This is a genomic window from Curtobacterium uvaldense (assembly GCF_028307415.1).
Lineage (GTDB): Bacteria > Actinomycetota > Actinomycetes > Actinomycetales > Microbacteriaceae > Curtobacterium.
In genome coordinates, this window is sequence record NZ_JAQMHU010000028.1 from 1 (window position 1) to 41,493 (window position 41,493).

General features: G+C 72.9%; 38 protein-coding genes. 17 read left to right on the plus strand and 21 right to left on the minus strand.

The features are described 5' to 3' along the window. Positions 1-134: 134 nt before the first annotated feature. On the minus strand, positions 135-1,640 hold the full coding sequence (locus PIJ49_RS13845; protein ID WP_271826864.1) for a cryptochrome/photolyase family protein: 1,506 nt from the start codon (positions 1,638-1,640) through the stop codon (positions 135-137). 287 nt (positions 1,641-1,927) lie between these two features. On the opposite strand from PIJ49_RS13845, the gene PIJ49_RS13850 reads away from it, so the two are divergent. Then, the gene (locus PIJ49_RS13850) at positions 1,928-2,812 is read left to right on the plus strand and encodes an aminoglycoside phosphotransferase family protein (RefSeq protein ID WP_271826865.1); all 885 of its coding nucleotides are present in this window, start codon (positions 1,928-1,930) and stop codon (positions 2,810-2,812) included. A 12-nt stretch (positions 2,813-2,824) separates the two neighbouring features. Here the strand turns inward: PIJ49_RS13850 and PIJ49_RS13855 are convergent, their stop codons facing one another. After that, a complete protein-coding gene (locus PIJ49_RS13855; RefSeq protein ID WP_271826866.1) occupies positions 2,825-3,379 on the minus strand; it encodes a TetR/AcrR family transcriptional regulator in 555 nt (184 codons plus the stop codon). A 69-nt stretch (positions 3,380-3,448) separates the two neighbouring features. Here PIJ49_RS13855 and PIJ49_RS13860 point away from each other — a divergent pair, with 69 nt between their 5' ends. Next, positions 3,449-4,189, plus strand: a complete 741-nt coding sequence (locus PIJ49_RS13860; RefSeq protein ID WP_271826867.1) for an SDR family oxidoreductase — start codon at positions 3,449-3,451, stop codon at positions 4,187-4,189. Positions 4,190-4,254: 65 nt separating this feature from the next. Here PIJ49_RS13860 and PIJ49_RS13865 read toward each other — a convergent pair whose 3' ends face one another. Then, a complete protein-coding gene (locus PIJ49_RS13865) occupies positions 4,255-5,118 on the minus strand; it encodes an NmrA family NAD(P)-binding protein (protein WP_271826868.1) in 864 nt (287 codons plus the stop codon). Between the two features lie 85 nt (positions 5,119-5,203). Here PIJ49_RS13865 and PIJ49_RS13870 point away from each other — a divergent pair, with 85 nt between their 5' ends. Then, positions 5,204-5,962, plus strand: coding sequence for a TetR/AcrR family transcriptional regulator (locus PIJ49_RS13870; protein ID WP_271826869.1), 759 nt, complete (start codon positions 5,204-5,206; stop codon positions 5,960-5,962). Positions 5,963-5,987: 25 nt separating this feature from the next. Here PIJ49_RS13870 and PIJ49_RS13875 read toward each other — a convergent pair whose 3' ends face one another. Beyond that, positions 5,988-6,530 (minus strand): hypothetical protein, encoded by a 543-nt coding sequence (locus PIJ49_RS13875; RefSeq protein ID WP_271826870.1) that lies wholly within the window; start codon positions 6,528-6,530, stop codon positions 5,988-5,990. A 99-nt stretch (positions 6,531-6,629) separates the two neighbouring features. Here PIJ49_RS13875 and pnuC point away from each other — a divergent pair, with 99 nt between their 5' ends. Both pnuC and PIJ49_RS13885 read left to right on the plus strand, forming a co-directional pair. Beyond that, on the plus strand, positions 6,630-7,295 hold the full coding sequence (gene pnuC / locus PIJ49_RS13880; RefSeq protein WP_066655568.1) for a nicotinamide riboside transporter PnuC: 666 nt from the start codon (positions 6,630-6,632) through the stop codon (positions 7,293-7,295). Positions 7,296-7,369: 74 nt separating this feature from the next. Further along, positions 7,370-8,002, plus strand: a complete 633-nt coding sequence (locus tag PIJ49_RS13885) for a TetR/AcrR family transcriptional regulator (RefSeq protein ID WP_271826871.1) — start codon at positions 7,370-7,372, stop codon at positions 8,000-8,002. A 64-nt stretch (positions 8,003-8,066) separates the two neighbouring features. Here PIJ49_RS13885 and PIJ49_RS13890 read toward each other — a convergent pair whose 3' ends face one another. The 6 genes from PIJ49_RS13890 to PIJ49_RS13915 form a co-directional block, all read right to left on the minus strand. Further along, the gene (locus tag PIJ49_RS13890; protein ID WP_066655562.1) at positions 8,067-9,293 is read right to left on the minus strand and encodes an ABC transporter permease; all 1,227 of its coding nucleotides are present in this window, start codon (positions 9,291-9,293) and stop codon (positions 8,067-8,069) included. Next, positions 9,290-10,258 (minus strand): ABC transporter ATP-binding protein, encoded by a 969-nt coding sequence (locus tag PIJ49_RS13895; protein ID WP_066655558.1) that lies wholly within the window; start codon positions 10,256-10,258, stop codon positions 9,290-9,292. Before PIJ49_RS13895 ends, PIJ49_RS13890 begins: the two co-directional genes overlap by 4 nt. Before the next feature lie 231 nt (positions 10,259-10,489). Further along, complete coding sequence (locus PIJ49_RS13900) at positions 10,490-12,151, minus strand: glycoside hydrolase family 13 protein (RefSeq protein ID WP_251154546.1); 1,662 nt, start codon at positions 12,149-12,151, stop codon at positions 10,490-10,492. Positions 12,152-12,237: 86 nt separating this feature from the next. Next, entirely contained in the window at positions 12,238-13,143 is a 906-nt protein-coding gene (locus PIJ49_RS13905; RefSeq protein WP_066655554.1) for a carbohydrate ABC transporter permease, read from the minus strand. After that, positions 13,143-14,096, minus strand: coding sequence for a carbohydrate ABC transporter permease (locus PIJ49_RS13910; protein ID WP_271826872.1), 954 nt, complete (start codon positions 14,094-14,096; stop codon positions 13,143-13,145). The genes PIJ49_RS13905 and PIJ49_RS13910 overlap by 1 nt, the downstream gene beginning before the upstream one ends. A 10-nt stretch (positions 14,097-14,106) precedes the next feature. After that, entirely contained in the window at positions 14,107-15,405 is a 1,299-nt protein-coding gene (locus tag PIJ49_RS13915; RefSeq protein WP_066655551.1) for an ABC transporter substrate-binding protein, read from the minus strand. 134 nt (positions 15,406-15,539) lie between these two features. Between PIJ49_RS13915 and PIJ49_RS13920 the strand changes: the two genes are divergently transcribed. After that, positions 15,540-16,739, plus strand: coding sequence for an ROK family protein (locus tag PIJ49_RS13920; protein WP_271826873.1), 1,200 nt, complete (start codon positions 15,540-15,542; stop codon positions 16,737-16,739). A 24-nt stretch (positions 16,740-16,763) separates the two neighbouring features. Here the strand turns inward: PIJ49_RS13920 and PIJ49_RS13925 are convergent, their stop codons facing one another. Next, positions 16,764-17,774: a threonine aldolase family protein gene (locus tag PIJ49_RS13925; RefSeq protein WP_271826874.1), complete on the minus strand. Its 1,011-nt coding sequence runs from the start codon at positions 17,772-17,774 to the stop codon at positions 16,764-16,766. A gap of 133 nt (positions 17,775-17,907) precedes the next feature. Between PIJ49_RS13925 and PIJ49_RS13930 the strand changes: the two genes are divergently transcribed. Both PIJ49_RS13930 and PIJ49_RS13935 read left to right on the plus strand, forming a co-directional pair. Further along, the gene (locus PIJ49_RS13930) at positions 17,908-18,828 is read left to right on the plus strand and encodes a metallophosphoesterase (protein ID WP_066655527.1); all 921 of its coding nucleotides are present in this window, start codon (positions 17,908-17,910) and stop codon (positions 18,826-18,828) included. 81 nt (positions 18,829-18,909) lie between these two features. After that, complete coding sequence (locus tag PIJ49_RS13935) at positions 18,910-19,971, plus strand: NADP-dependent oxidoreductase (protein ID WP_081984992.1); 1,062 nt, start codon at positions 18,910-18,912, stop codon at positions 19,969-19,971. A gap of 76 nt (positions 19,972-20,047) precedes the next feature. Here the strand turns inward: PIJ49_RS13935 and PIJ49_RS13940 are convergent, their stop codons facing one another. The 3 genes from PIJ49_RS13940 to PIJ49_RS13950 are packed head-to-tail and all read right to left on the minus strand — an operon-like array spanning position 20,048 to position 22,933. Beyond that, entirely contained in the window at positions 20,048-20,890 is an 843-nt protein-coding gene (locus tag PIJ49_RS13940) for an ABC transporter permease (RefSeq protein ID WP_066655521.1), read from the minus strand. Continuing rightward, positions 20,877-21,866: an ABC transporter ATP-binding protein gene (locus PIJ49_RS13945; protein WP_066655518.1), complete on the minus strand. Its 990-nt coding sequence runs from the start codon at positions 21,864-21,866 to the stop codon at positions 20,877-20,879. Before PIJ49_RS13945 ends, PIJ49_RS13940 begins: the two co-directional genes overlap by 14 nt. Beyond that, positions 21,863-22,933, minus strand: coding sequence for a LolA family protein (locus PIJ49_RS13950; protein ID WP_081985322.1), 1,071 nt, complete (start codon positions 22,931-22,933; stop codon positions 21,863-21,865). Before PIJ49_RS13950 ends, PIJ49_RS13945 begins: the two co-directional genes overlap by 4 nt. Positions 22,934-23,083: 150 nt before the next feature. Between PIJ49_RS13950 and PIJ49_RS13955 the strand changes: the two genes are divergently transcribed. Further along, positions 23,084-24,739, plus strand: coding sequence for an FGGY-family carbohydrate kinase (locus tag PIJ49_RS13955; protein ID WP_209684959.1), 1,656 nt, complete (start codon positions 23,084-23,086; stop codon positions 24,737-24,739). Here the strand turns inward: PIJ49_RS13955 and PIJ49_RS13960 are convergent. From PIJ49_RS13960 to PIJ49_RS13975, 4 genes are all read right to left on the minus strand, one after another. After that, the gene (locus PIJ49_RS13960; RefSeq protein WP_209684960.1) at positions 24,637-25,179 is read right to left on the minus strand and encodes a ribose-5-phosphate isomerase; all 543 of its coding nucleotides are present in this window, start codon (positions 25,177-25,179) and stop codon (positions 24,637-24,639) included. The genes PIJ49_RS13955 and PIJ49_RS13960 overlap by 103 nt on opposite strands. After that, positions 25,176-26,915, minus strand: a complete 1,740-nt coding sequence (locus PIJ49_RS13965) for a dihydroxyacetone kinase family protein (protein WP_271826875.1) — start codon at positions 26,913-26,915, stop codon at positions 25,176-25,178. Before PIJ49_RS13965 ends, PIJ49_RS13960 begins: the two co-directional genes overlap by 4 nt. 155 nt (positions 26,916-27,070) lie before the next feature. Beyond that, positions 27,071-28,396 carry an MFS transporter gene (locus tag PIJ49_RS13970; protein WP_271826876.1) on the minus strand — a complete coding sequence of 442 codons (1,326 nt, stop codon included), beginning with the start codon at positions 28,394-28,396 and terminating at the stop codon, positions 27,071-27,073. A gap of 19 nt (positions 28,397-28,415) precedes the next feature. Next, entirely contained in the window at positions 28,416-29,591 is a 1,176-nt protein-coding gene (locus PIJ49_RS13975; protein WP_271826877.1) for a zinc-binding dehydrogenase, read from the minus strand. A gap of 142 nt (positions 29,592-29,733) precedes the next feature. Here PIJ49_RS13975 and PIJ49_RS13980 point away from each other — a divergent pair, with 142 nt between their 5' ends. Together PIJ49_RS13980 and PIJ49_RS13985 are read left to right on the plus strand one after the other, a co-directional pair. Next, positions 29,734-30,552, plus strand: a complete 819-nt coding sequence (locus tag PIJ49_RS13980) for a GolD/DthD family dehydrogenase (RefSeq protein ID WP_271826878.1) — start codon at positions 29,734-29,736, stop codon at positions 30,550-30,552. A 52-nt stretch (positions 30,553-30,604) separates the two neighbouring features. Continuing rightward, positions 30,605-31,570, plus strand: coding sequence for a sugar-binding transcriptional regulator (locus tag PIJ49_RS13985; RefSeq protein WP_066655499.1), 966 nt, complete (start codon positions 30,605-30,607; stop codon positions 31,568-31,570). A 135-nt stretch (positions 31,571-31,705) separates the two neighbouring features. On the opposite strand, the gene PIJ49_RS13990 is transcribed toward PIJ49_RS13985, so the two are convergent. Then, a complete protein-coding gene (locus PIJ49_RS13990; protein WP_066655496.1) occupies positions 31,706-32,242 on the minus strand; it encodes a DinB family protein in 537 nt (178 codons plus the stop codon). Positions 32,243-32,431: 189 nt separating this feature from the next. On the opposite strand from PIJ49_RS13990, the gene PIJ49_RS13995 reads away from it, so the two are divergent. Continuing rightward, positions 32,432-33,934, plus strand: coding sequence for an MFS transporter (locus PIJ49_RS13995; protein WP_271826879.1), 1,503 nt, complete (start codon positions 32,432-32,434; stop codon positions 33,932-33,934). A 226-nt stretch (positions 33,935-34,160) separates the two neighbouring features. Here the strand turns inward: PIJ49_RS13995 and PIJ49_RS14000 are convergent, their stop codons facing one another. Beyond that, entirely contained in the window at positions 34,161-35,198 is a 1,038-nt protein-coding gene (locus tag PIJ49_RS14000; RefSeq protein ID WP_066655485.1) for a GTP-binding protein, read from the minus strand. A gap of 60 nt (positions 35,199-35,258) precedes the next feature. Between PIJ49_RS14000 and ykgO the strand changes: the two genes are divergently transcribed. Together ykgO and PIJ49_RS14010 are read left to right on the plus strand one after the other, a co-directional pair. After that, positions 35,259-35,381 (plus strand): type B 50S ribosomal protein L36, encoded by a 123-nt coding sequence (gene ykgO, locus PIJ49_RS14005; protein WP_058743312.1) that lies wholly within the window; start codon positions 35,259-35,261, stop codon positions 35,379-35,381. 27 nt (positions 35,382-35,408) lie between these two features. Next, on the plus strand, positions 35,409-36,065 hold the full coding sequence (locus tag PIJ49_RS14010; RefSeq protein ID WP_066655482.1) for a histidine phosphatase family protein: 657 nt from the start codon (positions 35,409-35,411) through the stop codon (positions 36,063-36,065). A gap of 197 nt (positions 36,066-36,262) precedes the next feature. Here PIJ49_RS14010 and PIJ49_RS14015 read toward each other — a convergent pair whose 3' ends face one another. After that, complete coding sequence (locus PIJ49_RS14015; RefSeq protein ID WP_251154551.1) at positions 36,263-38,005, minus strand: glycerol-3-phosphate dehydrogenase/oxidase; 1,743 nt, start codon at positions 38,003-38,005, stop codon at positions 36,263-36,265. A 229-nt stretch (positions 38,006-38,234) separates the two neighbouring features. On the opposite strand from PIJ49_RS14015, the gene PIJ49_RS14020 reads away from it, so the two are divergent. From PIJ49_RS14020 to ald, 3 genes are all read left to right on the plus strand, one after another. Then, on the plus strand, positions 38,235-39,176 hold the full coding sequence (locus PIJ49_RS14020; protein WP_066658541.1) for a sugar-binding transcriptional regulator: 942 nt from the start codon (positions 38,235-38,237) through the stop codon (positions 39,174-39,176). 61 nt (positions 39,177-39,237) lie between these two features. Continuing rightward, positions 39,238-40,242 carry an AraC family transcriptional regulator gene (locus tag PIJ49_RS14025; protein WP_081984986.1) on the plus strand — a complete coding sequence of 335 codons (1,005 nt, stop codon included), beginning with the start codon at positions 39,238-39,240 and terminating at the stop codon, positions 40,240-40,242. 141 nt (positions 40,243-40,383) lie between these two features. Beyond that, positions 40,384-41,484, plus strand: coding sequence for an alanine dehydrogenase (ald, locus tag PIJ49_RS14030; RefSeq protein ID WP_066655475.1), 1,101 nt, complete (start codon positions 40,384-40,386; stop codon positions 41,482-41,484). Positions 41,485-41,493: the final 9 nt, after the last annotated feature.

Sequence of the window (41,493 nt, forward strand, 5' to 3'; positions counted from 1 at the left end):
TGGGGGGGGGTGGGGGGGCGGGGGGGGGGGGGGGGGGGGGGGGGGGGGGCGCCCCGCGCCCCCCCCCCCGGCGCGCCCCCCCCCCCCCCCGCCCCCCCCCCCCCACGCCTGGTCACGACGAGACGCGGGGCCGGTCAGGGCGTGCCGCGCCGCGCCTCCTGGTCCACCACCTCGTCGAGGTCCGCCAGCTTCCGCATCTGCTGCAGCGGCCGCGCCATCCGGTTGTTCTCCCGCAGCGCGGGCTCGGTGCGCGACAGGAACGCCCAGTAGCCGGCGGTGAAGGGACACGCGTCCTCGCCGAGCCGCTCGGTCGGGTCGTAGCGGCACCCGCCGCAGTGGTCCGACATCCGGTCGATGTAGCGGCCACCGGAGGCGTACGGCTTCGTCGCGACCATCCCGCCGTCTGCGTGCTGCGACATCCCGATGATGTTCGCGGGCATCACCCAGTCGGTGCCGTCGACGAACACGTCGGTGAACCACTCCGTGAGGTGGACCGGGTCGTAGCCCCGCTGCAGGGCCCAGTTGCCGAGCACCATGAGCCGTTGGATGTGGTGCAGCCAGCCGTGGTCGTGCAGGCCCTCCAACGCGGTGGACAGGCAGACCGCGTCGATCTCGGCCGCGTCGAGCTCCTGCCACCAGCGGGGGAGCCGCTCGTGTGCGCCGAGGGCGTTCTCCTCGGCGCCGTAGTCGTCGCCGAACCACCAGTAGAGGTGCCAGACGTAGTCGCGCCAGCCCGCGACCTGGCGGACGAAGCCCTCGACGCTCGCGAGCGGGGCGTCGTGGTCGCGGTGCGCGGTGAGGGCTGCCTCGACGACCTCGAACGGGTCGAGCACGCCGAGGTTCATCGGCACGCTGAGCAGCGAGTGCGCCATGGTCCAGTCGTTCGTCAGCGTGGCGTCCTCGAACGGCCCGAAGTCCCCGAGCCGGACCTGCACGAAGTCGTCGAGGGCCTGCCGGGCCTCGTCGGCGGTCACGGCGAAGCGGCGGGTGTCGTCCCTGCCGACGAAGCGGACGAGGCCGTCGCGTTCCCAGCGGTCGAGGTCGTGGCGGACCTCGTCGTCGATCTCGTCCTCGGTCGGCCACCACGGATCGGGCAGCCCGAGCGTGGTCGCTCCCCTGGGCGGTGGTTCCCGGTTCTGGTCGTCCAGGCTGAACCTCCCGCCGATCGGCTCGTCCGAGTGCATGAGCCAGCCCTCGCGGCGGCGGACCCGCTCGTAGTGGGTCTCCATCCGGAAGCGTCCGGTGCGCTCGGCGGCCCACTCGGCGAACTCGGCCTCGTCGGTGATGAAGCCGCGGCTCGGCAGGATCTCGGTGCCCCTGCCCCAGTGCCGGACCTGCGCGCGCAGGGTGCGGGAGGGCGGGTCGACCACGTCGAGGTCGTCCCGGCCGACCAGGGCGTCCTTGAGGCCCTCGACCCGCACGTGCTCGGCCCGGTCGCCGAGCTCCCGCACCCGGTGGCGGAGGGCGCTCAACCAGAGGTGTGCCTTCGCACGGTGCATCGGTCGGGCGGTGAAGAACTCGCGCGCCTCGACCACCAGCGCGGGGCCGCCGTCGTCGAACAGCGGTCCGTACTGCCCCGGGAGGACGAGCCGGGTGCGGTCGGTGCTGCCGGCGTCGGTGCTGCCGTGGTCGGGTGCCATGCCCGGACGCTACCGGCGGCGTGTGACGCCCGGCTGACGGCGCGTGTGCCCCGGCGTCGGCGTCGGCGGCCAGGGCTGGCCCGGCGGCCGCGTTCCGGTCGCACGACGTGCCGCTCGTGTTCGGCGGGCGCGGCACGTCGTGCGACCGGAACGGCCGCCGACGGCACGTCGTGCGACCGAGGGCCGCCGACGACCGGCGTCGGCGACGCCCCCTGCACGGGTCGGACTGGAGGCCCGGATCGCCCCCGCCCCGCCACCCCCGTCCCGGCGCTCGGTACGCTCCGAGCATGTGGCCGACCGAGCAGGACTGGCGTGCGTCCGTCCCGCGTCTGCTCGCCCGCGCGGTCGAGCGCTGGGACCTGCGCCCCGGCGAGCCGTACGCGGGCGGCAGCGTCTCGCACGTCGTCCGAGTGCGGCTGCCCGACGGCGGCGATGCCGTCCTCAAGCTGTCCCTGCCGCACCGCGAGGCCGAGCACGAGGCAGCAGCGCTCGGGTGGTGGGACGGCGCCGGGGCGGTCCGCCTGCTCGCCGTGGACCCGGACGACCCCTTCGTGCTGCTGCTCGAGCGCTGCGACCCCGGCACCCGCCTCGTGCAGCGTGACGACGTGCCGGCCGAGGAGCGCCTGCGCACCGCGGGTGGTCTGCTCACGCGGCTCTGGGCGACCGGGATCCCGGACGACCACCCGTTCGAGTCCCTCGCCGACGTCGCCGCGGAGTGGGCGGCGCTCGCCGAAGCCCGGATGCTCGAGCTCGCGCCACCCTTCGACCCCGGACTCGTGCGCCGCGGCACCGACCTGCTCCGCACCCTGCCCCGCGACGCCCCACGGTCGGTGGTCGTGCACGGGGACGCGAACCCCGGCAACGTGCTCGCGGCGGTCCGGGAGCCGTGGCTCGTCACCGACCCGAAGCCGATGGTCGGCGATCCGGCCTACGACCTGAGCCCGGTGCTCGTGCAGGTCGGCGACCCCTTCCGCACGGGCGACCCCCTGCGCGCCGTCCGGCACCGGGTCGCCGTGCTGTCGGACACGACCGGCCAGTCCCCGGACCGCATCGCCGCCTGGTGCACGGCGCGGCTGGTCGAGTCCGCCCTCTGGTCGGTGAGCAGGGGAGCGCTCGGCGACGGTGTCGACGCGATGGCCCGTGCTGCGGTGGTCGACGGGCTCGGCGCCTGACCACCGCGGGGTTCACCTCCGCGGGAGCCCGGCGACGTAGGCCGTGAGCACCGCGTTCGGATCGACGGCGGCGACCGCGCCGACCCGGTAGAGCAGCAGGGCGTCGACGATCCCGACGAGGTCCCGTGCGGAGCCGTCCGGGTCCACGACGCCGATGCCGTCGAGCAGGGTCCGTGCCGCTCGGACGAGGTCGTCACGCACCGGGTCGGCGCCGGTCAGGGGAGCACGCAGTCCGGGGTCGTCGCGCAGTTCGACGAGGAGCGCGAGCCGGGCGGCCTGTGCATCGCCGCGAGCAGCGAGTGCGTCGAGGAACCCGGTGGCGACCGCGACGACCGAGGCGTCGTCCGGGTCCTCCGGCAGCTGGAGTCCGGCGACGTCGGACGCCAGCTGCTCGGTGATCCGCGCCGCCACCAGCGCGAGCAGTGCGTGCCGGGTCGACGCGTAGTACGTCGTCGACCCGGGCGGGACCCCTGCCTCGGTGTCGACGCCGCGGTGGGTGAGCGACCGCGCGCCGCCGCGCGCCACGAGGCGGACCGCCGCGTCGGCGAGGTCGTCGCGTCGTCCCAATGGCTTCCCCTCTCGGCCAGGACATCGTACTGTTCTCTACATCTGTAGAGGATCGATCGGGAGGGTGTCGTGCGCGCAGTCGTCGTCGGCGGGGGAACATCGGGTCGAGCGATCGGAGCGGCGATCGCCGCGCGGGGCTGGGCGGTGCAGGTGTCGTCGCGGCGGACGGGGTTCGACGTCCTGCGCGACGACGTCGCGGCTGTGCTCCGGGGTGCCGACGTGGTGGTCGAGGCCACCGGTCGCTTCACGACGAGCCGCCGACGAGCCACCGACTTCTTCGTCCGGTCGACCACCGCGGTCGGTTCGGCTGCCGCAGCGGTCGGGGCGCGGCACGTCCTGCTCTCGGTCCTCGGGTGCGAGCGTCCGGAGGTGCAGGGGTACGGCTACTTCGCCGGCAAGGCAGCGCAGGAACGGGCCGCCGCGACGACCGGTGCCGAACTGTCGGTGGTGCGCTCGACGCAGTGGCACGAGTTCGCGGAGCAGAACGCCGAGCGTTTCGGTGTCGGTCGCGTCGCGCTGGTCCCGGCGATGACGATCGCTCCCGTGGCGCTGACCGCGGTGGCCGCCGTCGTGGCGGAGGTCGTCTCGGGTGAGCGCAGGGAGCGATGCGTCGAGGTCGCCGGGCCGCGGCGGACGACACTGCTGGCGATGACGGAGTCGCTGCCCGCTCCCGGCGTCCGTGCGCTGCCGCTCCGCATCCCCGGTCGGCTGGGGCGCGCGTTCCGCGACGGTGCGCTCCTGCCGGACGTGGGTACGGAGGTGGTCGGACCGTCCTTCGACGAGTGGCTCACCGCGCGGTCGCGCCACTGATGCCGGTCGGCTGGTCGGCCGGGGCGTCGCGCTCGCGGCAGGCCGACCGGCACGACGGCGTCCGCTCAGCGCGTGCCGGCGACGACGGCGTCGAGTGCGTCGTGCGCAGACCGCGGCTCGCGGCCGAGCAGCGTCCGGAGCGTCGGGTCCGTCCCCGCGAACCACCCTCCGGCCGCTGCCTCGTACATGCCGAGCAGGAACCGGACCATGCGTTCGTCCTGCCCCGCCGCGACGGCGCCGTCGACCCACTGTTCCGCGTCGACGAGCCGGAAGCCGACGTCGCGACCGACGCGCTCGGCCAGCCGGTCCGTCAGCTCCTCGAAGGTCGGTGCCGCGGTCGCGGTGATGGTCACCGGCCCCTCGGTCGGCGTCTCCTGCAGCAGCAGGGCGGCAGCCGCCTCGGCTGCGTCCTCACGGGCGGTCCAGGACACCGGTCCGTCTGCCGGCAGGGTGACCGTCCCCGTCTCCGGCCACGGCCCCAGCAGCCACTGCAGGCTGTGGGCGTAGAAGCCGTTCCGGAGCGAGGTCCACCGGAGGCCCGACTCGGCGAGCAGGTCCTCGGTGGCGGCGTGGTGCTGTGCCGGCACGAACGGGGACGCCGCTCCCGCGCCCTGGTGGCTCGTGTAGAAGACGTGTCCGACGCCGGCGCTCGCCGCGGCCTGCACGGCGTTCCGGTGCTGCCGGACGGTGTCCCCTCCCGGGTCGTTCGACGAGACGAGCAGCAGGCGGTCCGAGCCGGCGAAGGCCTCGACCAGGCCCGCCGGGTCGTCGTAGTCGCCGTGACGCACCGTCACGCCGCGCTCGGCGAACCGCGCGGCGCGTGCGGGGTCCCGTGTCACCACCGTGAGCCGGGATGCCGGGAGGTGGTCGAGGAGGTGGTCGGCGGTGGCGCCGTTGAGTGCGCCGGTCGCTCCGGTGATCGTGATCATGGTGGCCTCGTTCGTGTTAGCGGTGGAAACACGAGAACCGTAGCGCTGGTTTTCGGTGGAAGCAAGCACCTGTTAGCGTTGATCCGTGACCAGTACCGCACCGGCGATCGACTCCCGTCGCGACGTCCGCGAGCGCATCGTGGTCGGCGCTGCGGAGCTCCTCCACGACGGCGGTGTCGACGCGGTGACGACGCGAGCGGTCGCCGCACGGGCAGGAGTGCAGGCGCCCACGATCTACCGGCTCTTCGGGGACAAGGACGGACTGCTCGACGCGGTCGCCGAGCACGTCATGACGGTGTTCAGCGCCGAGAAGGCCGCGATGGTCGACGCCGCCGGAGCGGACGGGACGGACCCGGTCGAGGCGCTCCGCGCGGGATGGGACGCGACCATCGCCTTCGGGCTCGCCAACCCCGACCTGTTCGTCATCATGAGCGACCCGCGTCGCGGGCGAGGGTCACCCGCCGTTGCGGCCGGGCTGCGTGTGCTCGAGGAACGGTTGCGACGGGTCGCGGTGGCCGGACGTCTCCTCGTCGGGGCGTCGGAGGCGGTCCGGCTGGTGCACGCGGCCGGTACCGGTGCCGTGCTCGCGATCCTGGGCGAACCGGAGGGCCGACGCGACCCTGCCCTGGCCGAGACGGTCTGGGCCGCGGTCGAGGCGCAGGTCGTCGTCCCCGAGCGCGACGTCGTCGCCGGTCCCGACCGGGCGCTCCGCACCGCGGCGTCGACCCTGCGCGCCGGCGTCGAGGAACTCGACCGACTGACGGCAGCCGAGCGCGCTGTCCTGGCGGAGTGGCTCGACCGCGTGGCGGCGGGGCGTCGGGAGTCCGACTCCGGACGAGCCTGACCGTCCGACCTGCGTCGGACGCAGCTCAGTCGGTCGCGCCCCTCGGCGGGTCCACGAGCAGCGCGACCCGGTCCCGCAGGTAGTCCTCGAGCGGCACGGCGGTCCCGGAGGTGGGGGACCAGCGGACGACCGGTTCGCCGTCGACCACGGCGAGCACACCATCGGCCCCGACGAGCGAGTCGTCGAGCGGGATCGGCACCGCGCCGTGGTTGACCGTGTCGCCCGCGGCGAAGTGCCCCTTCGCCGCGGCCGCCCGGTAGGCGCGGCGCACCTCGGCGGAGACCGAGACGAACTGCTGGCGTCCGGGGTCGGTCACGCGGGTGATCTGTCCGGTCGCCCAGACCCCGCCGGCGGTCTCGGAGGACGATCCGAGCAGCAGGGCTCCGACGCGCCAGACCCGGCCGAGCGAGCGGATCGTCGGCTCCCGACGGATCCCGAGGACGGCGCGGGGCTCGACGTACTCGCCGAGGGCCTCGTCGCGGACGCCGGCTGCCCGCAGGCGCGCGGCCGCGTGGTCGAGCAGGGTCTGCACTCGCCGCACCGCGTCCTCCACGAGCCCGTCCGTCACGCTGCCCGAGCCTAGACCGGCACGTCACACGGGGTCGCGCGGCCGGAGGAATGCGCCCGCTGCCCGTACGGTTGCACGGTCTCGGAACGAGGAGGGCCCATGGGCATCGTGCGGTGGTTGTTCGACGCGCAGCTCGTCATCGGCGATCAGACCGTGCTCTGGCGCGAGGTGATCGGCAACGTGTTCGGGCTGCTCAGTGCGCTCGGCGGGATGCGTCGCAGGGTCTGGGCGTGGCCGGTGGGGATCCTCGGGAACGCCCTGCTCTTCACGGTGTTCATGGGTGCGCTCTTCGACACCCCGAACCCGGTGAACCTGCTCGGCCAGGCCGGCCGACAGGTCATGTTCATCGTCGTCAGCGTCTACGGGTGGTACCGGTGGACGCACCGCGCGGACGAGGCGACGACCGTCGTCGAGCCGCGGTGGGCCTCCTGGTCGACCCGGGGGCTGCTGGTGCTGGCGCTGGTGGGCGGCACCGCCGTCCTGACGCCCGTGTTCCGGGCCCTCGGCTCGTACGAGCCGGTCTGGAGCGACGCCTGGATCTTCGTCGGGTCCGTGCTGGCGACGTACGGCATGGCGAAGGGCTGGGTCGAGTTCTGGCTGATCTGGGTCGCGGTCGACCTGGTCGGGGTGCCGCTGCTCTTCTCGGCCGGCTACTACGCGTCCGGGCTCATGTACGTCTTCTACGGCGCCTTCACCCTGACCGGGTTCTTCGTCTGGGTACAGCAGGGGCGCAAGCCCTCGGCGGCGCCGGTGACGGTGGGCTGACGCGCTCGACAGGTGTTGCCTGACCCCCGCACTGGGTGGAGACACGCCGGGGCCGGGTGCGGTGGACTGTCGGGATGGCAGACATGCACGGCGGGTCCGTCGAGGACGACGCGTCGCTGGCCGAGCGGATCGTGCGCGGGGCGATCCGGGCCTACCGGCTGCACCCGTTCCACGAGGTCGACGCCGGTACGGTCGCCGAGACCTGCGGCGTGGACCGCACGGTCGTCGACCGGCTCTTCCCGACCTGGGACGGACTGCTCCTGGTGGTCTACGACCGCTGGCTGCAGCTCCGCGGATCCCGCCGGTCGTCGGTGCCGCGGTGCACGCTCGAGCACGTGCGGATGACCCTGGCCGAGGACGTCGCCGACCCCGGTCTCGTCCGGGTGCTCGCGGGCGTCGTGACCCTCGCCGCGTCCGAACGGGACTTCGCCGGCTTCTTCCGCAAGCGCTTCGAGGAGTACGTCGAGGAGCTCACCGTCGGGCTGCAGCGCGACGTCGACGCCGGTCGGGAGACCATCGGCATCCCCGCCCACCAGGCCGCGACCCAGTTGCTCTCGGTCTACGAGGGACTCCAGCTGCAGATGCTCGTCCGGCCGTACCTCGACGTCCTGGTCGAGTACGACCGTGCCGTGCACACGCTCCGGCACGGCTGGCGTGAGCCCGAAGCCGTGGCCTGGGACGTGGACGAGGCGCTCGTCCGCGGCTGACCCACGAGCGGTGCCGCCGTCGACACCCGTCGGCCCGTCGACGACCCGCGTCCGTCGGACCGCGTCAGCGTGCCCGGGCTCGGCCCCGGCGCCAGCCGGCGATCTGGCGCACCGTGACCTTCGACCCGTACTGCGCCACCGAGTGGCGGAACAGGTACTCGGCGAACCAGAGCAGCACCGCGGCCACGGCGAACACCTCGACGATGCAGACGACGGACTCGACGACGGACAGCGATCCGACGGCGTTCCGGACCATGGCGGTGATCGGCGTGAAGGTGGGGAAGTACGTGAAGAACGCCGCCACCGGCGACGACGGCGTCGTCATCACGAAGAACGCCGCGTAGAGCGGGATGATCAGGGCGAAGATCGCGGCGGACTGCAGCGTCGAGGCGTCCTTGATCGAGGGCACCGCAGCGCCGACGGCGACGAAGAGCCCGCAGGCGAGCAGCACCCCGCCGACGAGCAGCAGCGCACCGACGACCATCCGCCACGGGTCCACCGTCAGGCCGCCGAGCCGCGACGCGACGAGGGGCAGTGCGACCAGGGCGACCGCGAGCCCCGGCAGCACGACGACCCCGACCTGCACGAGCCCGACGAGCAACATGGCGAGGACCTTGCCCCGGATCAGGTCACCGGCCGTCACCGCGGTCAGGATCATCTCGGAGATGCGGTTCTCCTTCTCCTCGACCACCACCGTCACCATGCGGGTCGCGAGCAGGATCACGATGCCGAAGAACGCGAGGGCGTAGAGCAGCGGCGGGACGATCGACAGCCAGCCCGGGGCGACGCGGCCGTCGGCGTACGTGGTCAGGTCGGTCGACGGCGGGGCGCGGAGGAGCGCGACGGCCTCGTCGTCACCGACCGAGGCCGCGACGCTGCGTTCCAGCACCCGCTCGGCGAGCGAGGAGTAGCCACCGTTCTCGAACAGTCCGCGGTCGGCGGCATCCAGCCGGATCGCCTGCGCCGACGGCTTCTCCGGGTACTCGACGAAGAGCTCGAGCGTGCCCGCCCGGACGGCCGCGCGGTCGGCGGCCGGGTCGTCGGACGGCGACCCGCCCCACTCGGCCGCGACCCGCGCCGACACCAGGCCCGAGTGGTCGACGTACCGGAACGAGGTCTTCGCCGCCGAGGCGCTCGACGAGATCGAGTCGGAGCCGGCCGCCTGTCCGACGCCGACGAGCACCGAGACCAGGACGACGACGATCGGGAGCGCGAGGGTGCCGATCCAGAACGCGGGCTTCTTGACGGCGCGGACGAACTCGAAGCGCACGACCGTCCCGAGCCGACTCACGCCGCCGCCCCGCTCGCGGTGGTGTGCTGCGTCGACGCCCGGCCGGCCGGGGCCTGGTCGGCCCCGGCGTCGTGGCCGTAGACCTGGACGAAGATCTCGTCGAGCGGGATGCGGCGCATCTCGAACGCGGTCACGTGCACACCTGCGCCGACGAGCGCGGCGAGGATGTCCGACCCGTCCACCGCGGCTGCCTCGGTGGGCACCAGGTGGGCGACGTGACCCTCGTGCCGGGCGAGGCGGTACAGGGGAGAACGGGGGACCGTGCCGGTGAGCTGCACCCGGGCGACGGCGCCGCCGAAGGCGTCCTGCACGTCGGGGATGCTGCCGTACGCGGCTGCCCGGCCGTCCTTGAGCAGCAGGATGCGGTCGCAGAGGCGCTCGACCTCGTCCATGTGGTGCGTGACGAGGACCACGGTCGCGCCGTCCGCCTTCCGCTCGTCGACCAGGTCGAGGAGCAGCCGACGGTTGACCGGGTCGAGCCCCTTCGTCGGTTCGTCGAGGATGAGCAGGCGCGGTCGGTCCATGATCGTGATGCCGAGCTGCACCTTCTGCTGCTGCCCGCCGGACAGCTTGTCGACACGGAGCTTCGCGCGGTCGGCGAGCCCGACGCGCTCGAGGTACTCGGTGCTCCACGCCGCGGCCTCGGTGCGGCGGAGGCCCCGCAGCGTGCCGAAGTAGGTCATGACGTCGAGCACGGACTCCTTGCGGTACAGCCCGCGCTCCTCGGGCAGGTACCCGATGCCGCCGGTCGCGGGTCGGTACGGTGCGCCGTCGACGAGCAGGGTGCCGGAGGTCGGCGTCGTGATGCCGAGCAGCGCCCGGATCGTGGTGGTCTTGCCCGATCCGTTGCTGCCGAGCAGCCCGAAGGTCTCGCCGGGGGCCACGTCGAACGACAGCCCGTCGACGACGTCCCGGTCCCCGAAGCGCATGACGAGGTCCCGCACGCTGATGCTCGCGCCGCTCATGCTGCCGACCCTACCGGCGGCCGCCGCGAGTTCCGCCCGCCCGTTCCTTCCCATCGCACGTGCCGTGGGAAGCGAGAACGGGCGTACCTGGTCGAACGGTTCGACCCGGTACGCCCGTTCCCACCTGGTACGCCCGGTCCTGCCCGGTGGGCGACGACCGAGGTGACCACACGACGGACGGGAGGCGCGGTGCCTGCCTGCACCGCGCCTCCCGTCCGCCACCGGGTTCCGTCAGGAACGCAACCAGGCGGTCCCCACACCCGACAGTGCGCCGTCTGCCACCGGCGCGGAGGCGAGCAGCAGCTCGCCGGCGGGGAGTGCGTACGGCTCGTCGCCGAACACCGTCACGCTCGTCCAGCCGTTCGGCCGGCGGAACGCGAGCACGTCGTCGCGACCGGTCTCGAGCCACTCGAGGTGCTCCTCGGACTGCAGCTGGCCGCGCAGGCCCAGGGCCTTCCGGTACAGGTTCAGCGTCGAGTCGGGGTCGGCGTCCTCCGCCTCGACCGAGACCTGCGCGAACCACGCCGGCTGCGGCAGGTGCGAGCCGCCGTCGCCGAACCCGAACGACGAACCCTGCCGCGTCCACGGGATCGGCACGCGGCAGCCGTCACGGCCCACGTCGACGCCCGGGTTCCGGAAGAACGCCGGGTCCTGGCGCTCGGCGTCGGGGATGTCGCCGACCTCGTGCAGGCCGAGTTCCTCGCCCTGGTACAGGTACGCGGAGCCGGGCAGTGCGAGCTCGAGGAGCGTCGCCGCCTGGGCCCGACGGAGTCCGAGCGATCGGTCGAGCGCCGCCTGGTCACCGCCCGCGAGCAGCCACGCGGACCCCTGCTTCTGCTCGTCGCCGTTGCGGGCGGGCAGTGCGTAGCGGGTGGCGTGCCGGACGACGTCGTGGTTCGAGAACACCCACGTCGTCGACGAGCCGGACTGCTCGGCGAGCCCGAGGTTGAACTCGATGATCGTGCGGAACTGCTGTGCGTCGAAGTCCGCCTCGAGCAGGTCGAAGTTGAACGCCTGCCCGAGTCCCTCGGCGCTGGCGTACCGGGCACGGCGGTCGGCTGCGACCCAGGCCTCGGCGACGGCGGTCCGTGCCGGGGTGTACTCGTCGAACACCGTGCGCCACTCGGCGTAGATCTCGTGCACGTCGTCGCGGTCCCACAGGATGTGCGAGCCGTCCTTCGGGGCGGCGAGCACCTCGGCCCACGTGGGCAGCTCGCCCGCGGGCAGGTCCTTCGCCAGGCCGTGCGCCACGTCGATGCGGAAGCCGTCGACACCACGGTCCGACCAGAAGCGCAGCGTGTGCAGGAAGTCGTCGCGCACCTCGCGGTTCGCCCAGTTCAGGTCGGGCTGCTCCGTCGCGAAGTTGTGCAGGTACCACTGGCCGTCGCCCACGGCGGTCCAGGCCGGGCCGCCGAAGATCGACACCCAGTCGGCCGGCGCCTCGGACCCGTCGGGACCGGTGCCGTCGCGGAACACGTAGCGGTCCCGGGCCGGGCTGCCCTTCGGCGACGCCAGCGCCTCGCGGAACCACTCGTGCCGGTCGCTCGTGTGGTTCGGCACGATGTCGACGATGACCCGGATGCCGGCGCCGTGCAGGGCATCGACCATCTCGTCGAAGTCGGCGAGGGTGCCCAGACGCGGGTCGACCTCGCGGTAGTCGTCGACGTCGTAGCCGCCGTCGGCCAGTGCGGACGGGTAGAACGGGCTGAGCCAGACGGCCTCGATGCCGAGGGAGGCCAGGTACGGCACCCGCGAGGTCACCCCGCGGAGGTCGCCGATGCCGTCGCCGTCCGCGTCGGCGAACGAGCGGGGGTACACCTGGTAGACGCTCGCCTGGCGCCACCAGGTCTCGGCGTCGATGGCGGCTGCGGGCTGGACGAGCGTGTCGGTCACGTCGGGCCTTTCGTTGTTCGTGCGGGTGGTGGTCGTGGTCGTTGCAGCTGCGTTCGTGTCCGCGGTCGCGGACTGCGACGGCGGGGTCACTTGATCGCGCCCTGGGTCACGCCGGCCATCACCCATCGCTGGGTGACGAGGTAGACGATGATCGCCGGGGCCATCGCCATCAGGTACGAGGCGAACGACACGTTGTAGTTGTTGCTGAACTGCGTCTGGAACATCTGCTGCAGCACCGGCAGGGTCTGCAGCGCCGGGTCCGAGGTGATCAGCGACGGCATCACGAAGTCGTTCCAGGACGCCAGGAACGCGAAGATGCCGACGGTGGCGCTCATCGGCGCGAGGAGCGGGAACACCAGTCGCCAGAACACCTGCCCCGTGCTCGCACCGTCGATGCGGGCACTCTCCTCCAGCTCGGCCGGGATCGAGCGCAGGAACGCGGTGAAGAGCAGCACGCTGAACGACAGCTGGAACATGACGTGCAGGATCGCGACGCCGAACGGGTTGTCCAGCCCGGCGAGGCCCGTGAGCTTCACCTGCGACAGTGCGAGCACCGGGAACGGCAGGAACATCGCGGCGAGCAGGTAGAAGAACGACCAGCGGAAGAAGCGGCGCTCCCAGTTCCGGGCGATGGCGTACGCCGTGAACGACGCGAGCAGGATCGTCCCGACGACGGTGATCGCCGCGATGAGCACCGAGACGCCGAACGCCCGCGGGAAGTCCGTGAGCTCCCAGGCCTGCACGAAGCCGTCGACGCTGAACGGCGCCGGCAGCGAGAACGCGTTGCCGTCCACGGCCTGCGTCGTGGTCTTGAACGCCATCGTCACGGTGACGTAGAGCGGGACGAGGACGGACAGGGTGCACAGCGCGAGGACGATCGTGACCGGCCAGTTGAACCGTTCACCGCGGCGTCCGGCGGTGCGGTCGGCGTCGACCGACCGGATGCTGCCGGTCGCCGTCGTGCCCGGGCGGAGGGGTGCTTGCATGGTCATCAGAGCGCTGCCTTCCCGCGGGTCGCCCGCAGCTGGATGACGGCGATGACGACGGCGATCACGAAGAAGATCGTCGCGTTCGCCATCTGGTACGCGTAGTCGCCGCCGCTGAAGCCCTTGAAGATCGACATCGCGACCGTCGTGGTCGAGGTGCCCGGGCCGCCGTCGGTCAGGCCGACGACGATGTCGTACGAGTTCAGGAAGTTCTTGAACCCGATCACCAGGTTGATGAGGATGTAGCCCGCCGTCAGGGGTGCGGTGATCGAGACCAGCTGCCGCCAGGCGCTGGCACCGTCGAGCGCCGCGGCCTCGTACACCTCGCCGGGGATCGACAGGACGCCGGCGATGTAGATGAGGAGCGTCGACGGGATCGCCTGCCAGGCGGTCACGACGACGATCGCGACCCACGCCAGGTCGGGGTTCGCCAGGATGCTCTGCTCGAGCGGGGCGATGCCGAGCGTGGTCGCGAGCGCCGGCAGGCTGTTCGCGAAGAGGAACGAGAACACGTAGGCGATGACGATGCCGGAGATCACCATCGGCAGGACGAAGATGCCGCGGAGCGCGATCTTGCCGCGGATCTTCGACGTCAGCGCGATCGCGAGCAGGAACGCCACGGCGTTCACCAGGAGCACGGTGACGAGCGAGAACCCGATGGTGAACAGGTACGCCTGCAGGATCGCGGGGTCGGAGAACACCGCGACGTAGTTCGTCAGGCCGGTGAACCGGAACTCGCCGAAGCCGACGGAGTTCGTGAAGCTCAGCACGATGCCCATCGCTGCGGGGAGCGTGATGGCGAGGGTGAAGAGCACGAGCGTGGGGACGAGGAACAGGAGGAAGAGCGGATCGACGCGCTTGGCGCGTCCGCGGACGCCGGCCTGGAGGCGCGGTGCGGCTCCGCCCCGGCGGCGGCGGCGGTCCGCCGTCGTGATCGATTCGGTGGTCGTGGTGGCCAAGGTCGTCTCCTTACGCGGCCGACCGGAGCGCGAGCCGCGCCCAGTCGCCGTCGAGGGTGCGGAGTTGCGGGTCGGGCGCACCGCCGAAGGCGATGGACTGCAGGTAGTTCGCCACCGGGATCTCGGCGGGGATGAGCTGCGAGGCGCCGAGGTAGAACGCGGCCTGGTCGTACGAGTCCTGCATGCCGCGGAGCGCGGGGTTCGAGACCGGAGGAGAGTCCTTCCGCACACCGAAGCCGTTGTTGTCGGCGTTGTACCGGTCGCTGATCTCCGGGCTCATCAGGAAGGACAGGAACTCGCGGGCGGCCTCCTGCTTCCGTGAGGCCTCGGGGATCCAGAGCCCGAGGTCGACGTTGACGCGCACCTTGTTGTCGGCGGGGTCGTCGGTCGCCGGGAACGGGAAGGTGCCGAGGTCCATGTCGGGGTTCGTCTTCGCGATCTCGCCGAGCGCCCAGGGGCCCTGTAGGTACATCGCCGCCTTCCCCTGCGCGAACGCGAGGTTGCCGTCGCCGTAGCCCCGGCTGGCGGCGCCCTGCTGGTGCCACTGCAGCAGGTCCACCATGCGGCCGACGGGAGCGGCGAAGTCCTTCTCGAACGACACCGCCGACCCCCTGCCGACCGAGGTGCCCTCGCGGTCGAGCGCCGCGAAGGTCGACGGCACGTCGAGCATGCCGCCCACCGAGTAGTCGAACATGCCCTGGGCGATCGTCCAGTTGTCCTTGTACGTGCCGTACATCGGGGTGATCCCGGCCTTCACGAGACGCTCGCACACGTCGGTGAACGCGCTCCAGGTCGTCGGCACCTCGAGACCCTGCTGCGCGAACAGCTGCTTGTCGTAGATTACCGACGCGGCGGTCACCGAGTAGGGCAGGACGCTCGTCCGGCCCGGGTAGTCGGCGGTCTGGCGCATCAGGGGCCAGAGGTCGGGGTTGATCGTGTCCTTCTCGGGCAGGTCGGACAGGTCGGTCAGGGCCCCGTGCTCGACGAACGACACCATCGCGTAGTTGTAGTTCAGGCACCCGAGGTCCGGCGGTCGGTTCCGGACGAAGTTCGCGGACATGTTCGACGTCGAGTCGCGGACCACGCGGATCGTCGACTGGCTGTCGTGGAACTTCGCGATGACGTCGTCGAAGTACCCGATGACCTCGGGCTTCGACACGTAGAAGGTGATCGTCTCGGGTCGGCTGCTCGATCCTCCGAGCGGGGCGCACCCGGCGAGTGCCAGGCCCGCGCCGATGCCGCCCGCACCGAGCAGGAACCCGCGGCGGGTGACCCCGGCCGTGCTCCTGGTGGTGGCGTGTGCTTGCACGTCGTCTCCGTCCGTCCGGACCCGGCGTCCCTGCCGTTCCGACTCGCGTGCCGGCGTCGGTGTCGGCTCGCGCGACTAAATGTACTCAGAAAATCTAATCGCGCAAGCAAGTCGCGTCGCGGTAGGGTCGGCGCATGCCACAACGCCGTGTGACCCCCCGCGCGACCAGCGCCGAGACGGTCCTGGCGTACGCCCTCGAGCCGTCGTCCGGTGCCTTCACGGCGACCGAGGCGATCGACGCCACGGGGCTGACCCGCTCGACCGTCCTCGCCGCGTGCGCGGAGCTCGTCCGGCTCGGTTGGCTCCGCGACCTCGACGACGCCCGCACGGCAGGGGAGTACCGGAAGGGCCGGCCCGCCCGGCGCTGGGAACTCGTCGCGGACGCGGGGGTCGTCGTCGGCGTCGACGCGGGGCAGCACCGCGTCACCGCGCTCGTCGCCGACCTGCGGGGCACCGTCCTCGCCCGCGCCGAGGGGGCGCTCGGCGAGTCCGGGCTCGAGGTGCCCGTCCGGCTCAGTGTGACGACCGACACCGTCGCGGCGGCACTCACCGCGGCCGGCGTGGACGCCGCCCGCGTGCTCGTGACGGTCGTCGGCATCCCGGCTCCGGTCGACGCGCTCGGTGCGTCACCCCGCGACGGCGGCTTCTGGGACAGCATGAACCCGGGCTTCTCGGACGTCGTGCCCCACGGTGTCGTCGTGGTCGAGAACGACGCGAACGCCGCCGCGCTGGCCGAACGGCCCTCGTCGGGGGACGCCTCGTTCGCGGCGCTGCTCTCGGGCGAGCGGTTCGGCGCCGGCCTGGTCGTCGACGGCGCGCTCCTCCGTGGTGCCCGGGGCGGTGCCGGTGAGCTCCGGGTGCTCGACCTGGTCGACGGGGTGGCCTCGTCGAACGGCATCGGGCGCACCGCCCGCGAGCTCGTGCGTGAGGCGCGGGCCGACGGGCGCATCGGTCCGGCCTCCCTGCTCGGCGGCGTCGAGGAGCCGGGCGCCGAGGCGGTGTTCGCCGCCGCCGCCCTGCTCGACCCGGTGGCGCTCGAGGTCGTCGACCGCCTGGGGGACCGCCTCGCCCGGGTCTGCGTCCTGCTCGCGAGCCTGCTCGACATCGACCGCGTGGTCGTCGCCGGTGCGATCGCCGACGCCGCCGCTCCCGTGATCGAGCGGGCGCGCGAGCACCTGGCTGCCTGGGAGTACGACCCGACGCCCGAGGTCGTGCCGTCGCGGCTCGGCGGCGACGTCGTGGTCCTCGGCGCCGTCGCGCGTGCGCTCGACCTCGTGCACGCCGACCCGCTGGCCTTCCCGCTGCCCGCCGAGACCCCCGCCGTCGCGACCTGACCGCCGATCCGCTCCCGCCGGCCCTCAGCGGGGGAGCGCCGCCAGGACCTCGGCGGCACGGGCGGCCTGCTCGGCGCTGACGTCGAGGTGCGTCACGAGCCGGACGTGCCTCGGGCCGAGCTGCATCACCCGCACGTCCCGCTCGGCGGCCGCGGCCACGAAGGCTGCCGGATCGGTCACCTCGGCGAAGACGATGTTCGTGTCGACGGTCGCGGGGTCGACGTCGAGCGCGGACGCGAGCACCCGGGCGTTGGTGTGGTCCTCGGCGAGACGGTCGACGTGGTGCCGGAGCGCGTACCGGCCCGCCGCGGCCAGGAAGCCCGTCTGCCGCATGCCCCCGCCGTAGCGCTTCCGCCAGGTGCGGGCCGCGGCGACGTGCTCCCGGGAGCCGACGAGCACCGAGCCGACCGGCGCGCCGAGCCCCTTCGACAGGCAGACCGACACGGTGTCGAACCCCGCGGCGAGGTCGCGCAGCGCGATCCCCGACGCGACGTGGGCGTTCCACAACCGGGCACCGTCGAGGTGCACCGCGATGCCGTGCTCCCGCGCGAACGCCTGCACGGCGTGCACCTCGTCGACGGGCTGCACGGTCCCGCCACCGAAGTTGTGCGTGTTCTCGATCGCGATCGCCGTCGTGGACACGCTGTAGGCGCCGGCGTTCGGCTCAGCCACCTCCGCGACCGCCGCCGCGACGAGGCGTCCGCGCTCCGAGGGCCACGTGCGCGTCGTGATGCCGGAGAACACCGCCGCGGCACCGAGTTCGGCGCGGACGACGTGGGCCCGGACGTCCGCCAGGAGTTCCTCGCCCGGCGCGACGTGCAGCCGCAGCCCGAGCTGGTTCGCCATCGAGCCGGTCGGGGTGAAGAGCCCGGCTTCGTGGCCGAGCAGGTCGGCGACCTCGCGCTCGAGGGCGTTCGTCTCCGGGTCCTCGCCGAAGACGTCGTCACCGACCTCGGCGTCGGCCATCGCTCGGCGCATCGCAGGCGTCGGGCGGGTCACGGTGTCGGAGCGCAGGTCGATCGGAGCGTCGGTCACCGGGCAACGCTAACCCGCCGTCCGGTCCGTCGATCACCAGGCAACACCGACCCGCCGTCCGGTCCGTCGATCACCAGGCAACACCGACCCGCCGTCCAGTCCGTCGATCACCGGCGTCGCTACGGTGAGGCCCATGCAGCCGCCAGCAGCCGGGACCCTCCGCATCCTCCACCTCTCCGACACGCACCTGACCGGTGACGGTGCCCTGCACCAGGGGTCGGTCGACACGACGGCGGCGTTGGACGCGGTGCTCGCGCACGTCGACGGGGTCCCGGGCGTCGGCCTGGTCGTGGTCTCGGGGGACGTGTCCGAGGACGGGAGTCCCGCGTCCTACCGCACCGCTCGCGAGCGGATCGGCGCCTGGGCGCAGCGGCACGGCGCCGCACTCGTCCTGGTCCCCGGCAACCACGACCTCCGCGAGGGCTTCCGCCAGGTCCTCGCGAACGGCCACGTCCTCGGGGAGGGCGGCACGCCGCTCGCGCACACGATGGAGTACGTCCCGCCGTCCGTGCCGGTCTCCGGGCAGTCGGTCGTCGCCGGCTTCCGCGTGGTGACGGTCGACACGAGCGTCCCCGGTGCCGGCTACGGCGCGCTCAGCGACACCGCGCTCGAGCGACTCCGCGCGGCGCTCACCGGCGAGCCCGTCCCGCACGGCACGGTCGTCGTGCTCCACCACCCGCCGGTGCCCTCGCCGACCTTGCTGCACGAGGCCCTCCGCCTGCAGGACCCCGAGGACCTCGCCGAGCTCCTCGACGGCTCGGACGTCCGGGTGGTGCTCGGCGGGCACCAGCACCACCACAGCGCCGGGTCGCTCGCCGGCGTCCCGGTGCTCGTCGCGCCCGGGGTCGCGAACGACACGGACGTCGTCGGACCGTACGCCGAGGAGTCCGCCCACGTCGCCCACGGCGCACTGGTCGTCGACGTCGCCACCGACGGCTCCGTCTGGTCGACACCGGTCCGCGTCCCCGACCCGGACCGCGACGTGCTCGCCTTCGCGCTCGACGCCGAGACGGTGGCACGGATCGCGGAGCAGGCGGGGCCCGCCGCGCGCTGACGGCGCCTGGTACCCCTCGCTCACGGACACCGTTCCGGCGTCGCGAGTACACCGGAGCCATGCCCACGGAAGGAGTCCCCCATGCGCATCGGTAGTGCAGTGCAGTACGACCGGTACGGCGGGTTCGACGTCGTCGACCTCGTCCCGCAGGAACGTCCCGAGCCCGGACCCGGCGACGTCGTCGTCGAGGTCGTCGCCGCCGGCCTGAACCACGTCGAGCGGTTCCTCCGCGAGGGGAAGCTGCGCGACCACATCGACCTCGAGTTCCCTGCCCACCAGGGCGTCGACTTCGCCGGCATCGTCCGGGCCCGCGGCGCCGAGGTCCGTGACCTCAAGGTCGGCGACGAGGTGATGGGCCACGCGCCCGAGGGCGGTGCCCACGCCACGTGGATCCGCGTGCCCCGCGGTGCGGTCGTGAAGAAGCCCGAGCACGTCGGGTGGGAGGTCGCCGGCGGCCTCTACCTGGCCGGCGCCACCGCCGCGACGATCGTCCGCGGACTCCGTCTCGGGCCCGACGACACCGTCGTGATCTCCGCCGCTGCCGGCGGTGTCGGGCACATCGAGTGCCAGCTGGCGCACGATGCCGGCGCGACCGTCATCGCCCTCGGCAGCCCGCGGAACCACGACTACCTGCGGCAGATCGGTACGCTGCCGGTCGCGTACGGCGAAGGCGAGGAGGACCGCATCCGGCAGATGGCGGCCGGCCGGCCGATCACCGCGTTCATCGACAACCACGGCGGTGGCGGTGCAGCGGACCTCGCATCGCGGCTCGGCGTGCCGTCGGAGCGGCTGGTGACCTCCGAGCACCGCCGCGACGTCGAGATCCGGTTCCTGCGGGCACCGGCCGACGACGAGGAGGCCCGTGACCTGCTCACCCTGCTCGGCAAGGCCGTGCAGGACCGCCGCGTGCAGGTGCTCATCTCGGGCTTCTACCCGTTCGAGTACATCGTCGACGCCTACGAGGACCTGGCCGAGATGCGCTCCCGCGGCAAGGTCGTGATCGGCATGCAGACGGTGGAGACCGGTGCGCGACTCGACTGGTACCGCTCGGAGAAGGCGCGTGACCTGCGCGACCGCTACGCCGATGCACGAGGCGCGGACACCGAGACGATGGCCGGCGGGTCGGCGAGCCCGGAGGCCTGAACCACACGCGCGACGATCGGGCCCGGTCTCCGGCAGGAGGCCGGGCCCGATGCGTGCGCGGGAGAGCGTGCGTCGGCTAGCTGAGGACGTCCTTCGTCGCGAACCGTCCGTACGCCAGCGCCCCGAACACGGCCACCCAGCCGAGCTGCAGCAGCGCGTTCGCCCCGAAGGAGTCGAACGCGATCGGGTCGCGGAGCAGGTCGCCGAAGCCGAGCCACAGGTGCGAGAACAGGAACGGGTGCAGCCAGTCGAGCTGCGGGAGCTGGTCGAGCACCTGCGACACCCCGGCGAGCACGACCGTCGCGGCCATCGCCCCGACCGGCACCGTCGTCAGCGTCGAGGCGAAGAGCCCGATCGCGGCCAGCCCGAGCATCGACAGGGCCACGTACAGCGCGAGGAGCAGTGCGCGGCCGGCGTACGACCAGCCGCCGACCTGCGTCCCCGACAGCAGGGTCACCGGGCCGATCGGGAAGAGCAGTGCGCCGATCGCCGCGCCGACGAGCACGACGAGGAGCGTCGCGGCCAGGCAGAACGCGACCGTGGCGGCGTACTTGACCAGGATGAACCGCAGGCGGCCGGTCGGGGCCACCAGCAGGTAGCGGATCGTGCCGTGCGACGCCTCGCCCGCGACCGTGTCCCCCGACACGACCCCCACGGTCAGGGGCAGGAACAGCGGGATCGACACGGTGAGCGCGGTGAACGCGACGAAGAGGCCGTTGTTCGTGATGTCCCCGAGGAACGCGGGACCACCGGAGTCACCGTCGGTGGTCAGGCGCACCGCGATCGCGATGAGCACCGGGACCAGGGCGAGGGCACCGAGCATCGCCCAGGTCCGGCGGCGCCGGAACAGCAGCGCGAGCTCCGACCCGAGCAGGGCGAAGGGGCGGACGGGACGGCGGACGGGCTCAGGCTGCGACATCGAACCCCTCTCCGGTGAGCGCGACGAACAGGTCCTCGAGGGTGCCGCCGCCCACCGCGACGCCCCGGACCCGGACGTCGGCACGGACGAGGTCGGCCGTGACGGTCTCGGGCAGGACGTCGTCGGGCAGGTCGGCGACCAGGACGTCCGCACCGGTGTCCCGACGCGGGGAGAGCCCCAACCGCACGAGCACCGCCGAGGCCTCGCCCACGTCGGGGGTCCGGACGGTCAGGGTCCGTCCGCCCGTCGCCCGGAGCTCGTCGAGGGACCCCTGCGCCACGAGGCGCCCGCTCCGCATCACCGCGGCGTGCGTGCAGACCTGCTCGATCTCGGCGAGCAGGTGGCTCGACACGAAGACCGTGGTGCCGTCGTCGGCCAGCGAGCGGATGAGGTTGCGGACCTCGCGGGTCCCCTGCGGGTCGAGGCCGTTCGTCGGCTCGTCGAGCACGAGGAGGTCACGCGGCGCGAGCAGTGCGCCCGCCAGGCCGAGGCGTTGCTTCATGCCGAGCGAGTAGGCGTGTGCCTTCTTGTCGGCGGCGTGGCCGAGCCCGACGCGGTCGAGCGCCGTCGCGACACGGTCGTGGCGGGTGCGCGGGTCGGAGGTCGGGTCCGCCGCGTCGAACCGCTGCAGGTTCGCCCGACCGGACAGGTACGGGTAGGCGGCCGGACCCTCGACCAGCGCGCCGACGCGGGGGAGGACCTCCTGCAACGCGCCCGGTACCGCACGACCGAGCACCTCGATCGTGCCGCTCGTCGCCGCCGACAGGCCGAGGAGCATCCGGATGGTGGTGGTCTTGCCGGAGCCGTTGGGTCCGAGGAACCCGAAGACCGATCCGCGCGGGACGGCCAGGTCGATGCCGTCCACGGCGCGCTGCCGGCGGAACACCTTGACGAGCGACTGCGTCCGGATCGCGAGGTCGGGAACGGACCGGCCGGGCTCCGTCGCTGCCCGGTCCGGCTGCGGGGCTGTCGTCACTTGGCGGCGGTGACCAGCGCGGACACCGGGACGGCGCCGGCGAACACCCGGCCGTCGTCCGCCAGGTAGACCGACACGAGCGACGTCTGCAGTGCGCGGCCGCCGTCGACGGGCTTCGTCACCTGGTCGAGGAGCGCCGAGGCGTCGGAGTCCCGACCCGGTCCGGCGGTGTCGCCGGCGGGCAGCTCCACGACGCTGTCCCACCCGGAGCCGGTCACCGTCGGTCCGACGCCGCTCCGGTCGTCGCCGTGCGCCCGACCGCCCTGCCCGTGCCGGTGGGCGTCCGAGAGGTCCTTCGTCGTGACCTCGGCGCCGGACGGCGGGGTGAAGTCGAACAGTCGAGCGTCGGGCGCGCCGTAGTCGAGGCTCGTGAACCCGACCTGGAACGCCGGGTCCTGCTGCCCGGCTGCGGTCACGGTGACGCGCAGGGGCAGCCCGGTCTGCTGGTCGACGGCGAGCCGGACCGAACCGACCAGGGTGTCGTCGGACCTCGGCGTCAGGGTGACCTGCCATGCGTCGTGTCCGGCGACGCGGACCGTCGTCGGGTCGGACACCCGGGTGCTCGGGGTGATCGCGTCGACCGCACGCTCGGCCGCCTGCGCCGGCGTGGTCGCGCCGGCGGTGGGGGCGTCGGCGTCCGCGGGGAGCGTCAGGTGCACCGCAGTGCGCTCCTTCGAGTCCCAGGTCCACACGTCGGACCCGTTCCGGACCACGTCCTGTTCCGCGAGCTGCTGGGTCAGCTGGAAGCGCTGTTCGTCCTCGCCACCGACGTACACCCGCGCGGTGTGCGCGGCGGTGAGCAGTCCGAGCACGTCGGACGCGTCGCCCTCGAGCGAGGAGCCGCCGCTGCCCGAGGGGAGCTCCGGCAGCCCGAGGTCGCTCGTCTGCGCGAGCGTGCCGGAGTACTGGGCGTCCCGGGACCCCGCGATGCTCGCGAGGACCTCGGCCGCGGTGGGGTCCGAGCCCGCCACCGGTTCGGCAGCGGCGTTCGCGATCACCGGCGCGGCGATGACGCCGGCGACGACGACCGGCGCGATCGCGGCGGGCAGCCAGGCTGACTTCTGCATCGTGTCCCCTTCGGTGGAGCGGTGGGTCGCGAGCACCGTACGTCGGGCTGCCGACAGTCGGCTGGGCGTCCGCGGCTGTCGTCCCGGTGCCCGGCACTCGTAGGATCGGTCCGCCCGGCGACGGGACGACACGGCGGCGAAGGAGACGGCATGCGCGCGGTCCTCGGACTGGACATCGGTACCTCGAGCACGAAGGCGCTGCTGGCCGGGTTCGACGGCAGGGTGCTCGCCGAGGGCTGCCGGGAGCACAGCGTCGACCGCCCCGTCGAGGGGCGGGTCGAGATGGACGGCGACGCCTGGTGGGCCGAGTTCGTGGACCTGACGACCGAGCTGCTCGCGCGGGTCCCGCACGCGCGGGTCGAGGCGGTCGGGGTCAGCGGCATCGGTCCGTGCGTCCTGCTGTCGGACCAGGACGGACGGCCGCTGCGGCCCGCGATCCTCTACGGGGTCGACACCCGCACGGCGGACATGCTCGACGAGGTCGCGGCGGAGCTCGGCGGTGACGACGCCGTCCGTGCCCGGTGCGGCAGCGGGCTCAGCACACAGGCCGCCGGGGTGAAGCTCGCGTGGCTCGCCCGGAACGAACCCGACACGTGGCGTCGTGCCGGACGGTTCACGATGCCCTCGTCGCGGATCGTCGAGCAGCTCACCGGCGAGTACGTCCTCGACCACCACTCGGCCAGCCAGACGACCCCGCTGTACGACGTCCACGCCGAGCGCTGGATCGACGACTGGTGCGCGCGGCTCGCGCCCGGTCTGCGGATGCCGCGGCTGCTCTGGCCCGGCGAGCGGGCCGGTGACGTGACGGCCGCCGCGGCCGCAGCCACGGGCCTCCCGGCCGGGATCCCGGTGATCGCGGGGACCATCGACGCGTGGGCCGAGGGGGTCAGCTCCGGCGTCCCCGCGCCGGGGCGGGTGTTCCTGCAGTACGGGTCGACGATGTTCCTCATCGCGCCCACCGACCGACCGACGTCGGTCCCGGGTCTGTGGACCACGGTCGGGACCCGCCCTGGGCAGCCCTGCGTCGCGGGGGGCACCGCGACCTCCGGCGCCGTCACCGACTGGCTCCGGCGGCTCGTCGACGGCGACCGCGCAGCACTCCTCGCCGAGGCGCGGGCCGCCGGTCCGGGCGCCGGGGGACTGCTCGTCCTGCCCTACTTCGCCGGGGAGCGGACCCCGATCGCGGACCCGGACGCCCGCGGAGTGGTCGCCGGGCTGACGGTCCGGCACACGCGTGGTGACCTCTACCGCGCGACGCTCGAGGGGACGGCCTACGCGGTCCGCCACAACCTCGAGGTGCTGGGCGGGGCCGGCATCGACGTGCACGAACTCGTCGGCGCCGGCGGCGGGGTGCTCGGACGACTGTGGCCGGAGATCGTGTCGGACGTCACGGGGCTCCCGCAGACCATCCCGTCCGTCACCACGGGGGCGTGCTTCGGCACGGCGTACCTGGCCGCGCTGCTCGTCGACGGCGCGGACCGCGTCGACATCCGCGCCTGGAACCCGCCGGCGGTCGTCATCGAACCGGATCCGGTGGCCTCCGAGCGGTACGACCTCGGGTACCGGGACTACCGGGAGCTCTACGAGGCGACCGTGCCGGTCGTGCACCGGTTGGCGCGCCGCCAGCGCGACGACGGGACCGCCACCGCACCAGCCGGTCCGGCGGGTGCGCTGGCGGTCCCGAGGGGGCGACCGGCGTCAGGTCACGCGGTGGCGGTGACCCCGGCGTCGGTGCCGGCTGCGCCTCCGGCGTCGGTGCCGGCTGCGCCTCCGGCGTCGGTGCCGACGGGCGCGGAGCCGTCGTAGCCGCAGATCGCGGCGACCTTCTCCGCGCTCGCGCTCGACGGGTCGAACGTGTACCCGAGCCACTCCTTCGCCATCCGCCGGGCGACCTCGATGCCGACGACCCGCTGGCCCATGCAGAGCACCTGGGCGTCGTTCGACAGCACCGACCGCTCGACGCTGAACGAGTCGTGCGCCGTGACGGCCCGGATGCCGGGCACCTTGTTCGCGCTGATCGCGACGCCGAGCCCGGTGCCGCAGACCAGGATCGCCCGGTCGGCCTCGCCGTCGGCGATCATCCGGGCGGCGTCGACGGCGACGTGCGGGTACGCCGTGTGGCCGTCCGCGTCGACGCCCACGTCGACCACGCTGGCCACGCGGTCGTCGGCCTCGAGGTCCCGCTTGATGACCTCCTTGTAGTCGAAGCCCGCGTCGTCCGAGCCCACCAACAGTCGTAGCGTCATGCGTCCACTCCTTCGCGTCGTGCGCGGTCGGCGAGCACCTCGCCGATCCGTGTGAGGACCATCCCCATCGAGGTGGCGCCCGCATCGGGCGTCCCCACGCTCTTCTCGGCCAGGGGTCGGGCCCGCCCGACCTTCGGCCGCAGGTCCGCCGTGGCCTCCGCCTGCTCGACGGCGACCCGCGCTGCCGTCCGCCAGGCCGCCGGCAGGTCGGCGCCGTCGTCGACCGAGGACCGCAGCTGGTCGACGAAGGGCAGCAGTGCGTCGAGCAGCGTCTTGTCGCCGCGGGCCGCGCCGCCCAGGTGGACGATCGAGTCCGCGAACGCCTGCGCGGCCGCCACGACGTCGGTCGGACCGTACGTCTCCCGGTCGTCGCCGAGCGCACGACCGAAGGACTCGAGGGCCGCGCCCCAGAGCACACCGGAGGTCCCGCCGGCGGACGCCGCCCAGGCGTCGCCCGCCCGACCGAGCACGAAGGCGACACCCGCGGCGGGGTCGGTCTGCTCGACCGACCGGCGGGCCGCCGAGACACCCTTGACCATGCCGCGCCCGTGGTCGCCGTCGCCGGCGACCGCGTCGATGCGCCCGAGGGTCTCCTCGTGCTCGCGGAGCAGCGCATCCATCGCCACCACGGCTGCGCGGGCGGTCTCGGCTGCCCGCCGGGAGGCCTCGGTCGCGTCCGGCACGACGGTCGCCTCCGCCTCGGCCTCGGCCACCGCGTCGGCCGGCACGAGCGCCGCGACCGGAGCGGCGACCTTGCGGTACGCCGGCGTGTAGGCGTCCGCGCGCCAGTACTGTTCGAGCTCGTCGTCGAGGAACTGCAGTGTGAGCGAGCAGCCGCCCATGTCGAGGCTGGTGACGAGCTCGCCGACCTCGGGCTCGACGACCTCGAGCCCGGCGTCCTCGAGGAGCGGCAGCACGCGGCCCCAGAGCAGGAAGAGCTCCTCGTACTTCGTGTCGCCCAGGCCGTTGAGGATCGGTGCGACCCGCGGCCCGGCGCCCTCGGGGCGTTCTGCCACCAGTCGCTCGACGAGCAGTGCGGCGAGCTCCCGCGCGGGCAGCACCGGGACGTCCCGGATGCCCGGCTCACCGTGGATGCCGAGCCCGAGGCCGAGGTGTCCGTCCGGGACGGAGAAGAGCGGTTCGGTGGCGCCGGGCATGGTGCAGCCCGAGAACGCGACGCCGATCGTCCTGGTGGCGGCGTTCGCCCCGGTGCCGACGCGCTCCACCTCGTCCAGGTCGAGTCCCGCCGCCGCGGCGGCACCCATCGCCTTGAAGACCGAGAAGTCGCCGGCGATGCCCCGCCGCTGCGCGACCTCGTCGGCGCTCGCGACGTCGTCGGTGACCACGACGATGCGCGTGTCGATGCCCTCGGCGCGCAGGCGCTCGGCGGCGAGGCCGAAGTTCATCGTGTCACCGGCGTAGTTGCCGAACGACAGCACGACGCCGCGGCCCTGGTCGGCGGCCTTGGCCACCGAGTACACCTGGGCCGCGGACGGCGAGGTGAAGACGTTGCCGACGACGGCGCCGGTGGCGAAGCCGGGGCCGACGACGCCGCAGAACGCGGGGTAGTGCCCGGACCCGCCGCCGACCACGACGGCGACCTGCCGGTCGGCGCCCTCGGTCGGGAGGGCGACCACCCCGCCGTGCACGCCGCGTACCCGGTCGGCGTACAGGGCGAGCCAGCCGGCCAGCTGGTCGTCGGCGAAGTCCTCGGGGTCGTCGTGGATCGTGGTCATGGCGTGCGTTCCTGTCGTGCGGTGGACCGGGGTCCGGTGGATGGGGTCAGGATCGGGTCGGACGACCGGGTGCGTCGGTCGGGTCGGAGGGGACGGGCCGGGGGACCGGGCGGCGGCGGGACGGCCACCGCCGCCCGGGGTCGGCTCGGCGGGCCTCAGCGGGTGCCGCGGTGCGGGCGTCCCTGGGGCACGTCGAGGAAGTGGATCATCACGAAGGCGCAGGCGTAGAGGCCGACGAAGGTCCAGGTCACCGCCTGGCCGCCGCCGCCGAGCGCGAAGACCGCGGCGACGACGCCGGTGCCGAGGAACGCCGCGCCACCGGCAGCGGTGGTGTACATCGCCATCGCGGCACCCTTGTGCTCCGGGGCGAGCGCGGGCATGATCGCGCCCATCGGGACGAAGCCGGCGAGCAGGCAGCCGAACACGCAGCCGGCGACGACCGAGAGCACGTAGCCCCAGTCGGAGCCCGCGGGCACGAGCTGCGGCACGTACCACCAGGCGACGAGCCCGGTCGCCGAGCCCACGATGCCGAACCACTTCACCGTGCGCTGCCAACCGATCCGGTCGCCGACCCATCCGAACAGGGCGTTGACCAGGATGTTCGTCGCGTAGACGCAGACGGTCATGAGCAGCCAGCGGCTCTGGCCCCACCCGCGGTCGTTCGCGATGATCGCGGGCAGCACGACGAACATGCCGAACTCGGGCGCGGTGTTGATGAGGCGGACGAGGAAGCCCATCAGGATCTTCGGCCGGGTGGCGGTGAGGCGGATCCCGCTCGTCATCACGCGCCAGGCGCTCTCACCGGCGGGTGCGATCCGCGTGAAGCCGTTGGGCAGGCGGACGCCGAACAGCATGATCAGGAAGCCCACGACCACGAGGCCGATCGACGCGACCATGGCGCCCGCCTCGCCGACCGTGCCGCCGCCGAACACCGGGATCGCCCCGATGGCGAACAGCGAGCCGAGGGTCGGCAGCCCACCGGTGAAGGCGACGTAGAACCAGCCGACCGCCGAGCCGTTGCGCTCCACCGGCGTCGTGATGTTCACCCACACCAGGAAGGCGAACGCGAACAGCGGGTAGCCGAAGCCCCGCAGGGCGTACGCGACGGCGGCGAACGGCACGCTCTGCACGTCCAGGGCCAGCACGAACAGCACCTCGAAGACGACCCAGACGGCGAAGCCGAGGATCATCACCCGGCGCGGACCGACCAGGTCGGACAGGGCGCCGGAGACGTAGCTGCCGATCAGGGCGGCGAGGCTGTAGAACGTCACGATCGTCGCCACGGTGGCCTCGGGGCTGCCGAGCACCGCGACCATGTGCGGGGTGATGAAGTTCGACTCGACGCCGTTGCCGGTCATGAAGACCAGCACGGCGACGAAGCCGAGGGCGAGCGGACGGGGGATCCCCATCCGGTCCAGCCGGCCCTCGGACCGGCCGGCGGGGGGCGTGGAGGCGGTGGTGCGCGCGGTCGTCGTCGACATCGCGGGGACTCCTCGGGTGTCAGGCCCGCGCGGCGGACGTGGTCGGCGCGGACGTGGTCGGTGCGGACAGCGACGGGATGATGGACACCTTGACGGACGCACCGGCGGAGTCGCCGACCAGGTCCAGTGCCTGCTGGAAGTCCTCGAGCGGGAACTGGTGCGTGCAGATCTCGTCCATCGGCAGCGTGCCGGACTCGAGCAGCTTGATCGCCGCCGGCCAGGTGTGCGGACCGAGGTGTGCCCCGCGGACGTCGAGCTCCTTGTCGTCGGAGATGATCGACCAGTCGACGGAGACGGCGTCCTTGAAGACCGAGTACTCGACGAACGTGCCGAGCTTGCGGAGCAGGTTCAGGCCCTGCGGTACCGCGGACGGGTGGCCGGTGGCCTCGATGTAGACGTCGGCACCGTAGCCGTCGGTGAGCTCCTTCACCCGGGCGACGGCGTCCTCGTGCGCGATGTTGATCGTCAGGTCGGCACCGACCTTGCGGGCGAGCGCGAGCTTCTCGTCGACGACGTCGAGCGCGATGATCCGCAGCGGGTTCTTCTGGCGGGCGCCGGCGATCGCGGAGAGACCGATCGGACCGGCGCCGGCGATGACGACCGTGTCGCCGAACCGGATGTCGCCGCGCTCGACGGCGTGGAAGGCGCAGGAGAGGGGCTCCGCGAAGGCAGCGACCTGGCCCGGCAGCGCGCGGTCCACCGGGTGCGTCAGAGCCCCGCTCGGCACGAGCACGTACTCGGCCATCGCGCCGTCGAAGCCCTTGAAGCCGAACATGTCGTGGACGTTGCACATCCAGTAGGCGCCCTCGAGGCAGTAGCGGCACTCCCAGCACGGCACGATCTGCTCGCAGGCGATGCGGTCGCCGAGTGCCACACCGCGCTTCGCGAGTGCGTCGTCGGCGCCGGCGACGATCGTCCCGACGAACTCGTGGCCGGGGATCCGGTCGGCTTCCGCCCATGCCGGGCGGTTCTCGTCGCCCCAGAACTTCGCCGCGCCGTGGTAGCACTTCAGGTCGCTCGCGCAGATGCCGACGGCGTCGGTGCGGAGCAGGAGCTCACCCGGTCCGGGCTGCGGGACCGGACGCTCCTCGAGTCGGTAGTCGCCCGGACCGTGGACCACCACGGCACGCATCGTGGTCGGGTTCTCGCGGTGCGCGTCGCCCTGCGCCGGGGTCTCGGTCGTCGTCGTCGACATGAGCTGGTCCTCCGTTGGTCAGCCGGGCGGTGTGCCCGTTCCGATGGTTCGGCGACGACTGTACACGCTCGGGAACAGATGTCCAGAACACAATTTCTGCTATCGTTCCGACACCACGACCGCGCATCGCAAGGGAGCGACCATGACCACCGCCACCGAGACCGACCTCGCCGCCGCACTCCGACCGGGCCCCGACGCCGTCGAGCTGACGAACGACCTGACGGGCCGCACGGCGGTCGTCACGGGTGGGGCGTCCGGCATCGGCAACGCGATCGCCCACGCCTTCGCGTCGCGCGGGGCCCGGGTCGCGATCGTCGACGTCCGGACGGACGCCTCGGCCGCTGCAGCCGCCGGGCTGCCCGACGTCCCCACCGGTGCGCACCTCGGGCTCGCCTGCGACGTCACGGACGACGCCTCCGTCTCGGCGGCGGTCCAGCAGGTCGTCGACGCCGCCGGGTCGATCGAGGTGCTGGTGAACTGCGCCGGCATCGTCGCGCTCGACGCAGCGGAGGACCTGGACGGCGGCGCGTGGGCGCGCACGCTCGACGTCAACCTGACCGGGACCTTCCGGCTGGCGCAGGCGGTCGGGCGGCACATGCTCGCGGCGGGCAGCGGTCGGATCGTGAACATCGCGTCGCAGGCGGCACACGTCGGCCTCGACCGGCACGCGGCGTACTGCGCGTCGAAGGCCGGCGTCCTCGGGCTGACCCGGGTGCTCGCACTCGAGTGGGGCGGACGCGGGGTCACGGTCAACACCGTCTCGCCGACCGTCGTGCTCACCGACCTCGGCCGGGCGGCCTGGGCGAACGAGGCGGGGCTCCGCCACCAGGACGAGATCCCGACCGGTCGCTTCGCCACCCCCGCCGAGATCGCCGCCGCGGTGCTGTTCCTGGCGAGCGACGGTGCCGCGATGGTGAACGGCGCCGACCTGCGCGTGGACGGCGGGTTCACGATCCGGTGACCCCCGGTCGGACTACGATCCGAGTGTCCGACCGATCCGAAGGGTCCGCAGCATGTCCTCCGAGAGCACCACCGGCGCCGAGGGGGCCCGGGCCCGCTTCCCGCTCGACACCGTGTACCAGGCGGCGCGGATGTACTACCTCGAGGACGCCACCCAGGTCGAGATCGCGTCGCGCCTGGGGGTCTCCCGTCCCACGGTCAGCCGTCTCGTCGCCGAGGCCCGCCGCGCCGGACTCGTCCGGATCGACGTCGTGGACCCCTTCCAGGACGAGACCGTCGCACTGGCCGAGCGCCTGCAGGTCGTGCTCGGACTCCGAGCCGTGCACCTGGCCGCCGTGACGCACCAGGCGACGCTCGGTGCCGACCTGGCCGCCCCCATCGCGACCGCGGTCGAGGGCATGGGGCTCACGCCCGGCGACGCCGTGCTGATGTCCTCCGGTCGCACCGTGTACGACGTCGCACACGCCGGGATGCCGCCGCTGGCCGGGGTCCAGATCGTCCCGACGGTGGGCGGCCAGGCGGACCCGATGCCCTGGTTCCAGACGAACGAGATCACGCGGACCGCTGCCGAGCACTCCGGTGCGATCCCGGCGTTCCTCTTCGCGCAGGCCCTGCCGTCCGCCGCGATGCGCGCCACCCTCGACGAGGACCCCGCCTTCCAGCACGTGGTCGGGCTGTGGGGGCGGGCCAAGGGTGCGATCCTCGGCGTCGGCGCACCGACCCCGACCCGCGACGCGCTGGCACGGGGGATCCCGGTCGAGGACGCCGTGTTCGACCAGGCCGCCGGTGACGTCTGCCTCAACTTCTTCGCCGCGGACGGCTCGCCGATCGAGTTCCCCGGCAGCGAGCGCATGGTCCGGACCTCGCGCGACGTCCTGGCCGGCGTCCCGCACGCGGTCGGTGTGGCCGTGGGGGCGGCGAAGGTGCCGAGCATCGTCGGCGCGGTCCGCGCCGGCATGGTCAACGAGCTGGTGACCGACGCCGCGACCGCGCGCGCCCTGCTCGACGCGCTCGCCTGACCCGGCCGCGCACAGCGTCGCTCTCGGCCGCGTCGCCCGTGCGCGTGCCGCCCGCCGTCGGGACGGCACCGTCGACGGACGGGAGGCGCGGTGCGGGCCGGTGCCGCGCCTCCCGTCCGTCCCGTGTCCCGACCGTCAGTCGGTCGTGCGGGCGGTCCTGCGGACGTCCCACAGGTGGTGCACCGGGTCGTGCGCGTAGTAGGTCGCGAGGGTCGCGACCGTGAAGACGCTGCCGTCCGACCGCCGGCCCGTCCGCCCGAGGGCGTCGTCCGGTACCGCGGCGAACGCGGCCGCGGCGTCGCGAGCCGCCTCGGTCAGGTCGCGGGAGACGACCGCCGGGTCCTGCTCGCCGTACCGCTCCTCGACGGCGGTGGCGTCCTGGTCCCAGTTCGCGAAGGCCGGGCCGTCCTCGGACAGCACGAGGCGGAGGCGTTCGGTCATCTTCCGGTGGACGTCGCGGACGTGTGCGCCGTACTCGAGCGGCGACCACGTGTGGTCGTCCGGGCGCTGCCGGACGTCCGGACGGGCGAGCTGCTCCGGCCAGGCCGCCGTGTTCTCCGTGATCACGGCAGGGACGTCGCGGAAGGCGAGGGCTGCGCCGTCGAAGCCGCACTCGGGGCACGCCGCGCCGATCACCCAGGTCCAGTTCTTCGTGTCCGGTCGGATCGCCATGGGGCAGACGTTACCGGCTCGTGACCTCGCGCCCCATCGGCACGGGCATGCGGATCGGGCGGGACCCCCGTCCGGGTGACACGCCGTTCCCTGTGAATCCCGTGGCAGTGCCCGGCCCCGTGCTCCCTAGCGTTGCTGGCTGTCCCGGGCCGGTACCGACCGGCCCGCCCCACCACGAGGAGATCGCGAATGGGTTCCGACCCCAGCAGTACCAGCACCCGACCACCCCGACGTCTGCGCGTCAGCGACGTCACGGTGGTCGACCGGAGCATGATGCGCCGGGCCGTCAGCGGCATGGTCGTCGGCAACACGATGGAGTGGTACGACCTCGGGGTCTACGGCTACCTGGCGGTCACGATGGGCCGGGTGTTCCTGCCCACGGCCGAACCGTCGGTGCAGATCCTGTTCAGTCTCGGGGTGTTCGCGGCGACCTACGTCGCGCGGCCCCTCGGCGGGATCGTGTTCGGGCGGCTGGGGGACCGGCTCGGACGGCAGAAGGTGCTCGCCACGACGCTGATCCTGATGGCGTCGTCGACCTTCCTCATCGGGGTCCTGCCGGCGTGGTCGACCATCGGTGCGGTCGCTCCGGTGGTGCTCGTCGTGCTGAAGCTCGCGCAGGGGTTCTCGACCGGTGGTGAGTACGCCGGGGCCACCACGTTCGTGACCGAGTACGCCCCGGACCGTCGGCGCGGCTTCTTCGCGAGCATCCTCGACTTCGGCAGCTACATGGGCTTCGCACTCGGTGCGACCGTGGTGACCGTGCTGCAGGTGACCCTGGGCGAGGAGACGATGACCGCCTGGGGCTGGCGCCTGCCGTTCCTGCTCGCCGGCGTGATCGGCGTCGTCGCGATCTGGTTCCGCCTGCGCATCGAGGAGTCGCCGGTGTTCCAGGCGACCCAGGCCGCGCAGGAGGCCGCCGCGTCGGACCGCGAGGCCGCAGCGGGCGGCCGACCGGCGAACGTGCTCGTCATGGTGCGCGACCACTGGCGCCCCATCGTCATCGCGATCATGCTCGTCGGCGCATCGAACACGGTCGGCTACGCGCTGACCTCGTACATGCCGACGTACCTCACCGACTCGCTCGGCTACTCCGCGATCGACGGCACGCTGCTCACCATCCCCGTGCTCGTGCTGCTCGCCGTGATGCTGCCGGTCGCAGGACGGCTGTCCGACCGGATCGGTCGCCGCACCGTGATGTGGATCGGTGCCGGGACGACCGTCGTGCTCGCCGTCCCCGCCTTCCTGCTCATCGGGCACGGCGCGCAGTGGTCGACCCTCGTCGGGCTCGGGCTGCTGGCGTTGATGACCGCGCTGTGGGTGTCGAACCAGGCGGCGTCGCTGCCGGCGCTCTTCCCGACGTCGACGCGGTACGGCGGCATGGGCTTCGCCTACAACATCGCCATCGCGGTGTTCGGCGGGACGACGCCGCTCATCGTGCAGGCGCTCCTGACGGCCACGGGGGACCAGCTGGCGCCCGCGTACTTCCTCGTCGCGATGAGCGTCGTCGGAGCGGTCGGTGTGTTCTGCATGCGGGAGTCGTCGCAGCGCCCGTTGCCGGGGTCGATGCCCGCGGTGGAGTCCGAGGACGAGGCTCGCGAGCTCGTCCTCACGCAGGACACGAACCCGAACCTCGACCTGGGGGCCCTGCCGTTCGCGGCGCAGGACCGGGCGGAAGCAGCCGCCGAGCGCTGAGGGGGTGCGGCTGACCGGCGCCGGGTGACCGGGGCCCGGGGCGGCGCGCGGCGCCCGACGCGCGGTTCCAGGTGCCAGGTTCGCGACGTTGCACGTGTCGATCGACGCGTGCAACGTCGCGGTTCGCGCGTCACCCGCGTCTCCGGGCGTTCCCACGTCCCTGGCGAGCAGTGCTCCGCCGTCGGTGCCGCCGCCGGCGCCCGCGCCGGTCGGCCGTCCGCGGTGCTCAGTCGTGCCGGTGCTCGTGCGACGGGTCGAGCGCCGGCCACACCGGGAACGGGTCCGGCCACCGACGCCACACGTCGGGCCCGGCGAGCAGTTCCGCCGGGGTGAGGAGCGCACCGTCCAGCGCGCGTTCGACGGCGTGCACGTCGAGGCGCTCGCCGACGAACCAGATCGCCTGACCGACCGGTGCGTCCTCGTCCCACGACGGGTTCGCGGTCGGGTCGAGCGCCAGCATCGCGCCGAAGCTCGACCACGAGCCGACGTGGTCCGGCCGGGACGCCAGTCGGAAGAAGCCCTTCGAGCGCAGCACCCGGCCGTTCGCCCCCGCCGCGAGGTCGTCGGCGATGACGTCGGCGAGCCGCCCCGGGTGGAACGGCAGGGGCTCCCGGTACCGCACGGTCACCAGGTCGTCCCGCGGACCGCGCCCGGTGTCGGTCCGGCCGGAGTCGGACGACAGGGCGCGCATCCACCCGGCCCCCGAGGCCAGCAGCCGTGCCGCGCCGCCGTTGGACGCCGGCAGGTCGAGGGCGCTGCGCACGGCGGGCGCGGCGACGATCACCGCGTGCGGTGCCATGCGGTGGAGGAGGGACACGAGGGCGCGACGTCGTCGCCCGGACAGCGGCTCGACCCGGTCGAGCGCGATCACCGTGGCGTACTCGACGACGGAGACCACCCGCTCGGCCGCGACGAAGGCGTCGTCCACGTCGGACCAGAGCAGGTGGGCCACGTCGTCCGCGCGGAGCACGGCGACCACGTGGCGCAGGATCCGATCGTCCCCGGTCTCCGAGCGCGCGGCGTTCGCGAGCATCATGCCGACCGCGCGGACGTCGACCTCGGGCGCCAGCGTCACGACGAGGTCGTGGTCGGCGTCGGGTCCGCACACGCGGTCGAGCTGGTCGCGCCGCGCGGCGATGCCCCGGGCCGCGGCGAGGGCGTTGCCGGCGACGTGCATGCGGTGGCCGCTGCTGATCCTGCCGGCGACACGGACGGCGTCGGCATCGTGCAGGGCGGTGACGAGGGTGGTTGCTGCGGGGCGCATGTCGAGTACCCTACATGACAACCATTCTCAACAAGGAGCCGGTGCAGGAAGGAGACCCCCGTGAAGGTCCGCAACTCGCTCAAGGCGCTCAAGAAGATCCCCGGCTCGCAGATCGTGCGTCGCCGCGGTCGCGTGTACGTCATCAACAAGCGCGACCCACGCTGGAAGGCCCGCCAGGGGTAGGTCACCGGCCGTCCGTAGGGTGGGGTCATGCGACTCCTGCTCATCCGGCACGGCCAGACCCCCGCGAACGTGAACGGTGTCCTCGACGCCGAGGTGCCCGGGCCCGGGCTCACCGAGCTCGGGCAGCAGCAGGCGGACGCGCTGCCCGCGGCCCTGGCCGACCGCGGGATCGAGCGGCTCTTCGTCTCGTCCATGGTCCGGACGCAGCACACCGCCGCGCCCCTCGCTGCCGCGCTCGGGCTCGAACCCGTCGTGCTGCCGGGGCTCCGTGAGATCGAGGCGGGCGACCTGCAGGGCAAGCACGACCGGACCTCGGTGCAGCTCTACATCTCGACCGTGCACGGCTGGTCGGCGGGGGACCGCGCGGGCCGGATGCCCGGTGCCGAGAGCGGCGACGACTTCTTCGCGCGCTACGACGACGCCGTGCGGCAGATCCTCGCGACCGGGGTCGAGGTCGCGGCTGCGTTCAGCCACGGCGCGGCGATCCGCACCTGGGCCAGCGCGGTCGCGCAGAACACCCCGGACGAGTTCGGCACGAAGCGGCACCTCGAGAACACCGGGATCGTCGAGGTCGAGGGGTCCTTCGAGGACGGCTGGCGCCTGGTCGACTGGGAGGGCGAGCCAGTCGGTGGCGAGGACCTCATCGACCGGACGGCGCAGGACCCCACCGGCGACGCGTTCTGACGGCCGAGCCGTGCCCGAGACGCCGGCGTCGACTCGAGACGCCCGCAGTCGAGCGAGACGCCGCCCGATCCGGCGGCGTCTCGGCGGGACGGCGGCGTCTGGTGATCCGAGCGGTGCGCGAGTGCGTGACCACGCGACGGACGGGAGGCGCGGTGCCAGCCGGCACCGCGCCTCCCGTCCGTCTGCGCTCGCGTGGACTACGCGGGCTGCGCCGTCGTGTGCAGCGGCACGATCACGCCGTGCGACTCGCGCAGGACGTCGAGCGTGCGCTGGACCTCGTCCGCGCGCTCCTCGGTGTCCCAGCCCAGGGTGTCGGCGAGCACGTCCGCCAGCTCGTCGAGCAGGTCGATGGTGACGCCGCCGACGAAGGCGAGGTTCGTGCGTCGGAGCACCACGTCGACCAGGTGGACCGCCTGCTCGTGCTGCGCGAAGTACGCGACCTCGGCCCGTGTGAGCGACGGGTCGGACTCGAGGGGCACGACCGGGCCGTCGGTGAGGACGTCCACGACCTCGGCCGCACGGGTGCCGTAGCGCTCGAGCAGCCCCTCGACGACGGACTCGTCGAGGCCGTCACGGTGCGACTTGATCCACAGCGCCCGCTGCGCGTCGGTCGTCGGGAAGTCCTTGCCACCGCCGATCGCCATGCCGGTCGTGTCGACCTTCCGGGCGGTGCCGAGCTTCGTGGTGACGTCGCTCGACAGGTGCGCGGCCAGGGCGCGGAACGTGGTCCACTTGCCACCGACCAGGCTCAGCACCGTGGTGTCGGGGAGGCCGGCGATCGGGGTGTCGACGATCCGGTAGTCGCGGGACACGAAGCCGGGGGCGGTGTCCTCGTGGCGGGGGAGCGGGCGGATGCCCGAGTAGCTGTAGACGATGTGGTCGCGGGTGACCTCGATCTGCGGGAAGACGTGCTTCACCAGGCCGAAGAAGTAGTCGATCTCCTCCTCGGTCGTGGTCACCGGCTTCGACGGGTCCGCGTCGATGTCCGTCGTCCCGATGAGCACCCGGCCCTTGAGCGGGTAGATGAGGACGATGCGGCCGTCGTTGTTCTCGAAGAACAGCTCGCGGCCCTTGGTCGCCTCGAGCAGCTCATCGTTCTTGACGACGATGTGGGAACCCTTCGTCCCGCCCATGAACTTCGTCTCGCCGCCGAAGGCCTGGTTCGTCAGGTCGGTCCAGGGGCCGGACGCGTTCACGACCACGTCGGCGGTGAACACGAAGTCCTCGCCGGTCTCCCGGTCGCGGAGGACGACGCCGCCGTCACGGGTGCCGGCTGCCTCGACGTAGTTGACGGCGCGGGCGGTCGCGGCGCTGCCGGTGCCCTGCGCGGCGGCGAGGCCGTCCTTGAGCACGTCGAGCGCCAGGCGCTCCGGCTCGTGCACCGAGGCGTCGTAGTAGGTGCCCGTGTACTTGAGGTCCTTGTTGAGCGCCGGCATGTCGGCGAGCGCGGCCTTCTTGGTGAGGAAGCGGTGCTTCGGCACCGAGCCGCCGTCACGCGAGAAGGAGTCGTAGATCGTCATGCCGATCTTGATGAGCGCGGCACCGCGCTCCTTGGTCGAGCGCTGCTTGTGGGTGAGCATGCGCAGCGGAGCGTTCATGATGCCGGAGAACGTCGAGAAGATCGGCATCGTGGTCTGCAGCGGCTTCACGTAGTGCGGCGCGATGCGGATCAGGCCGTTGCGCTCCTGCACGCTCTCGCGCACGAGACGGAACTCGCCGTTCTCGAGGTACCGGATGCCACCGTGGATCATGTGGCTCGACGCGGCCGAGGCCCCGCCGGCGTAGTCGCCGCGCTCGACGAGCACGACGTCGACCCCCTGCAGGGCGAGGTCGCGGAAGGTGGCGATGCCGTTGATGCCGCCACCGACGATGAGGACCTGTGCGTTCGGGCGCTCGGTGAGCGCGCTGACCGTCTTCCGGGGCTGCGTCTTCTTCGACATGGTGCGTCGCTTCCTTGGTCGGTTCCGTGGGACTCCTCCGATGGTGCGCCTGTGTGGGAGGGCGGGCAACTCGCGTGCACGAACGTGCAGCACACGTGTCGATCGGGTCGGCGGGGCGGCTCGCGACGCCGCTGCGGGTGCGGGGGCGACGGCCGGGAGGCGCGACAGGGGTTGCAGAGGCCCTGCACGTCCGTGCATGCTCGGTTCCGTGAGTGACGCAGCGCAGCCGATGCGAACGCAGCAGGCGCTGCGCGCCGCGCACCTGTACTACCTGCAGGACCTGACGATGGACGCCATCGCCGACGAGCTGGGGACCTCGCGCTCGTCGGTGTCGCGCCTCCTGAAGTACGCCAGGGACACCGGGCTGGTGGACATCCAGATCCGCTCGCCCCTCGACCAGGCCGCCGCGCTCAGTCGCAACATCCGCGCGCGGTTCGGCGTCCACGCGCACGTCGTGCCGGTGCCGGACCACACGAGCGACGTGGACCGGCTGGAGCGGGTGGCGCTGTCCGCGGCGCGCATCCTGACGCAGTACGTCGAGTCGAACATGGTGATCGGCATCTCGTGGGGATCGACCGTCAGCGCGGTGAGCCGCTACCTGGTGCCGAAGACGACGCACGGGTCCACCGTGGTGCAGATCAACGGCGCCGCGAACACCCGCACCACGGGCATCGTCTACGCGTCGGAGATCCTGCGCCGGTTCGGCGAGGCGTACGGCGCGTTCGTGCAGCAGTTCCCGGTGCCGGCGTTCTTCGACGACCCGGCGACGAAGGAGGCGCTGTTCCGCGAGCGCTCGATCCGCCGCGTCCTCGACCTGCACGAGCGGATGGACCTCGTCGTGTTCGGCGTCGGTGCCCCGCAGGCACCGGTGCCGTCGCACGTGTACTCGGGCGGGTACCTCGACCCGTCCGACCGCGACGAGCTCACCGAGGCCGGCGTCGTCGGGGACGTCTCGACCGTGTTCTACCGCGCCGACGGCTCGTGGAAGGACATCGGCGTGAACACCCGGGCCGGTGCGCCGGACCTCGACACGATCAAGCGGGCGCCGCGTCGGGTCTGCGTGGTGGCCGGGCGCTCGAAGGCGGCGTCGCTCAAGGGTGCGCTCGCGGCCGGGCTGGTCACCGACCTCATCCTGGACGAGAGCGTCGGGCAGGCGATCCTGCAGCCCTGACCGCTCCGCTTGGGTCAGGTGCCGACCTACTTTGTCGGTGGTGCCCCGTAGGTTCTGGTCCATGGTGCCTTCTCACGAGAACCCCGATCGGGTGGAGTCCGACGGCGCCGTCCCGGCGGCACCTGCGACCGCGACGGACGGCCGCTCCTTCCGCCGCATCGCCGGCACCGACGTGGATGAAGCCCTGTCGTTCTTCACCGGCGACTACGACTTCCGGGCGCCCCGGGTCCGACGGACCCGACAGCGCCCACAGTGGGACTTCGCGGGGGTGAGCGACGGGCTGCTGTCCCTGCGGACGGCCCGGTTCCTCGTCGACCTCCGGACCGAGAGCGTCGTGGACGACCAGGTCCTCGTCGCGTGGTTGCGGTCCGGGTCCAGTACCCTCACCTTCGGCGGCCGGAGCATCGACCTCGAGCCCGGCGTGCCCGTGGTCCTGCCCGATGCGTACGAACTGCACCACCGCGACATCGGGCTGAACCTGGTGCAGCTCGACAAGGCGCACGTCAGGTCGCTCGTGGGCGATGCCGACTTCACGTTCGACGCGATGCACCGTCCGACCGCCGACGGCGTGCGCACCTGGCAGTCGGTCGTGCGCGCGCACTCGTCGACCTGGTTGCACAGCGACAACGACCTCAGCCCGGCGGCACGGCGCAGCATCGTCGACGCCTTCGTGACCGCGGCGGTCGACGCCTTCCCGCACCGCGAGCGCTGGCAGTCGACGGTCACCGGCAACGGTCCGGAGCACGCCCGACTGCGGCTGGCGCTCGAGTACGTGCACGCCCACGCGCGGGACGCCATCGGGACCGCCGAGATCGCGGCGGCGGCCGGGCTCAGTCCGCGTGGGCTCCAGCAGTCGCTCCGGCGGCACCTCGACCAGACGCCGGGTGACCTGCTGCGCAGCGTGCGGCTCGACGGCGCCCGGGGGGACCTGCTCCGCGGTGACCGCGACGACACCAGCGTGGCGGACATCGCTCGCGCCTGGGGGTTCGGGCACCTCGGCCGGTTCTCGGCGACCTACCGCGCCCGCTTCGGCGAGCTGCCGAGCGAGTCGCTCCGCGCGCACTGACCACCCGGGGCGTGCGCGGGCCGAGCCGAATCTCGTGCGACCGTATTGGCGGAGACCGTGCAGATGTTCGGCGGAAACCCATCCGAAACGAACTCCGGCGCATCGTGGAAGTGTCCTGCACCGCCCACGAAGGAGTCCGTGATGCTGATCGGCGTCCCCACCGAAGTCAAGAACAACGAGTACCGCGTCGCGGCCACGCCGGCGGGTGTGGGTGAGCTCGCGCTGCACGGTCACCGCGTGCTCGTGCAGGCCGGCGCCGGAGCCGGATCGTCCTTCTCGGACGACGAGTACCGGGCTGCGGGAGCCACCGTCGTCGGCACGGCCGCCGAGGTCTGGGAGCAGGCGGAGCTCGTCCTCAAGGTGAAGGAGCCCGTCGCCTCCGAGTACCCGTCGATCCGTCCGGGACAGGTGCTCTTCACCTACCTGCACCTGGCTGCCGACCGGCCGCTCACCGACGCGCTCGTCGCCTCCGGTGCGACCGCGATCGCCTACGAGACCGTGCAGCTGCCGGACCGGTCGCTGCCGCTGCTCTCGCCGATGTCCGAGATCGCCGGGCGACTCTCCGTGCAGGTCGGCGCCGACCAGCTCATGCGCACGAAGGGCGGCCGCGGGCTGCTCCTCGGCGGGGTCCCCGGGACGCCGCGCGGCCGGGTCGTCGTCATCGGCGGCGGGGTCGCGGGGGAGCACGCCGCGACCATGGCCCTCGGGCTCGGCGCCGAGGTCACGGTGTTCGACATCAGCCTGCCGCGGCTGCGTGCGCTGGACGCCCGGTTCGACGGTCGGATCACGACGCTGCGGTCGTCGTCGCACGCGATCGCCGATGCGCTGCGCGAGGCGGACCTCGTCGTGGGGTCGGTGCTCATCCCCGGTGCCTCGGCGCCCAAGCTCGTGACCGACGCCATGGTCGCGGACATGCGGCAGGGGTCGGTGCTCGTCGACATCGCGATCGACCAGGGCGGCTGCTTCGAGGGCTCGCGGCCGACCACGCACGACGACCCGACCTTCCGTGTGCACGACGCCGTCTACTACTGCGTCGCGAACATGCCGGGTGCCGTCCCGCGCACCAGCACGATCTCGTTGACGAACGCGACGCTGCCCTACGCCCTCGCGATCGCCGACCAGGGGTGGGAGCGGGCCACCGAGGTCGACCCGGCCCTCGCGAAGGGCGTGAACGTGCACGCCGGCCAGGTCGTGAACGAGGCCGTCGCGGCCGCGCACGGCCTGGCGGCCGCCGCGCGCTGACGCGCGCCG

Excerpts from the sequence above, each read along its gene's own strand:
- PIJ49_RS13845 (WP_271826864.1), bottom strand. The coding sequence starts at position 1,640 with ATGGCACCCGACCACGGCAGCACCGACGCCGGCAGCACCGACCGCACC.
- PIJ49_RS13850 (WP_271826865.1), top strand. The coding sequence starts at position 1,928 with ATGTGGCCGACCGAGCAGGACTGGCGTGCGTCCGTCCCGCGTCTGCTC.
- PIJ49_RS13865 (WP_271826868.1), bottom strand. The coding sequence starts at position 5,118 with ATGATCACGATCACCGGAGCGACCGGCGCACTCAACGGCGCCACCGCC.
- pnuC (WP_066655568.1), top strand. The coding sequence starts at position 6,630 with ATGGGCATCGTGCGGTGGTTGTTCGACGCGCAGCTCGTCATCGGCGAT.
- PIJ49_RS13885 (WP_271826871.1), top strand. The coding sequence starts at position 7,370 with ATGGCAGACATGCACGGCGGGTCCGTCGAGGACGACGCGTCGCTGGCC.
- PIJ49_RS13895 (WP_066655558.1), bottom strand. The coding sequence starts at position 10,258 with ATGAGCGGCGCGAGCATCAGCGTGCGGGACCTCGTCATGCGCTTCGGG.
- PIJ49_RS13905 (WP_066655554.1), bottom strand. The coding sequence starts at position 13,143 with ATGACCATGCAAGCACCCCTCCGCCCGGGCACGACGGCGACCGGCAGC.
- PIJ49_RS13920 (WP_271826873.1), top strand. The coding sequence starts at position 15,540 with ATGCCACAACGCCGTGTGACCCCCCGCGCGACCAGCGCCGAGACGGTC.
- PIJ49_RS13930 (WP_066655527.1), top strand. The coding sequence starts at position 17,908 with ATGCAGCCGCCAGCAGCCGGGACCCTCCGCATCCTCCACCTCTCCGAC.
- PIJ49_RS13935 (WP_081984992.1), top strand. The coding sequence starts at position 18,910 with ATGCGCATCGGTAGTGCAGTGCAGTACGACCGGTACGGCGGGTTCGAC.
- PIJ49_RS13940 (WP_066655521.1), bottom strand. The coding sequence starts at position 20,890 with ATGTCGCAGCCTGAGCCCGTCCGCCGTCCCGTCCGCCCCTTCGCCCTG.
- PIJ49_RS13950 (WP_081985322.1), bottom strand. The coding sequence starts at position 22,933 with ATGCAGAAGTCAGCCTGGCTGCCCGCCGCGATCGCGCCGGTCGTCGTC.
- PIJ49_RS13955 (WP_209684959.1), top strand. The coding sequence starts at position 23,084 with ATGCGCGCGGTCCTCGGACTGGACATCGGTACCTCGAGCACGAAGGCG.
- PIJ49_RS13960 (WP_209684960.1), bottom strand. The coding sequence starts at position 25,179 with ATGACGCTACGACTGTTGGTGGGCTCGGACGACGCGGGCTTCGACTAC.
- PIJ49_RS13965 (WP_271826875.1), bottom strand. The coding sequence starts at position 26,915 with ATGACCACGATCCACGACGACCCCGAGGACTTCGCCGACGACCAGCTG.
- PIJ49_RS13970 (WP_271826876.1), bottom strand. The coding sequence starts at position 28,396 with ATGTCGACGACGACCGCGCGCACCACCGCCTCCACGCCCCCCGCCGGC.
- PIJ49_RS13975 (WP_271826877.1), bottom strand. The coding sequence starts at position 29,591 with ATGTCGACGACGACGACCGAGACCCCGGCGCAGGGCGACGCGCACCGC.
- PIJ49_RS13980 (WP_271826878.1), top strand. The coding sequence starts at position 29,734 with ATGACCACCGCCACCGAGACCGACCTCGCCGCCGCACTCCGACCGGGC.
- PIJ49_RS13985 (WP_066655499.1), top strand. The coding sequence starts at position 30,605 with ATGTCCTCCGAGAGCACCACCGGCGCCGAGGGGGCCCGGGCCCGCTTC.
- PIJ49_RS13990 (WP_066655496.1), bottom strand. The coding sequence starts at position 32,242 with ATGGCGATCCGACCGGACACGAAGAACTGGACCTGGGTGATCGGCGCG.
- PIJ49_RS13995 (WP_271826879.1), top strand. The coding sequence starts at position 32,432 with ATGGGTTCCGACCCCAGCAGTACCAGCACCCGACCACCCCGACGTCTG.
- PIJ49_RS14000 (WP_066655485.1), bottom strand. The coding sequence starts at position 35,198 with ATGCGCCCCGCAGCAACCACCCTCGTCACCGCCCTGCACGATGCCGAC.
- PIJ49_RS14010 (WP_066655482.1), top strand. The coding sequence starts at position 35,409 with ATGCGACTCCTGCTCATCCGGCACGGCCAGACCCCCGCGAACGTGAAC.
- PIJ49_RS14015 (WP_251154551.1), bottom strand. The coding sequence starts at position 38,005 with ATGTCGAAGAAGACGCAGCCCCGGAAGACGGTCAGCGCGCTCACCGAG.
- PIJ49_RS14020 (WP_066658541.1), top strand. The coding sequence starts at position 38,235 with ATGCGAACGCAGCAGGCGCTGCGCGCCGCGCACCTGTACTACCTGCAG.
- PIJ49_RS14025 (WP_081984986.1), top strand. The coding sequence starts at position 39,238 with ATGGTGCCTTCTCACGAGAACCCCGATCGGGTGGAGTCCGACGGCGCC.
- ald (WP_066655475.1), top strand. The coding sequence starts at position 40,384 with ATGCTGATCGGCGTCCCCACCGAAGTCAAGAACAACGAGTACCGCGTC.